At 44.2% G+C, this 57671-nt stretch carries 46 protein-coding genes and 1 riboswitch (2 of these 47 cut by a window edge); of the genes, 28 read left to right on the top strand and 18 right to left on the bottom strand.

Annotated features, from left to right (window positions below; translation table 11 throughout):
- Both pepT and GVN16_RS20395 read right to left on the bottom strand, forming a co-directional pair.
- A protein-coding gene (pepT, locus tag GVN16_RS20400; protein ID WP_166565796.1) for a peptidase T crosses the window boundary here: on the bottom strand, nt 1-768 show its 5' portion. Its footprint begins 501 nt before the window's first position; 768 of the gene's 1269 nt are visible here — the first part of the coding sequence; its start codon is at nt 766-768; its stop codon lies off the left edge, out of view.
- 7 nt (nt 769-775) lie between these two features.
- A complete protein-coding gene (locus GVN16_RS20395) occupies nt 776-1243 on the bottom strand; it encodes a nucleoside triphosphate pyrophosphohydrolase family protein (RefSeq protein ID WP_166565795.1) in 468 nt (155 codons plus the stop codon).
- 133 nt (nt 1244-1376) lie between these two features.
- Here GVN16_RS20395 and GVN16_RS20390 point away from each other — a divergent pair, with 133 nt between their 5' ends.
- The 3 genes from GVN16_RS20390 (at nt 1377) to GVN16_RS20380 (ending at nt 4606) form a co-directional block, all read left to right on the top strand.
- Complete coding sequence (locus GVN16_RS20390; RefSeq protein ID WP_166565700.1) at nt 1377-1973, top strand: hypothetical protein; 597 nt, start codon at nt 1377-1379, stop codon at nt 1971-1973.
- Between the two features lie 278 nt (nt 1974-2251).
- Nucleotides 2252-3259: a tol-pal system YbgF family protein gene (locus GVN16_RS20385; RefSeq protein WP_166565794.1), complete on the top strand. Its 1008-nt coding sequence runs from the start codon at nt 2252-2254 to the stop codon at nt 3257-3259.
- 9 nt (nt 3260-3268) lie between these two features.
- Nucleotides 3269-4606 (top strand): dihydroorotase, encoded by a 1338-nt coding sequence (locus GVN16_RS20380; RefSeq protein ID WP_166565793.1) that lies wholly within the window; start codon nt 3269-3271, stop codon nt 4604-4606.
- A gap of 34 nt (nt 4607-4640) precedes the next feature.
- Here GVN16_RS20380 and GVN16_RS20375 read toward each other — a convergent pair whose 3' ends face one another.
- Together GVN16_RS20375 and GVN16_RS20370 are read right to left on the bottom strand one after the other, a co-directional pair.
- Nucleotides 4641-4847 (bottom strand): hypothetical protein, encoded by a 207-nt coding sequence (locus GVN16_RS20375; RefSeq protein ID WP_310587450.1) that lies wholly within the window; start codon nt 4845-4847, stop codon nt 4641-4643.
- Nucleotides 4848-5094: 247 nt separating this feature from the next.
- Nucleotides 5095-6321 carry a 4-hydroxy-3-methylbut-2-enyl diphosphate reductase gene (locus GVN16_RS20370; RefSeq protein ID WP_166565792.1) on the bottom strand — a complete coding sequence of 409 codons (1227 nt, stop codon included), beginning with the start codon at nt 6319-6321 and terminating at the stop codon, nt 5095-5097.
- 158 nt (nt 6322-6479) lie between these two features.
- Between GVN16_RS20370 and GVN16_RS20365 the strand changes: the two genes are divergently transcribed.
- Entirely contained in the window at nt 6480-8183 is a 1704-nt protein-coding gene (locus tag GVN16_RS20365) for a capsule assembly Wzi family protein (protein ID WP_166565791.1), read from the top strand.
- A 4-nt stretch (nt 8184-8187) separates the two neighbouring features.
- On the opposite strand, the gene GVN16_RS20360 is transcribed toward GVN16_RS20365, so the two are convergent.
- Nucleotides 8188-10743 carry a M48 family metallopeptidase gene (locus GVN16_RS20360; RefSeq protein WP_166565790.1) on the bottom strand — a complete coding sequence of 852 codons (2556 nt, stop codon included), beginning with the start codon at nt 10741-10743 and terminating at the stop codon, nt 8188-8190.
- A 122-nt stretch (nt 10744-10865) separates the two neighbouring features.
- Between GVN16_RS20360 and GVN16_RS20355 the strand changes: the two genes are divergently transcribed.
- A complete protein-coding gene (locus tag GVN16_RS20355; protein WP_166565789.1) occupies nt 10866-11525 on the top strand; it encodes a phosphatidylserine decarboxylase family protein in 660 nt (219 codons plus the stop codon).
- A 1-nt stretch (nt 11526) separates the two neighbouring features.
- Here the strand turns inward: GVN16_RS20355 and GVN16_RS20350 are convergent, their stop codons facing one another.
- The 5 genes from GVN16_RS20350 to cobA form a co-directional block, all read right to left on the bottom strand.
- Nucleotides 11527-12888, bottom strand: coding sequence for an alginate export family protein (locus GVN16_RS20350; protein WP_166565788.1), 1362 nt, complete (start codon nt 12886-12888; stop codon nt 11527-11529).
- Nucleotides 12875-14338, bottom strand: a complete 1464-nt coding sequence (locus tag GVN16_RS20345; RefSeq protein WP_166565787.1) for a rubredoxin — start codon at nt 14336-14338, stop codon at nt 12875-12877. The genes GVN16_RS20350 and GVN16_RS20345 overlap by 14 nt, the downstream gene beginning before the upstream one ends.
- A gap of 21 nt (nt 14339-14359) precedes the next feature.
- Complete coding sequence (locus tag GVN16_RS20340; RefSeq protein WP_166565786.1) at nt 14360-17875, bottom strand: nitrate reductase; 3516 nt, start codon at nt 17873-17875, stop codon at nt 14360-14362.
- 36 nt (nt 17876-17911) lie between these two features.
- Entirely contained in the window at nt 17912-19216 is a 1305-nt protein-coding gene (locus tag GVN16_RS20335; RefSeq protein WP_166565785.1) for an MFS transporter, read from the bottom strand.
- Between the two features lie 227 nt (nt 19217-19443).
- Nucleotides 19444-20214 (bottom strand): uroporphyrinogen-III C-methyltransferase, encoded by a 771-nt coding sequence (gene cobA / locus GVN16_RS20330; RefSeq protein WP_166565784.1) that lies wholly within the window; start codon nt 20212-20214, stop codon nt 19444-19446.
- A gap of 251 nt (nt 20215-20465) precedes the next feature.
- Between cobA and nirB the strand changes: the two genes are divergently transcribed.
- The 8 genes from nirB (at nt 20466) to GVN16_RS20290 (ending at nt 28984) form a co-directional block, all read left to right on the top strand.
- Nucleotides 20466-22997 (top strand): nitrite reductase large subunit NirB, encoded by a 2532-nt coding sequence (gene nirB, locus GVN16_RS20325; protein WP_166565783.1) that lies wholly within the window; start codon nt 20466-20468, stop codon nt 22995-22997.
- A 22-nt stretch (nt 22998-23019) separates the two neighbouring features.
- Nucleotides 23020-23370, top strand: a complete 351-nt coding sequence (gene nirD / locus GVN16_RS20320) for a nitrite reductase small subunit NirD (protein ID WP_166565782.1) — start codon at nt 23020-23022, stop codon at nt 23368-23370.
- A 107-nt stretch (nt 23371-23477) separates the two neighbouring features.
- On the top strand, nt 23478-24980 hold the full coding sequence (locus GVN16_RS20315) for an ATP-binding protein (RefSeq protein WP_166565781.1): 1503 nt from the start codon (nt 23478-23480) through the stop codon (nt 24978-24980).
- Nucleotides 24981-24995: 15 nt separating this feature from the next.
- A complete protein-coding gene (locus GVN16_RS20310; protein ID WP_166565780.1) occupies nt 24996-25652 on the top strand; it encodes a response regulator transcription factor in 657 nt (218 codons plus the stop codon).
- Nucleotides 25649-26788: a cysteine desulfurase family protein gene (locus GVN16_RS20305; protein WP_166565779.1), complete on the top strand. Its 1140-nt coding sequence runs from the start codon at nt 25649-25651 to the stop codon at nt 26786-26788. The genes GVN16_RS20310 and GVN16_RS20305 overlap by 4 nt, the downstream gene beginning before the upstream one ends.
- A gap of 122 nt (nt 26789-26910) precedes the next feature.
- Nucleotides 26911-27897, top strand: coding sequence for a GTP 3',8-cyclase MoaA (gene moaA / locus GVN16_RS20300; RefSeq protein WP_166565778.1), 987 nt, complete (start codon nt 26911-26913; stop codon nt 27895-27897).
- A 15-nt stretch (nt 27898-27912) separates the two neighbouring features.
- Entirely contained in the window at nt 27913-28392 is a 480-nt protein-coding gene (gene moaC, locus GVN16_RS20295) for a cyclic pyranopterin monophosphate synthase MoaC (protein ID WP_166565777.1), read from the top strand.
- 7 nt (nt 28393-28399) lie between these two features.
- Nucleotides 28400-28984, top strand: a complete 585-nt coding sequence (locus GVN16_RS20290) for an NTP transferase domain-containing protein (RefSeq protein ID WP_166565776.1) — start codon at nt 28400-28402, stop codon at nt 28982-28984.
- Here the strand turns inward: GVN16_RS20290 and GVN16_RS20285 are convergent, their stop codons facing one another.
- Nucleotides 28985-29536 (bottom strand): YqgE/AlgH family protein, encoded by a 552-nt coding sequence (locus GVN16_RS20285; protein ID WP_166565775.1) that lies wholly within the window; start codon nt 29534-29536, stop codon nt 28985-28987.
- A gap of 72 nt (nt 29537-29608) precedes the next feature.
- On the opposite strand from GVN16_RS20285, the gene GVN16_RS20280 reads away from it, so the two are divergent.
- The 4 genes from GVN16_RS20280 (at nt 29609) to GVN16_RS20265 (ending at nt 33116) form a co-directional block, all read left to right on the top strand.
- Nucleotides 29609-30646: a TolB family protein gene (locus tag GVN16_RS20280; RefSeq protein ID WP_166565774.1), complete on the top strand. Its 1038-nt coding sequence runs from the start codon at nt 29609-29611 to the stop codon at nt 30644-30646.
- Nucleotides 30640-31230 carry a 5-formyltetrahydrofolate cyclo-ligase gene (locus GVN16_RS20275; RefSeq protein WP_166565773.1) on the top strand — a complete coding sequence of 197 codons (591 nt, stop codon included), beginning with the start codon at nt 30640-30642 and terminating at the stop codon, nt 31228-31230. Before GVN16_RS20280 ends, GVN16_RS20275 begins: the two co-directional genes overlap by 7 nt.
- Nucleotides 31231-31380: 150 nt before the next feature.
- Nucleotides 31381-32373 carry an aspartate-semialdehyde dehydrogenase gene (locus GVN16_RS20270; RefSeq protein WP_166565772.1) on the top strand — a complete coding sequence of 331 codons (993 nt, stop codon included), beginning with the start codon at nt 31381-31383 and terminating at the stop codon, nt 32371-32373.
- 344 nt (nt 32374-32717) lie between these two features.
- The gene (locus GVN16_RS20265) at nt 32718-33116 is read left to right on the top strand and encodes a hypothetical protein (protein ID WP_166565771.1); all 399 of its coding nucleotides are present in this window, start codon (nt 32718-32720) and stop codon (nt 33114-33116) included.
- Between the two features lie 64 nt (nt 33117-33180).
- Here the strand turns inward: GVN16_RS20265 and GVN16_RS20260 are convergent, their stop codons facing one another.
- The 3 genes from GVN16_RS20260 to GVN16_RS20250 all read right to left on the bottom strand — a co-directional run bounded on the left by GVN16_RS20260 (nt 33181) and on the right by GVN16_RS20250 (nt 35666).
- Nucleotides 33181-34062, bottom strand: a complete 882-nt coding sequence (locus GVN16_RS20260; protein WP_166565770.1) for a MerR family transcriptional regulator — start codon at nt 34060-34062, stop codon at nt 33181-33183.
- A gap of 115 nt (nt 34063-34177) precedes the next feature.
- Nucleotides 34178-34690 carry a hypothetical protein gene (locus GVN16_RS20255; protein ID WP_229244268.1) on the bottom strand — a complete coding sequence of 171 codons (513 nt, stop codon included), beginning with the start codon at nt 34688-34690 and terminating at the stop codon, nt 34178-34180.
- A 112-nt stretch (nt 34691-34802) separates the two neighbouring features.
- Entirely contained in the window at nt 34803-35666 is an 864-nt protein-coding gene (locus GVN16_RS20250) for an AraC family transcriptional regulator (protein ID WP_166565769.1), read from the bottom strand.
- 165 nt (nt 35667-35831) lie between these two features.
- Between GVN16_RS20250 and GVN16_RS20245 the strand changes: the two genes are divergently transcribed.
- The 6 genes from GVN16_RS20245 to GVN16_RS20220 all read left to right on the top strand — a co-directional run bounded on the left by GVN16_RS20245 (nt 35832) and on the right by GVN16_RS20220 (nt 45738).
- On the top strand, nt 35832-38891 hold the full coding sequence (locus GVN16_RS20245) for a TonB-dependent receptor (RefSeq protein WP_166565768.1): 3060 nt from the start codon (nt 35832-35834) through the stop codon (nt 38889-38891).
- Between the two features lie 40 nt (nt 38892-38931).
- Nucleotides 38932-40614, top strand: coding sequence for a RagB/SusD family nutrient uptake outer membrane protein (locus GVN16_RS20240; protein WP_205748932.1), 1683 nt, complete (start codon nt 38932-38934; stop codon nt 40612-40614).
- 86 nt (nt 40615-40700) lie between these two features.
- On the top strand, nt 40701-41597 hold the full coding sequence (locus tag GVN16_RS20235) for a sugar phosphate isomerase/epimerase (protein WP_166565767.1): 897 nt from the start codon (nt 40701-40703) through the stop codon (nt 41595-41597).
- A gap of 25 nt (nt 41598-41622) precedes the next feature.
- Nucleotides 41623-42972 (top strand): DUF1080 domain-containing protein, encoded by a 1350-nt coding sequence (locus GVN16_RS20230; RefSeq protein ID WP_166565766.1) that lies wholly within the window; start codon nt 41623-41625, stop codon nt 42970-42972.
- A 163-nt stretch (nt 42973-43135) separates the two neighbouring features.
- Nucleotides 43136-44473 (top strand): Gfo/Idh/MocA family protein, encoded by a 1338-nt coding sequence (locus tag GVN16_RS20225; RefSeq protein WP_166565765.1) that lies wholly within the window; start codon nt 43136-43138, stop codon nt 44471-44473.
- A gap of 245 nt (nt 44474-44718) precedes the next feature.
- The gene (locus GVN16_RS20220) at nt 44719-45738 is read left to right on the top strand and encodes an OmpA family protein (RefSeq protein ID WP_166565764.1); all 1020 of its coding nucleotides are present in this window, start codon (nt 44719-44721) and stop codon (nt 45736-45738) included.
- An 83-nt stretch (nt 45739-45821) separates the two neighbouring features.
- Here GVN16_RS20220 and GVN16_RS20215 read toward each other — a convergent pair whose 3' ends face one another.
- Together GVN16_RS20215 and GVN16_RS20210 are read right to left on the bottom strand one after the other, a co-directional pair.
- Complete coding sequence (locus GVN16_RS20215) at nt 45822-47132, bottom strand: hypothetical protein (RefSeq protein WP_166565763.1); 1311 nt, start codon at nt 47130-47132, stop codon at nt 45822-45824.
- 6 nt (nt 47133-47138) lie between these two features.
- Entirely contained in the window at nt 47139-49469 is a 2331-nt protein-coding gene (locus GVN16_RS20210) for a TonB-dependent receptor (RefSeq protein ID WP_166565762.1), read from the bottom strand.
- Nucleotides 49470-49704: 235 nt separating this feature from the next.
- Between GVN16_RS20210 and GVN16_RS20205 the strand changes: the two genes are divergently transcribed.
- From GVN16_RS20205 to GVN16_RS20195, 3 genes are read left to right on the top strand one after another with little or no spacing between them, the layout of a single operon-like run.
- Nucleotides 49705-50010 carry a hypothetical protein gene (locus GVN16_RS20205; RefSeq protein WP_166565761.1) on the top strand — a complete coding sequence of 102 codons (306 nt, stop codon included), beginning with the start codon at nt 49705-49707 and terminating at the stop codon, nt 50008-50010.
- Nucleotides 50010-50291 (top strand): hypothetical protein, encoded by a 282-nt coding sequence (locus GVN16_RS20200; RefSeq protein WP_166565760.1) that lies wholly within the window; start codon nt 50010-50012, stop codon nt 50289-50291. Before GVN16_RS20205 ends, GVN16_RS20200 begins: the two co-directional genes overlap by 1 nt.
- Nucleotides 50288-51901, top strand: coding sequence for a PepSY domain-containing protein (locus GVN16_RS20195; RefSeq protein ID WP_166565759.1), 1614 nt, complete (start codon nt 50288-50290; stop codon nt 51899-51901). Before GVN16_RS20200 ends, GVN16_RS20195 begins: the two co-directional genes overlap by 4 nt.
- Before the next feature lie 90 nt (nt 51902-51991).
- Here GVN16_RS20195 and GVN16_RS20190 read toward each other — a convergent pair whose 3' ends face one another.
- Both GVN16_RS20190 and metE read right to left on the bottom strand, forming a co-directional pair.
- A complete protein-coding gene (locus GVN16_RS20190; RefSeq protein ID WP_166565758.1) occupies nt 51992-52510 on the bottom strand; it encodes a PAS domain-containing protein in 519 nt (172 codons plus the stop codon).
- Between the two features lie 64 nt (nt 52511-52574).
- Nucleotides 52575-54875, bottom strand: a complete 2301-nt coding sequence (metE, locus tag GVN16_RS20185) for a 5-methyltetrahydropteroyltriglutamate--homocysteine S-methyltransferase (protein WP_166565757.1) — start codon at nt 54873-54875, stop codon at nt 52575-52577.
- 157 nt (nt 54876-55032) lie between these two features.
- Nucleotides 55033-55244: riboswitch (cobalamin riboswitch) on the bottom strand.
- A 284-nt stretch (nt 55245-55528) separates the two neighbouring features.
- On the opposite strand from metE, the gene GVN16_RS20180 reads away from it, so the two are divergent.
- Together GVN16_RS20180 and GVN16_RS20175 are read left to right on the top strand one after the other, a co-directional pair.
- Complete coding sequence (locus GVN16_RS20180) at nt 55529-56005, top strand: DinB family protein (RefSeq protein ID WP_166565756.1); 477 nt, start codon at nt 55529-55531, stop codon at nt 56003-56005.
- Nucleotides 56006-56081: 76 nt separating this feature from the next.
- Nucleotides 56082-57671, top strand: partial view of an NADP-dependent glyceraldehyde-3-phosphate dehydrogenase gene (locus GVN16_RS20175; protein WP_166565755.1) — the 5' portion only. It continues 51 nt past the right edge of the window; the window shows 1590 of its 1641 coding nt (coding positions 1-1590); it begins with the start codon at nt 56082-56084; its stop codon lies off the right edge, out of view.

Genomic DNA, 57671 nt, shown 5'->3' with positions numbered 1-57671 from the left:
TGCCAGTATTTCCCCGGCTATTTTCAGAGCGTTCTCCAGTTTACCTTTGGCAAAGCCCGGATGAGTACTTACGCCTTTGATCACGATCTCGACACCATCTGCAGAAAATGTTTCATTCTCCATTGAGCCAAGCGTCTCTCCGTCAATGGTATAAGCATAATCAGCCCCAAGTTTTTTCAAATCTACATTAGCGGTCCCTCTTCCTATTTCTTCATCCGGTGTAAACAGAATCTTAATGTCCCCATGCTTAATTTCAGGATGCTGAACCAGGTATTCTACAGCAGACATGATCTCTGCCACACCTGCCTTATTATCAGCCCCCAGGAGCGTTTTGCCACTGGCGGTTATGATGTCGTTGCCCAGCTGGGCGGCCAGATCGGGATGTTCTGCTGATCTGAGCACCTGTGCGACATCGTCCGGTAAAACAAGGTCCCCGCCCTGATAATCGTAATGAATAATGGGTTTAACCCCGGCTCCCGGACAATCAGGTGACGTGTCGACATGTGAACAAAAACAGATTACCGGTACCTGCTTCTCAGAATTGTTTTTTAAAGTGCCGTAAACGTAGCCGTATTCGTCAAGATGAGCATCTGAAATGCCCATCTCCAGAAGCTCCTCTACCAGCATCCGGCTCAGGTCCTTTTGCTTTTCAGTGGAAGGTGAAGAGGCTGAATGCGGGTCTGACTGCGTGTCTACCTGAACATACTTCAGGAAACGCTGCACCAATGAAGGGTCCGAGTAATTCAATAAACTGATCTGATTGCTCATATTATTTTTAAGCCTCAACGATACTTTTAAGATCTGCCGGAGAATAATTCACACTTTTCAGGGTCTTGTTATCTGCGGTCCTGTATACCAGGTATTTTTCCCCGTCTTTTTTAAAATAGCATTCTGTGCCTTTTGCCAGATAGTGATTTACGGTAGCTTCGGCTTCTTCTACGGAATTGCACGCCTTACTCATGTTGGACCTCTGAACTTCGTCGAAAAGCGTTTTGAATTTCTCACCAAGTCCGAATTCAAGAACAGCACCAGACAAAACATACTGGATGTCACAGAGGGCGTCAGCTACTTCAACTATGTCATTATTCTGAATAGCTTCCTGTAATTCTTTGAGCTCTTCAGAAATGAGTTCAACCCTTAATTTACAGCGATCTTCAGAAGGAATTGAAGGGTTTTCGACTATTGGATGATGGAAAGTTTTGTGAAAATCAGCTACTTGCAACAGACAATCTAACTTTTGCATTTTATTGAATTTGGGAATTGTTAAAAAAATTTACCGTAAAATAAATATTCAGCTCTATTGGTTTGCAAAGTTGTTCATTTTTGAATAATATTGCTAAAAATCTTGAAGTCAAATAAATCTTAAACTCAAAATTATGAACAAATTAGTTAGGCTACTATCAATTTTTACTTTGTCTGCATCAATGGCATTTTATTCTTGCAAAGGAGATGTTGGTCCGGCAGGCCCTCAGGGAGCTAAAGGAGATCAGGGTACTCCGGGAACAAACGGTACCAATGGTACTAACGGTACTAACGGAAACGCCAACATTACCAGTTTCGAAAAAACTGTAGCGGTTGCTGACTGGGCTTTGGTTGATGTTCCTGGTATCGGTACTGCCTCTACAACCAAGTGGGGATCTGCTGCCCTTGCTAGTGCAACTATTCTGGGTGATAGCTATGTACAGGTTTTCATTAAAAGTGGTGTAACTAAAAAAGCACTTCCTCTTACTTACACTACTGATACTTCAGTAGAACGTGTAGATTACTCTTACAAAACCGGACAAGCTGAAATCCTTTACCGTTTCCAGCCTAATGGTGGTTCTGCAACATTTGCTCCTGCAGCAGCTATTACATTTGAAGTTATTGTAATCCAAAAAACTTTGGCTACTGCAATGCTTAAAGATGGTGTAAACCTTAAGAGCTATTCTGAAGTAGTTAATTATGCTAACAAAACTGCTAAAGTTCAGCTATAATTATTACTCAAAGATATTGAGAGGGTTGTCTTGAGAAAGACAACCCTTTTTTTTAACTTTTTCTTCACAAAATGCGTTATTCTTAAAAGAATCACTTTCATCCTGCCAACCCTTAAAATGAAACCGGGAAAGCAGAAAATAAACAAACAAGTACTGATCTCAGAATGAAGAAAACGATTATCCGGCTTTGTATCTTCCTTTGTATAAGTTTAACTGCCCAAGCACAATTTCTCAATGATCCAAAAAGTAAAGCCCTTACGGTAAAGGGACTGGATCATATGTACAACTTTGAATTTGAAGAAGCCGACGAAAGCTTCAGCCCTGTAATCGCCCAGTACAAAAACCACCCTGTCAGCCATCTGATCAACGCCCTGAGGATTCAGTGGGAAAACCTTCCGATTGAAGAAAATCCCGCAGCCTTAAAAAGGTACATCAGCGAACTGAATAAATGCATAGACCTTTCAGAAGCCCTCTATAAAAAACCGGCCACCAAAGTGGAAGCCACTTTCTTTCTACTGGCCTCCCACGGCTTCATTGCCCTGATTTACAATTATCAGAAAGAATATATGAAAGCGGCAGGTGAGGCCAAAAGTGCCCACTCTTACTTCAAAGAAGGCATTAAGTACAAGAATTCCAACCCGGAGTTCCTGTTTGCCTCAGGTTTGTATAATTATTACCGGGAGCAATATCCTGAAACCCATCCGATCGTAAAACCGATCGTGATATTCTTTGAGGGCGGCAATAAAAAACTGGGACTCAACGAACTTGAACTGGCCGTAAGAAATTCAATTTTTTCAAGGATCGAGTCAGCCACTTATCTGACGACCATCAACATTAAATATGAATCCAACTTCAGAAAAGCCATGTCTACAGCAGCCTGGCTTCACAACAAGTACCCCAACAATGTCATTTTTACGATGAAGTATACAGAATGCCTCCTGCTGAACGAGAATTATGATGAAGCAGAAAAGTTAAAAGCCGCTCTAAAAAATCGCAGGGAAAGGACTTATCAGATTGCGAACTATGTATTTGAAGGCATTATCAATGAAAAAAAGGATAACGATCTTAAATCAGCCCTGGCTAACTACAGCAGGGCAGTCCAGTTAAAACCCGACGGCAGGTACACAGAAGAATACATCGGTATGGCATATCTCGGAATGGGCCGTATATTTGCAAAACAAAAAGAGACCGCCAAAGCAAAAGCCTATTTCAAAAAGACGATTGAGATCGCCAACAATGAATGGGTGGTTAAAGAAGCTAAAAGCGGCCTGAGCAATTTAAAATAAAACCGTAACATGAGTACCTGCTTAATCGTCAATGCCAAGATCATCAATGAAGGTGAAATAAGTGAACAGGATATTTTGATCAAAAATGGCCTGATTGAAAAAATAGGAAAGAATTTATCGTCTGATAATGTTGAGAAAGTCATTGACCTTCAGGGAAAATACCTGATGCCGGGGGTGATCGACGACCAGGTCCACTTCAGAGAACCCGGTCTGACGCACAAAGCCAATATCGAGACAGAATCAAAAGCAGCGGTGGCCGGCGGGGTAACCACCTTTATGGAAATGCCCAACACTGTTCCCAATGCCCTGACAAAAGAGCTTCTTGAAGACAAATACAGGATCGCCTCTGAAAACTCGTGGGCCAACTACTCGTTTTTTATGGGGGCCTCCAATGACAACTACGATGAGGCCATGCGTACGGACATCAAAAATGTCTGCGGCTTAAAAATATTCATGGGCAGCTCAACCGGCAATATGCTGGTAGACGACCAGAGTGTGCTGGAGAAAATATTCTCAAATTTCACCTCGCTCATTGCCACGCATTGTGAAGACGAGGCCACCGTAAAAGCCAATCTTGAATACTATAAAGAAAAGTATGCGGGTTCAGAACTGCCGTATGACATCCATTGTATGATACGGAATGAAGAGGCTTGTTACAAGTCTTCCGAGATGGCTACCAACCTGGCAAAAAAGCATGGCACCCGGCTGCATATACTGCACTTGTCGACCTCCCAGGAATTGGATCTTTTTGATAATACGATTCCTTTGAAAGACAAGAAAATTACGTCTGAATTGTGTGTTCATCATTTGTTTTTTGATGCTGAAGACTACAAAATACTGGGCAATGATATCAAATGTAACCCTGCCATCAAACACGGACACAGGGAGAACCTTCTGAAAGCCCTGCTGGATGACCGCCTGGATATCATCGCCACAGACCACGCCCCCCACACCCGGGAAGAAAAAGATAAGGATTACTGGAACGCTCCTTCAGGCTTACCGCTGGTGCAACACAGCCTGGTCACGATGCTGGAGTTTTACCAAAAGGGATTGATCAGCCTGGAGAAAATCGTGGAGAAAATGGCCCACGCCCCGGCAGTGTGTTTCGAGATCGAGAAAAGAGGGTTCATCAGAGAAGGTTACTGGGCTGATTTCGCTGTTTTTGACATAAACAGACCTTTTACCGTCAATAAAGACAACATTTACTACAAATGCGGCTGGTCTCCATTTCAAGGCCATGTATTTCCGGCCACTGTGACCCATACCTTTGTGTCAGGAAACCTGGTCTATGAAAACGGGAAATTTAATGAAAAGGGGAAAGGAAAAAGACTTGTATTTGAGAGATAAAAAAAGCCCTTCGATAAACGAAGGGCTTTTTTATTTATGCTAAACCTAAATGTGATTTTCTAAAAATCTTATTGAGAATGTTCTGGTACATGTTTCCGAATCTATCATAACACCAATTTTGTAGCTCTTTCACATCATCAGGAATCAGCTCTTTGATTCCCTTCATTAATTCTTTTTCAAACAACTTTTTATCGAAACTCACCTTCTCCAAGATCATTTTAACATATTCAAGCATAGTCATGGTTCTTAATGTTTAAATTATAAAATCGGGTAAAAAGAGAATATCCAAAAGAATGTAAATATAACAAGAAAAAATTGAATTTCAACTTGTTCTGAAAATATTTTAAATCTTAAGGTTGACCAGTTAAAATTCCCCGGAAAAAATTCGCAACAGACCATTTAAGGGCCCTTTCAGGCTGTTACAAAATACCCCGGAAAATCAAAAAACGATAACAAGGCCTCTCCTTCTAAACCCACTGCCGAATGGATCAGCCTATCTCTCTAAGAACGTCCTCAAGCGGGCGGGTATTATCATTCACCGAAATTAATTTTAACAAAACAGATTCGACTATGGAGTCTGGGCAAGAAGCTCCGCACGTAAGAATAATTTTGATTTTGTCTTTTTCAGGAATAAAATTTTCCGTTACTTTTTCGGCATGTGTATGAAGATCATAATGCCTGATGAGGTCTCCTGACAATATCTTGTCCTGCGACTGAATGAAGTAGGTAGGTATCTTTTCTTCAAGCAATTCTACCAGGTGTGAGGTGTTTGAGCTGTTGTATCCACCTACTACCACCGCAAGGTCTGCCTGCTCTTTGAGAAGGGCGTAGGTAGCTTCCTGGTTATCGTTTGTGGCATAGCAGAGGGTGTCGCGGGTATTGGCAAAATAACCTTCTGTCTCTTCCGGCTTCAGGTTCCTGTGGTCCACAATGGTCTGTTTCAGAAAATCTGCGATACCCTGCGTTTCCTGGGCCAGCATGGTAGTCTGGTTTACCACACCGATTCTGACCAGGTCTTTTTCCGGATCAAAACCAACGGAATACTGTCCTTCAAAATCTTTATAAAATTGCTCTTTAGTCCTTTTTGAAGTAATATATTCGGCCAGGAGCTCTGCTTGCTTATGATCTCTGACCACCACCGTCGGAGACTTCTCCTTACTGTGGGAAAACGTCGCCCGGGTTTCTTCATGATTGGGTTTTCCGTGTACAACGATAGAATAACCCCTATCCCCGATCTGCCCGGCACGGTTCCATACTTTCTCAACAAACGGGCAGGTGGTATCAAATTTATAAGGATCTATATTTCTTTTTTCCAGTTCCTGCTGAAGTTCCAGGGTGGTTCCGAAAGCCGGAACAATGACGGCATCATCAGGATTCAGTTCGTCAAAATCTATCAGCTGATTACCACTCGTATCCATCAGGAACTTAACTCCCCTCGAGAGCAGATCCTGGTTCACATCAGGGTTATGGATCATCTCGCTGAGTAAAAATACCCTTTTACCTTCATTTTCATTAATGGTTTTATAGGCTATCTCAACGGCATTCTCAACACCATAACAAAACCCGAAGTGCCTGGCTATCAATATCTCCACCGACCCGAAATCAAGCACGGTAGGACTGAAGTCTTTCTTGAGTTTATCATTCTTCCTCCTTACTTCCTTGATTTTTCCGATGATATTACTTTTGTATATTTCCGGTATTTCGAACGACTTCATTATGATCGGTAATTTGAGGATGATTTTTATCTTTCACCGTATTTAACATTCCGGTGTGATACTTTGTTGCAAATTTAAGGATAAGCATACTATTTTTATGAGTAATATCAAAAATATCCTTAATTTCGCAATTCTGAAACTACCTGAGTCAAATTTTAATGAGAAAAATACAAGGAATTAAAGTCATACTTTATATTGGCCTGTTTGTCAGTTTTACCGCTCAAGGTCAAAGTGTTTTGGCTCCGTTAAATCAGGACTACTATCATAAAGTTGAACGGCTTGAAATCAAATCCGGGAGATTATCCAACCAGGTTCATTCCAACATCAGGCCATTTGAAAGATCCGCCATTATTGATATGGTGGCTCAGTTTGACTCTTCAAAAAACCAGAAAATCTCAAAAGTCGACCAGTGGAACATCCAGTACCTGAAAAATGACAACTGGGAATACCTGGCTGACGGCACCGTGCCTTCTGTTTCTTACAAAAAACCGATCCTGAAATATATCTACAGAAAAAAAGCTGATTTTTTAAGTGCCCATACCAGGGATTATGACATACACGTTTCTCCTATCCTGAATCTTGGCGGCGGAACAGACATGGTCAGCGGAGCCAACAGTGAGAGCCAGTTCATCAATACCAGAGGAGTTGAAATCAGGGGAAGTTTGAATAATAAACTGGGTTTCTACACCATGTTTACGGAGAACCAGGCTACCACACCTGATTATATCAGAACATATGCCAGGGGGCAGCGTGGGTTTCCTTATCTGGGCTTTACCAAAGTAGTTGGCGATGACTCTCTGACGATGAAAACCGACTACATTATGGCTATGGGTTATATTGTTTTCAGACCCATCAAAAACCTCAGCCTGCAGTTCGGACACGATAAGACTTTTATCGGTTCAGGGATCAGGTCCATGATCATCAGTGATTTCAGTGCCCCGTATCTTAATCTGAAGGCCAATGCCAAGATAGGCCGCATGCAATACCTCTTTATGGTGGCCCAGATGAACGATCTGCAGGTCGAAAGGCCGGCAACCAGTAAAGTGACGGTTCCGCCGAAATTCATGGCCTTTCACCATCTTAATTTCAATATCACAAAGAACTTCAACCTGGGATTATTTGAAAACGTGTTTTTCGGCCCCCGGGAATCAGGTTTTGACATGAATTACCTCAATCCGATTATTTTCTATCGTTTTGTTGAAGGCTTCCTCGGTAGTTCGGATAATGCCCTGGTGGGGGTTGATATGAAATTAAATTTCTTCAAAACGGCTTCACTTTACGGTCAGTTCGTACTGGATGAATTTAACCTGACAGAAAACAAAAAGAAAGGCTGGTGGGCTAAAAAATATGCTGCTCAGCTGGGCTTAAGATATATTGATGTTTTAACCGTCAAAAACCTTGACCTGCAGATAGAAGGCAACCTGGCGAGGCCTTATACTTATTCTCACCTGGCTACGGTCAGTAATGCCATCAACTATAATGTGCCGGTGGCCCATCCTTTAGGATCCAATTTTGCGGAATTCATTTCGATACTGAGATACCAGCCATTTGGCAAACTTAACCTGAGGGTCACTTACATGAATGCCGTAAAAGGCATGGACGGAGCCGATGGCTTCAACTGGGGTGGTGACATTAAGAAAGTAAACGGCGAAAACAGGCCGAAGGATTATGACAACTTTATCGGTCAGGGCTACAGAAACAATATCCGGCTCCTGGATTTTAACGCGTCATTTATGTTGGTTCACAACCTTTTTATTGATGCCTCTTATATGAACAGAACCTCCACTCTGAGCAAAGGATCGGAAAGTCTTTTCAAAGCCGCCATCAGGTGGAATATCGCGGATAATTATCAGCTTTTCTGATGGTTTAAAAACCAGCGGATGATCTTTCCTTTTCTGCTTTCCGGAACTGATAAAGTGTGTTAAACTGATCAAATTCAGACTTCGGAAGAAGTGTTTTCAGCTTATCCAGCCCATTCTGAGCGTATTCCGTCAGGCTCATATCCATTGCTTTATTGGTGTACAGTTGCCATAGCAAAGCCGAATTCGGATTAAGCTCTGTGGCGTAAAACAGCATGTTATATGCCTTGTTATCTTCTTTTGCTTTTCCGAGAAAAGCAGCGACCTTATCCAGCAGATAAGGGTTTAAAGGGGCTTTATTGACCAGTTCATCTACATTTTTCAACGTAATTCCCTTCTCTGTAATGGCCCCGGCCTGTAATTCAAGACGGCCATCAAGATTGCCTTTGTAATTCTGGCTTGTCAGCAAGGCAACGGAGCTGCTGTCGCCCGCAGCACCCAGCTGGTAGACGGCCTGGTCATAAACCCCTTCTTTCAAAAACCACAGACCCAGGTTCTGATGATAAACCGCCTGGTTTTTCCGGGCCTGAGAAGCGAGGATACTGAGTTGCTTCAAGCCATTCATTTTGTTTTGATGGAAATAATTCTGACTGGCCCTGATAAAAGCCAGGTCTTCCTGAAAATCCCCGTTGCCTTCCTTCTGCTGCAACTTCAGAAACAGGTCGGCATCTCCTTTGGGTGTTGTCAGGATATTCGTTCCGGAATTATAAGCAAAAGCAAAACGGCTCACATCCAGCAAAGAATCCTTGCTTAAAGTCAGCAGTTCCGATTCGCCTGCTTTACCCAGTATTTTACTGATGGCCGCCCTGTTGGCTTTGTTCGAATAATAGTCCTGGGCAGGTATCCGGCTGCTCATTTCTTCCAGCTTTTCTTTTTTTCCGTTTTCAATCCAGAATGCCAGGAAATTAGCGTTCTCCACTTCACAATTCTTACAGTTTTTCTGAGCCAGGTCAAGGTAGTGCAATACGCTGTCTGTCAGCTGGGATTTCCCCTGAAAATAGGCCATATTGGTCAGCAAGCGGCTGTCTTCCGGAAATTTCGCCACCGCTTTCTGCGTGGTGAAATAAGCATCAAAGAACAAGTTTTCATTCTCAAGACTGCGGCTCAGTCCTGCATAGGCAAAAGGACTCGGATGTTTTTCGAGGGCCTGTTTAAAAAAGAACCCGGCATTGATCTTATCATCCTGGCTCAGGGCTATAGACGCCAATGTAAAATTGGCTTTGTGATTCAGCAGTTCGTAATGGGTAGACTGCTTGTAAAATGTCTCAGCTCCAGATAAATCCCCCTCCGCGAGGTAATAATCACCAATGGCATTGTTATAACCTGCCATGGTCTGGTAATAAGTATAGAAATTTTTAAAAGACAAAAACATAACAACAAGAAACAAAGCCCCCACCCTGGCCAGTAACAGGCGGCTGAAAGGTGGCCTGTAGAGGACTTTGTGAACATCCAGACCCTGTTTAAACAGCTGGATAAAGTTAATGAGCACGTGCACAAAGAAAGCCAGTCCGGCGGCCAGCTGGCAGATAGCGATGTAGTCTTCCAGCACTTCCTGCAGTGAATCATTGGCTGTCGCGTATATAAAACAGATCGTGGCGGTGGTAATGATCGCCATACCCGTATAAATCCATACTCCTGAGGCAGAAAAACTGAACACAGACTTCTGCTCGAGGAACTTGCGGATGCCCCAAAGACCAAGAACTGCTGAAATGATATAAATAGCCAGGGGATTCAATATCAGGAAACTGGTATCTATGCTCTTCGAGTTTTCAAGGTATATCAAAACGGCATTTAAAAGAAAAATAACAGAGATCAGCAGGTATTGCCCGAGCGAACTGTTTCCTTTCCTGGCGGTTTGTGACACCATCCAGATCAACCCTGCGAGTATTTCATGAGAAATAAGAAAAATGAAAACCGCTGAAATGACCAGGAAACTGATCAGACCGTAAGAAGCTGCGGAAAGCACGGGCTGGTTGATCTGGTTAAAATACATGAAAGCCAGGAACAAAAGTCCGAACAGCCCGGAAAACAAACCGGCGGCCCTGAGTGTGTCCATGTCAGGTGCCCAGGAATTAAGGACATAAAATAATCCGGCGACCAGGACAAACGCAATCAGAAAAGCCGTCTGGTTGGTTTGTCCGAAAGCATTTTCCAATCTGAAAGTCATTAAAACCGCTCCTGTAAGAATGATAAACAACAGGAACCACATGCCTTTCAGCCTGAAAGCCCCTGTGAGAATAAAAGCCAGTCCGGTGAGTCCTCCTCCCAAAAGCATCTGGAACGCCAGGTGATTGACCCGGATCTGCCCGGGCAGATAACGCTCCTTGATATAATAAACCGGCGAAGAGGCAGAAAAACCAAAAGTACCGTCGTTAAACACCGCAGTGCTGATGATCTTCTGATGCAGCTCACTCACCACATCCCACTGAATTACATTTTCAAGACCGGTATACCAGGCTATTGCCGAAAACACCATCAAAAAAACAACTATAAAACAGGCTAACCCCAGAAGGATTTTATGCCTCAGCGGCCATTCTCCGCAAAAAACCAAACTATTATTCATATTCATAGAACTTCCAATCTTCGCTCCAAATTTGACCAGGTACCAAAATAAATTTAAAACATCCTGAATCACCTAGGCATTGTTTAGTATATTTGCCTGTGTAATTTACTCTGAAAACTCAAATGACAATACATAAAGAAGGAACAGGAACCTTAATCATCAGCACCGTCGGACTACTGGCCATTAACTTTTTAATCAGATACCTTTTCCCTGAGAACGAACTGATTCATAACCTGCTGATCGCCGTAAGTGTTGTCCTATTCCTGATTGTCCTTCAATTTTTTCGCAAACCTACGAGAAAAACCCCAATAAATCCCAAACACATTATTGCTCCTGCAGACGGCAAGGTCGTAGTGATCGAAGAAGTCATTGAAACTGAATATTTTAAAGGCCCCAGAAGACAGATTTCGATCTTCATGTCGCCCATCAATGTACACATTAATTTTAATCCCCTGTCAGGCATTGTTTCTTATTTTAAATACCATCCCGGCAAATACCTGGTAGCCTGGCATCCGAAGTCCAGCACTGAAAACGAGCGTACAACCATCGTCGTAAAACATGAGAACGGCACAGAGGTGCTTTTCAGACAAATCGCCGGGGCCCTGGCCAGAAGACTTTGCTGGTATGTAAAAGAAAATCTCCCCGTAACACAGGGAGAAGAGTTTGGTTTTATCAAATTCGGTTCAAGAATAGACATTTTCCTGCCCCTGGATGCTAAAATTCTCGTTAATCTTGAAGACCGCCCTGTGGGAGGTGAAACGGTTATCGCAGAACTGGCCTAATTCATTTGGCCATAAAATCCGGTTTAATATTGAGGGTCAGATATCCCCAGGTCGCTACTTTCTGAGCGTTGGCTATGTTTTTAACCGACGGCGAAGAAAGCGTTTCTGAAGTATTGAAGACTGAATATCCTGCTTCAAAACTGATAATTTTCGTCAAAGTATAGCTGGCCACCAGGTCATACTCCTGCCCGAAGTTTTTGCTCAGAGGAGTAGTTGATTCCGCCATAAAAACGGGTGTAGTGGCGTTAAACTGGTGGATATCAAAGTTAATCAGCCATTTATCTGCAGGCTTGTAAACCGACTTGAAATAGAAGTCAGATAATCCTGTTTGTCCGAATCCTTTGGCCACATAAAAGTAATCCATGTTTCCCCAGAATTTGTGAGGCGTGCCGTAAAGCGGATCGAATTTGTGATCTGTCGTTATGGCTCCCTGCGTTTTATTGCCTGAGGTATAGTCATATCCAAGACCTAGCGAAAGCTTTTTCCCTGCTTTGTAGTTACCCTGAGCCGTATAAAAATACGCATTCAGATTTTGTCCCGACTTATTTTTACCATTCTGAAGATAGCCGCTCAGGGTAAAATTAATCTTGCCCGAAGTTCCGGTCAGATAAAGCCCGGTGGTAATCCGGCTGTTAACTCCCGTCACGTTCGTCACCACCCCGTTCTGATCTTTCGTAGTTTTATTAAAGTCATCTTTAAAACTCAGGAATGACGCATAGCCGAACGACAGTTTTTTCTTCACATACACAAACTGCATCGACTTGTACATCAGCCCTATCCCGTTGGTTCCGGGTGTATTTCCTCCGGTGGGAACGCCGTTATAAACCGTTGAAGTCTCAGATTCTCCATTCTGATTAAAAGCAGCCCCGGCATGAACCGTCCATGCTTTCCCGGCATATTTAAGCAATGCGGCGTCATGGCGACGTGCCTGCTGCAGCCAGTCAAGGTTGCCGAGGAACCGCACATCGTCGTAGACCAGTTCCTGGCGGCCGATTTTCAGACTCAGTTCCGTTCCTTTCCTGGTCTGTGCCGTATCCAGTAAACTGATTTCAGCCCAGGCCTCATGCAGCATCAGACCATTTTTGGTTTCGTTGGAATTCCTGTTGACCGTTGACTGGTCCTGTCCCCAGACCCTGACGTCCTGCAGGCTGCTGTACAACTTAAAGCGGTATCCTGCGTATCCGAAATTGAGGCGGGTTCTCTGAGAAGTAAATATGCCCGGTTTGGCACTTTCTGCCACCGGAGAACCCCATCCGTTGCGGTATTCTGTTCGTGTACGAAGCTGGCCCGTCAGGCTGAACTGTGCCCATCCTTTCATAACAGACAAGGCCATGATCAATAGAATGATGTTAAATTTTCTCATAATGCGTCAGGTTTTTTATTGGCTTAAATTTTTCTTTGGTCGTTTCGCAAACAGGGCAGCAGTAATCCGCCGGTAATTTTTTAAAAGGTACACCCGCCGGAATGTCATTCAGTTCGTCCCCAAAAGCAGAGTCGTAAATGGTATAACAGGTCGGGCATTGGTGTACCTTTTCGATAACATGCTCGGGTTTCTCTTTTAAAGTGGGTTTCAGGTTAGCTTTTTTGATATTGTTCTCAGCTACAGCGTGGTTATATTTCAGCACCATTCTCCTGACCTGTTCTTCCAGGTTGATGCTTAACACGCCTGTGGCAAAATATTTTTTGGTGCGTCCGTTAGGGTCAAAATCTTCGGTAAACGAGAGGTCATAAACCGGGATCAGCGGAATAAGCCCAAACAACTTCAGACTGCGTTTTTGCACCATTATCGAGGCAAAAACTTCTGTTCTCGGCATAATTTTTACGCCAAAGCACAGTCCGAAAGTCCGGAGGTCATTCTGGTTAAAATAATTGACGATCCGGTTTTTTAGAGACAATCCCTCTTCCGAATCATCTTCCACCTGCCAGTTGAGTTCGTTGGCCGCGTGGCGGACATTGATGTCGTATTTGGCCAGTACCGCACTCCATTTTGAGCGGTCATTTTCTTCAATGTTTTTGATAATGAGCGACTTCCATGGCGTCAGGCAAATTTCACCGACACGGGTATTGAGACACAATTCACAGACTTCAAGCAGAAAATCGACGGCATAGCTTTCATTGCGGCGGTAAATCCCCAGCCATGTTTTCTTTCCGTAGCGGTTAAATCCTTCATAATAAGGCAATGAAAAATGAGGCAGCCTGAGGCCTTCCTCCACATCGTTGGAAATAGAAACATCCAGATGTGAAAAAATCTGACTGAAATCCTGATTTTCTTCTTCATAACTTCCGATGTTCTCTTCAATCTGCTGACAAACCCTGGCGACCTCATGGGTGTATATCAGCTTATCATAATCCAGCACGGTATTGGACTTGGGTTTACGAACAGCCAGGTGCCAGAAATTCGGGATCCTGGAAGCAATGAAATTGATATGTCCTGAAAAGAAAGGACTGAAACTCTGTTCATTATCAGAGATATTGATCTTAAGCTTCGGCTCATAATCAAACTGGTCGAAAATGTCCTTATAAATACCTTCAGAAAGCCAGTTCCCTTTCTGAAAAACCTCCTCCGCCACATAAGAACTTACGAGGTTCGGATAAAAATTACTGTCGATCTGGTAAGCAACATAATGCTTTTTGAATCTTTTCTCGATCCCGGAGAGCAGGGCGTAAGGCAGGTGAATAAACAGCTGCTGCCTTAAGCCGAATTTGATATGCCTGACATGAAATCCTTTGACGATCTCAAGAATCTGCTGCAATTCGCCCGGAGAAATGATGCCTCCTTTGAAATTGACACGGAGTGTACAAAAATCATTCATGATTACTAAAATTTAAATGAATTACGCGGCTACCACCGCTTCGCTCAATGCTTTGTCAAGAATAGCCCTGACCTCTACCCTGCACGAGCCGCAGCCCGTTCCCGCCCCTGTGGTCTGGTATAAACTGCTGGCTTCTTTGCAGCCCCCCGCGATCGCATTCAGCAGGTTGCCTTCGCCCACATTGCTGCACGAGCAGATCAGTTTACCGATAACCGGCTCAGCTTTTTTACCAGACCTGAGCAGCTGCAGTCTTTTTTCAGATAATTCGATACCTTTAAATATCAGGTCTCTGAACTCCAGGAATTCCGACTTGTCTCCGATCAGGATGGCTCCTACCAGCTTGTCGTCTTTGATGACGCACTTTTTATAATAATGTCTCGATTTATCGATAAATACCACTTCCTCATAATCCTGACCATCGGCCGGAATCTCCACCATGCCCAGAGAGCACAGGTTAAGTCCGTGCATTTTAAGGAGGTTCATAGACAAACTGCCCTTATAAACCGCTGCCAGGTCTCCAGCAAGATATTTGGCCACCACCTCAGCCTGCTGTTCTGCAGCGGCTGTGATGCCCCACATCTCACCTCTCCACTGGGCTATTTCGCCACAGGCAAAAATATCCGGATCGGAGGTTTGCAGATAATCATTGACCACAATGCCGCGGTTACATTCCAGCCCAGATTGCTGGGCCAGTTCAATGACAGGCTGCGTTCCGGCCGCCACAATCAGCAGGTTACAGGAAATACTCTGACCGGATTTCAGCCTGATACCTTCTATTTTTTCGACTCCGAAGAATTGCTCCACTTCATCATTGTAAAACACTTCAATGCCACGGGCTACGATTTCTTCGTGAAGGATCGCACTGCCAAGCGTATCCAGCTGCCTGTCCATAAACCGGCCGATCCTCTGAACCACCGTCACCGGAATATCCAGCTCACGCAAAGAAGCGGCCATTTCCAGGCCCAGAAGTCCTCCACCCACGATAACCGCCCGTTTTTTCTCCGCAATGAAAGGCCCCAGAGCGTCGGCATCCAGGCGGCTTCTCATGTTGAAGATGCCCGGAATTTTAGGGAAATTCCTCGGCATGAAAGCCCTGCTGCCCATTCCTAAGAACAGCTTATCGTAACAATGCTCCTGACCCTCAGAATCAACCACGACCTTATTTTTCCGGTCAATATGTTCAATACTGATGCCTTTATTGACTTTGATGTTCTGTTGTTCAAACTGGTCTTCCCTAAGCTTCACCAGCTGGTCCCAGTTTTGGGTGCCTGAAACATAATCAGGCAGCATTACCCGGTTATAAAAAGGATAAATTTCCTTTGAAAACACTTCAATCTCATCGGTTTCATTCAACTGGCGATAGGTCGAAATAAAGCCCAGAGCCGCAGAACCTGCCCCGATCACGACGATTTTCTCTTTCGGTTTGACATATTTCACGATCTCTACAGCCGAAAACTTAAAATCAGGCTCTTTTGACTTGGGGTCAACCAGGTTGTTCGTCAGGTTGTTGGCCCGTCCGAAATCACTGCCCTGGATCCGCCCCCAGTGCATTGGCAAAAAGCAGGTGCCCGCTTTGACATCTCCCGTAATAGTCGCTTTTACCTTCACCTCCCCGCGTCTGCCGCTGATCACCACCACATCACCCTCCAGAATCCCTCTTTTTTCGGCGTCTTTCGGGCTGATTTCAATAAAAGGCTGCTCGCGGTGCTGGTTAAGTTTATTGACCCTTCCGGTTTTGGTCATGGTGTGCCACTGGTCTCTGACCCTGCCCGTCAGCAATATCAAAGGGAAATCGCTGCTCACCGGCTCCGACTGGTTGATATCATCGACGGTCTGAATCCTGGCTCTCTTGTCCGGGGTATAAAACTGCCGGTCTTCAAAGAGCCTCTTGCCCTTCCCGTTTTCATCCGAGGTTTTATAAGGCCATTGAACGGTCTGTTTTTTCAGAATATCATAATTCAGACCTGAAATATCAATGGTAGTGTTGGCAGTTGTGCGGACATATTCATCATAAATATCTGCAGTAGAATTGTAATTGAAATGAGTTCCCCAACCCATTTTTGCAGCAAAAGACGTTATAATCTGTACATCAGGTTTAGTATCTCCCGGAGCATCCACTACCTTATTAAGATAGGATATCCTCCTTTCGGCGTTGGTCATAGTCCCCTCCTTCTCTGCCCATGCAGCGGCAGGAAGCACAATATCGGCATATTTTATGGTATCGGCACGGTTAGAAATGTCCTGCACCACCACCAGTCTCGCATTTTTCAGGGCCTTTTCAGCCATTTTTACATCAGGCAGACTCACTAACGGGTTAGTACAAACTATCCAGATCGCTTTCATTCTCCCGTCAGCGAGGGCTTCAAACATTTCTGTGGCCGTCAGTCCCGGCTTTTCAGCAATAGGCGAGCCGCCCCAGAATTGCTGCATTTCTTCGCGGTGTACAGCGTTAGACAACTCCCGGTGTGAGGCCAGCATATTCGCCAGTCCACCCACCTCACGGCCACCCATGGCATTAGGCTGACCGGTAAGCGAAAACGGTCCGTTGCCCGGTTTGCCGATCTTCCCGGTGATGAGCGACAAGTTAATCAGCGACAGATTTTTATTCACGCCAATCACCGACTGGTTAAGACCCATGGTCCACATCGACAGAAAACCCTTCGCTTCAGCAATCCATTGAGCAGCCAGCCGGATATCTTCGGATGCGATACCGCAGATTTCTGCGGCTTCTTCCACAGACCTCAGGAATACCGAGTTTTTATAGGCCTCAAAACCATTGGTATGGTTCTGAATAAAATCATGGTCAATGGCATTCAGCTCTATCAAAGCCCTTCCTATGGCATGGTTCAGTGTCACGTCTGTGCCGGGATTGATCTGCAAGTGCAGGTCCGCCTGTGCAGCTGACTGCGTTTTACGCGGATCCACCACAATGATCTTTACGCCCGGATTGGCTTGCTTATGGGCCTCCACCCGTCTCCAGATGATCGGGTGACACCAGGCCGGGTTGGCACCTGTTACCAACAGACAGTCAGAAAGTTCGATGTCATCATAACACACTGGTACAGAGTCCTCGCCCAGCGACATTTTATAACCTACCACGGCCGAGCTCATGCAAAGCCTTGAATTCGTGTCAATATTATTGGCCCCGATAAAGCCTTTCATCAGTTTGTTCCAGAGATAATACTCTTCTGTAAGACACTGGCCCGACACATAAATTCCGACAGATTCAGGTCCGTATTTGGCAATAAAAGTCCTGAAAATGGCCGCTGTCCTTTCCAGGGCATCGTCCCAGGTCGTTGGCTGCAGCGGCATACTCCGGTTCATCCGCATCTGTGGAACCAGCAGCCTGTCAGACTGGTCGTTGACAGTGTAATGTAAATTCATTCCTTTTGAACAAAGCATGCCTTTATTGACCGGGTGCGACTTGTCACCTTCCACATGGATTTTGCCGTTTCCCTGGTGGGTGATTTCGATACCACACCCTACCCCACAATAGCAACAAGTGGTCTTATATTTTTTATTGACTTCGGCGTTCATAACAGGAATGATTTACAGATCAGAAAGCAATGGATTTCAGGCAGCGTACTCAGGAATTTCCTCAGCAGGAGTTGTCACAGCCTTTTCTTTTTTGTCGAATTTGGTTAGCAATATGATCACCGCCGCCACGATGGCCGCATAACCGATATATTCAAATGCCTGGGCATAAGTAATGTCTTTAGATTTAAACAGGAAGCCCATCATCATACCTCCGATGTTTCCGCCTGCACCGACCACCCCGGCCACAAAACCAACATTACGCGGATTCAGGAAGGGAGTCAGGGAGTAAGTGGCTCCGTTGGCCATTTTAAGGAAGAGAGCAAAAAGAGCCATGCTGACAATAGCCATCTCAATAGATACTGTGCTGGCGAAGAAGATAAGCCCCAGGCCTTCGATCACGATAAAACCTCCCAGGATCCATCCTTTACCGGACAAACCCCATTTGCGACCGATTTTATCAGCCAGGATGCCTCCGAGTGCCCTGGCAAAAATGTTCATGAAACCGAAGATACCGGCAATCAGCCCTGCCATTTTCTGGCTGATCCCAAAATTGTCAACAAAGTGAAGTGCCGCCACATTATCAAAAGTAATCTCCATCCCGAAACAGATCGAATACGCAATGGTCAGGGCCCAGACCCTCCAGTCTTTGATCACTTCCCAGTTGCTGCCCTTTTCTTTGGCAGCACCTGTGCGGTCCATGTCTTCATAATTGCCTTCCGGCGAGTCCTGCGTATGAAAATAATACAGATAGGCACAGAACAACAAAAGAACACCCGGAATCACCATGGCGTATCTCCAGGCTTGCCCTTCGGTATATCCCAGGCCAATGATGCCCGCAAAAATAAAGGGCATAGCCATATTGGTGATGCCTCCACCCAGGTTTCCCCATCCACCGGCTACAGCGTTGGCTGTTCCTTTAATAGCAGGAGCAAACATCACTGAAGTATGGTATTGGGTGATGACAAAAGAAGCACCGATCACCCCGATGGCAAGCCTGAAAAGTAAAAAAGTCTCATAAGTTTTGGATAAACCCACCAGCATCACCGGGATAGAACAAAATACCAGCAGGGCAGTGTAGGTTTTTCTTGGCCCCCAGGTGTCGCACAGACGTCCGATCAGCAAACGGGCAAAGATGGTGGCAGAAACAGCAGCAATAAGGGTGTTACCTACCTGCTCTTTGGTCAGTCCCAGATCCTGCCTGATGGTAGGCATCAGCGGAGCCAGGCCAAACCAGCCGAAGAAACACATAAAGAAAGTGAACCAGGTGATGTGAAAGGTCTTCATCTGGGGAGTACTCAGGCTGAAAATGTCCAGTTTTTCAAGGGGTCTTTTAGTATTCATTGTTTTCTTTGGTTTAATTCTGATCAAAGATATTAATTGATAAAAATACTCAAAAGAAATTAAGTATTAATTTAAGTATAAATAACCAAATTCTTTTATCCGTTTTAAAGTTTCTTTAAAATATTATATTTCATTTTGCGGATTTGTAAAAATATTATCAAAAACCAGTCATTTTTAAAACCTATTTTTGCCAGTTTTTAAATTTTATAGTCATTTTTGCCAATTTTTTAAACCAATATTTCTTCATTTAACAATTTTTCAGAATACAAGGCTATATATTCCGGATGAATTCCGACCACTTCACCAAAAACAATGACCGACGGCCTTTTAATCTGAACCTCCCCTACTTTCTCCGCAATATCCTTCACCTGACCTACCACAAACCTCGCATCCTCTTTCGTACCATTCTGAATTACCGCCACCGGAAGCTCATCCTTGCCTGCACCGGCAAACACCTCTGCTATTTCCTTTAACCTGGCCAGACCCATCAGCACCACCACCGTGGCAGACGACTGTGCCGCCAGGTATATATCCGCCGGAACACCACCCGACTGTGTATGACCCGTGATCACCCAGAAACTATCGCTGATTCCACGTCTCGTCACGGGTATACCTATAGAAGACGGCACGGCAATACAACTTGACACTCCGGGAACCAACTCGCAGGCGATACCAAAAGCCTCTGCATATTCCATTTCCTCAAACGCCCTGCCGAACACCACCGGATCACCGCCCTTCAATCTGACCACATGCCCGTAAGTAAAAGCAGAAGAGACAATCAACTCGTTGATCTCTTCCTGTTTCATACTGTGCTCTCCCGAACGCTTCCCCACAAACAGACAAGGCACCCCTTCAGGCACAAAATCAAGCAGCGACTTATTGGCCAGTGCATCATACAAGACCACATCGGCAGATTGAAGAGCCCTTACCCCTTTCAAAGTGATCAGCTCCTCATCTCCGGGTCCGGCCCCTACCAGGGTTAATTTAGTTATTTTCATTATAATATAAGTATTAGTACTCAAAAATATAAAAATCAAAAATTGTACTTTTCAAATACACATATTGAACAATTATTTTACAAAAATTGAATTTCAGCAAATATTATATCAATTTTTCTTCAATTTTAGATAAATATTTTGGAATATACAATAATAGTACTACTTTTGACTAAGTATTTATACTCATTATTTAAAATTATTCTTTAAATAATACAATTATTATATTTTTCAATTACTTAATTTCCTGAAAAATGAAAAAGTATCGGATCGTAGTCGTTGGCAATGGGATGGTAGGATATAAATTCTGCGAAAAATTACTCGCCAAAACAAAAGATTTTGAACTGGTGGTTTTCGGTGAAGAGCCCAGGGTAGCATATGACAGGGTCCACCTGAGTGCCTACTTTGCAGAGAAATCCATTGAGGAACTGACCCTGGCCCCCATCAGCTGGTACCAGGAAAACGGCATTACCTTATACCTGAGTGATCCGGTTACGAACATCGACAGGGAACAAAAGAAAGTATATTCTCATCATGGTCTTGAACTCACCTATGATTTCCTGGTCATGGCTACAGGCTCCGCTCCTTTTGTGCCGGAAATTCCGGGTGTAGAGAAAGACGGGGTATTTGTGTACCGTACCATCGAAGACCTGGACATGATGAAAGACTACGCCGGAAAAGCGACCAAAGGAGCGGTCATCGGCGGTGGGCTGCTAGGCCTCGAGGCGGCCAAAGCCCTGCTTGACCTTGGACTGAAAGAAACCCATGTGATAGAATTTGCCCCGAGACTGATGCCCCGCCAGATAGACCAGGCAGGATCCGACATCCTGGCGGCCAAGCTCCTTGAACTGAACATCAAGACCCATTGTAATAAAAACACCAAAGAAATCCTGGGTGAAAACACGATACAGGGAATGGCATTTGCCGATGATGAAAAACTCGAGGTGGACATGCTCGTTATCTCGGCCGGCATAAAACCAAGGGATGAACTGGCCAGACTGGCGGAACTTGAAGTAGGCATCCGCGGTGGAATTGTAGTAAACGACCACCTTCAGACTTCCGATCCTGAAATTTTTGCGATCGGCGAATGTGCCTTGCACCAGAAAGCCATCTATGGCCTGTTAGCTCCCGGTTATGAAATGGCGGAAGTGGTGGCTTCTTACCTTGTTAACCTGAAAGAAGAACTTGCCCCTGCCAAAAAATTCACCGGATTTGACATGTCGACCAAGCTGAAGTTACTGGGAGTGGATGTAGCCAGTTTCGGCAATGCCTTCGCACAGGAGCCGGATTGCCAGACCATCACTTTTGAAAACAGGGCCAAGGGCATTTATAAGAGAATCAACATCAGCCTTGACAAAAAGCGACTGCTGGGAGGCATTCTTGTAGGAGACGCCTCTCAATACAACATGCTGCTGCAAACGGCTAATAACAATATCGTTTTGCCGCCTGACCCTGAGGACCTGATCCTGGGTTCAAGAGGCGGAGAATCCGACGCAGGCTCGGGTCTCATGTCCCTGCCGGATGAAGCCCTGATCTGCTCTTGTGAGGCTGTCACCAAAGGAGACATCATTCATCAGATCACAGAAAACAAGACTTTCAGCCTGGATGATATCAAAAAAAGCACCAAAGCCTGTACCGGATGCGGCGGCTGCACACCGATGGTGAAAGACCTGATCCAGTGCACCATGAAAGCACAGGGCATACTGGTCAGGAATGTGCTATGCGAGCATTTCAGCTACACCCGCCAGGAATTATTCGACCTTGTTAAAATCAAAGGCATCAAATCATATGACGGCGTACTGGATGAACTGGGCCATGGAGACGGCTGCGAAACCTGTAAACCGGCTGTAGCATCTATACTCGCGAGTTTATGGAACGAGAATGTACTTGAAAAAGGAAGGGCCACTGCCCAGGACTCCAACGACCGCTACCTGGCCAACATCCAGCGTGGAGGAACTTACTCGGTAGTTCCGAGAATCCCTGGTGGAGAAATAACGCCGGAAAAGCTGATCGTGATCGGACAGGTGGCCCAGAAATACGGCCTTTATACCAAAATTACCGGCGGACAGAGAATAGACCTCTTTGGAGCCCACATGAGTGACCTGCCTAAGATCTGGGAAGAACTCATTGACGCCGGTTTTGAAAGCGGCCACGCCTACGGGAAATCATTGCGTACCGTAAAAAGCTGCGTGGGCACTACCTGGTGCAGGTTCGGGGTACAGGATGCTGTCAGCTTTGCTATTGAAGTCGAAAACCGGTACAAAGGATTGCGTTCTCCTCATAAGTTAAAATCTGCCGTTTCGGGCTGCATCCGTGAATGTGCAGAGGCACAAAGCAAGGACTTCGGGATCATCGCCACAGAAAAAGGCTGGAACCTTTATGTATGTGGCAACGGAGGCTCGAAACCACGCCACGCAGAACTACTGGCCACCGATGTGGACAGCGAGACCTGCCTGAAGCTCATCGACAGGTTCCTGATGTTCTACATCAAAACCGCCGAACCGCTTCAGAGAACAGCCCCATGGCTTGATAAGATGGAAGGCGGACTGGCGTATCTGAAATCTGTCATTCTTGATGATGCCCTGGGAATATGCAACGAGTTGGAACAGGAAATACAAGTCCTGATCAACAACTACAAATGTGAGTGGAAAGAAGCGGTGGAAACCCCTGAAATCAGGAAGAGATTCAGCCACTTTGTCAACGCTCCGGAAGAAAAAGACCCGACCGTAGAACTGGTGCCGTTTCGTGACCAGATCAAAGCAAAAGACTGGAATGTATTAGCCTAAAACATTAAATTTTAAAATCAGCATGGAAATTTTAGAAGACATCAAATGGATAAAAGCATGTTCGGCAGATGATATTCCTGAAAATGAAGGCGTTTGTGCCTATATCAACGGTGAACAGATAGCGATTTATAATTTCAAAAGACGCGGAGAGTGGTTTGCCACCCAGAACCTTTGCCCTCATAAGCAACAGATGGCTTTATCGAGAGGCATGATCGGCTCACAGGGATCAGAACCTAAAGTAGCCTGCCCCTTTCATAAAAAGACCTTCTCCCTCGAAACCGGCCAATGTCTGAGCGGGGAGGACTACAAAATACAGACTTACCCGGTAAAAGTGAGCAACGGAGAGGTTTTTGTAGGGATCAGTGAGTTTTGATTTAGTGATTTGTGAATCAGTAATTTGCAATTTGATCTGATATTGCAGAGGCTCCGCATACGGTGTATCTGCAATATCAAAATGAATTGATTCAATATTTTCATAAATTGCAGCCAGAATCCGGTTCCTGCGGAAAGAAATCTCAGAAAACCCTTTTTCATTTTCCTTTTTCCAGCAAAATGGCCAACATTGACAAAACTGTAGCAAAGGAGCAGAAGTTCTTTTACCTCATTGCCCTTACCATGGTGGCTATTCTGACCATTTTTGGGCATGTGACGGTGCAATACACCCTCAAGGACTCTCTTGACGACTCCCATGTAATCAATGTAGCGGGAAGACAAAGAATGCTGAGTCAGAAGCTGACCAAAATGGCCCTGATAGCCTCCACCCAAAAGGATTCTATCGATTATGCAGATTTCAGAGCATCGTTCAGGCTTTGGAAGCAATCTTATGAAGGCTTAAAAAACGGGCACCTGACACTGGAAAAATCGTATCATGTCACCAACAGCAAACTTATCAGGGAGAAATTTGCAGAACTTGACAAAGTCTATCTCCCGATGGAAAAGAGCCTAAGACACTTTGATCAGCACCAGGTCCGGTATTACGATCAGGCCATTGATGTCATCCTGAAAAATGAGAAGCAGTTCCTGACCCAGATGAACAACATCGTCTTCCAGTATGACCTCGAAGCCAGCGAAAGGGTAAACCGTGTAAGGTCTTTTGAATACCTGATCCTGTTTCTGACCCTGCTGACCCTGATTGTAGAGGCTTTTATGATTTTTATGCCTCTGATCAACTACGTCTCCGACGTCATTCTCAAAATAACCGATTCGGAAAAAGAGCTCCAGGACATCAACCAGAAACTCACGGAAACAAATATCGAACTGAAAGCAACCCAGGAGCAGCTTTTAAAAGCCGGGAATGAAAAGTATGAGATCCTCAGAAAAGAAGATCTCGTGCGGTCTTCTGCATTGCTCGAAGGCCAGGAAGAAGAAAGAAAAAGACTTTCAAGAGAGCTCCACGACGGCGTCGGGCAGATGCTTACGGGCATAAAACTGAATGCAGCCCGGCTCAAAGGACAGGAAGGCGACCTCAAATTCAGGAAAGCCTACGAGGAACTTCATCTCCTGATCAACGAAACGATAGAGTCAACCCGCATGGCTTCATTTAACCTGATGCCGCCGGTGTTGAATGATTTCGGCCTGACTCCGGCCCTCAAAATCCTTTGTGAACATGCAGAAAAAGCGTCGGGCATTCATATTGAAATCAATGCCCCGCAAAAAGCCGCAAGAATGCCCCAGAATATCGAGATCAACCTCTACAGGATTGTGCAGGAAGCCCTCAACAACACGATAAAACACGCTCAGGCCACTTCTATGTTTATTGATATTGAAACCGGCAAAGAAAGCGTTAGCCTGGGAATACGGGACAATGGCATTGGCTTTAAAAAAGAAAAGCAAAAGAAAACCAGGAAATCACTGATCCATAACGGCCTTGAAAACATGAAAACGAGAACCCAATTGCTGGACGGATCGTTTAAACTTTATACCGGAATAGGAGAAGGAACCACAATTTTAATTAAATTGCCTCTTTCGGCTTATGCGGAATAATCAAAATAGCATCACATGATTAAATTGGTTTTGGTGGATGATCACGAGGTCGTCAGAAAAGGCTTAAAAGCCCTGTTTGAAGAGGAAGAAGACATTGAAGTCATAGGCGAGGCCGTAGACGGCAAGGCGGCCCTGGAAGTGGCAGAACTGCTGCGTCCGGACATGATGCTGCTGGACCTCAACATGCCCAACCTGAACGGCATAGAAACAGCAAAAATCCTATCGAAAACACACCCGAAGATTAAGATACTCGTCTTTTCGATGCACAATAATGAAGACTATGTCGTAAAAAGCATTCAGAACGGCGTAGATGGTTATTTACTGAAAGACAGCGACAAAGACGAGATCATGAAGGCCATTCATACCATTTATAACGGACAGAAATACTTCCCGCACCAGATATCCGGTATCCTGGTGGGAGCCTTGCAATCCAAGGGAGGATTAGGACAGGAAACAGGAGGCAAAATCAAGTCGCTGATCTCTAAAAAAGAGATACAGATACTGAAACTCATCGCTGAAGGACAAAGCAGCAAAGAAATTGCGGAATCGCTTGAACTCAGCATCAGAACGGTGAGTAACCACCGGGCGAACATGCTGAAAAAAACCGGGCTCAGCAACACCGCCGAACTGATCCAGAAAGCAAGTAAAGAAGGTTTATTGTCCCAGTCATGAATTACCCGATATACCTGGACTATGCTGCCACCACTCCTGTTGACGAAAGGGTGCTGAACGAAATGCTGCCTTATTTTACAGAGCATTTCGGGAATTCCTCCAGCAGGTTTCATGCTTTCGGATGGAAAGCCGAAGAGGCCGTAACCAAAGCCAGGGCACAGGTGGCTGATCTGCTGGGTGCATCTCCGAAAGAGATCACTTTTACGGGCGGGGCCACAGAATCGATCAATCTGGCCATTAAGGGAGTAGCCGAAGCTGCTTCAGGGGCTAAAAACCATATTATTTCCTTAAAAACAGAGCACAAGGCCGTGCTGGATACGCTTAAAAACCTGGAGAAAAAGGGCTTTGAAGTCACTTACCTGGAGGTGGAACCGGACGGACTGCTAAATATTGAAAAACTAAAATCGGCCATCAGACCGGAAACCCTGATGATTTCGGTGATGTGGGTCAATAATGAAACCGGAGTTATCCAGGACATCCGGAAAATCGGAGAGCTTGCCCGTCAAAACGACGTCCTGTTTCACACCGATGCGACCCAGGGCATAGGAAAGCTGAAAACTGATATTAACGAACTCGGTGCGGATTTACTGAGTTTCTCGGGACATAAAATTTACGGTCCGAAAGGCGTTGGCGTTTTATATGTCAGAAACAACATTAAGCTGATTGCCCAGCAGGACGGAGGCGGGCATGAAAGATCAAGGAGATCGGGCACTTTAAACATCACAGGCATCGTTGGTTTAGGCATGGCCTGTGAGCTGGCTGGTGCAGCGACGGAGCAGGAATCTGAAAAAATGGGCCGGTTTAAATCTGATTTTGAAGACTTTCTCTTACAAAGGTTTGACTTTTGTAAGATCAATGGAGCTGAACAGTCAAGAATTCCGGGCATTTCAAATGTATGTTTTAAAGGATTTGACGGCGAGGAGCTTTTGATGAAAATGAACCAAATAGCAATATCCAATGGTTCTGCCTGTAACTCGGCTTCAGTCGACCCCTCTCATGTATTGAAAGCCATGGGATTGAGCGATGATGACGCGTACAGTTCACTGAGATTCAGTTTTGGGCGTTTCACCACAGAACAGGACCTCTCAGATCTCAAAAAGCACGTTGAAGAAACCCTTCTTGAAATCAAAGGCTGAGCACTAAACTTTAGAAAGTGACGAAGAAAGTGTAAATTTATATTTTGCATAAAACAGGAAAAACGGAGAAAGTAAAGGGACAGAAGGATAAAGAATGTATTGAAATATTTTAAAAAGAAATCATGTTAACAGATAATCACGGCAGGCCAATCAACTATTTGCGTTTGGCGGTTACAGACCGGTGTAACCTGCGGTGTTTTTACTGTATGCCACATGAAGGAATAGATTTTCTTCCTAAAAACCACCTGCTGTCTTACGAAGAAATGATCCGCCTCATCACCGTTTTATCTGAAATGGGGGTCAACAAGGTAAGAATCACCGGTGGTGAGCCTTTTGTCAGAAAAGACCTCATGGATTTTTTATGGAAGATTTCTGAGAATAAAAACATTCAGAAGATCAACCTCACGACCAACGGAGTGCTGACGGCTCCGTTTGTTCCGGAATTAAAAGCCCTGGGCATTGCTTCGGTGAACCTCAGCCTCGATTCCCTTGACCGCGAAAGGTTTATGCAGATGACCAGGCGGGACGAACTACCGAATGTCCTGAAAACACTTGATGCCTTGCTGGAACATGAGATTCCCACTAAAATCAACACGGTGGTGATGGCTCAGAAAAACGATGAAGATATTTTATCGATGGTGGACCTGGGCAAAGACAAACCTGTTTCCATCCGTTTTATAGAAGAAATGCCGTTCAACGGCGTAGGTTTCGGCAATGAAAAATCAAAACCGCTTACCTATCAGAATATCATCGAGAAAATCAGGACAAAATATCCCGATCTTTACAAAACAACTGACGAGGCCAATTCAACCTCCTATAATTACCAGATTCCGGGACACAAAGGCTCCGTCGGAGTCATCGCGGCATTCAGCCGGACCTTCTGCGGCACCTGTAACCGCATCAGGATCACCCCAACGGGGTCATTCAAGACCTGTCTGTATGAAGATGGCGGTGCCAATGTCCGCGACCTGATGAGAAAAGGTATCAGTGATGATGATCTGAAAGATTTCTTCCGCGAAACCCTTCAGCACAGGGCAAAAGACGGTTTTGAAGCTGAAAAAATGAGAAAAACAGTCGTCAGAGAATCAATGACTACCATCGGCGGCTAAATCACGAAGTATTTTATGGAAAATTTTACGCATATAGATTCACAGGGTAATCCCTCGATGGTAGACGTCGGAGGCAAAGCCATTACCCGACGGACAGCCACGGCCAGGAGCATAGTGGTGCTTCATGAAGACATCATGAGCCGTCTTCAGAACGAGGAAATACATACCAAAAAAGGCCCGGTTTTTCAGACTGCTATTATTGCCGGGGTCATGGCCGCTAAAAAAACCGGCGACCTGATTCCGCTCTGTCATCCGCTCGGACTGGAAAACTGTCAGATCATCATTGAAGTGAATGCCAAACATGAAGTCGTGATAGAATGCACAGCCTCACTGACAGGCAAAACCGGCATCGAAATGGAAGCCCTCACCGGGGCCAGCATAGCGGCATTGACCATCTATGACATGTGCAAGGCCTTCTCTCATGAGATTGTGATCAGGGAAACCCGTCTGATCTCTAAAACCGGCGGCAAAAAAGATTACTTTTTCGAACAGTAATAAAACGATGATGAATACCGCTCCCCTGAAGGCCCTGATACTCGCAGGAGGTAAAAGCCTGAGGATGGGGCAAGACAAAAGTACCCTCATTTATCACCAGGCCCCCCAGGTGGAATTTCTTCACAGGGAATTATCCCAGGCCGGAATTGACGCCTGTGTATCCTGCAGACCTGATCAGACAGAAGCCTTCGGAAACTTTAAAGTTATAGAGGATCAGTTTGACAACCTCGGGCCGGTCGGGGCCATCCTGTCTGCTTTTGCTTCAGATCATTCATCCGCCTGGCTGGTTATTGCCTGCGACATGCCGCTGATCAACCAAAACAGCATTAATTACCTCGTATCCCGGAGAAATCCCTCCAAAACGGCCACTGCATTTTATAACAAAGAAACCTCAAGACCCGACCCTCTTTTTACGATATGGGAACCGGCCTCCTATCCCATTCTGGAGTCAAACAGAAAACTGGACAGGATATCGCCTGTTAAAATATTAATGGAAAATGATATCGAACTCATTAAAGATTACGAAGAAGACTGGCTTAAGAACATCAATACGCCGGAAGAAAGGGATTCTTTCCTGAAAGGCGGCTTCTGATTAATTTAACCTCGGGTCCGTCGGATAATTAGACAATACTTTAAAATCTCCGCCTTTTTTCTTAAGCACAATCCTCCAGAATTGCTGTGGAGAAGAATCGAATATGGTAGCAGCATCAATATCCGACAAAATCCATGAGTTATTTCCTAATTCAGCATCCAGCTGGCCTGTCCCCCACCCTGAGTACCCCAGGAAAAGCCGGATGTCGTTTTCAGAAATTTTCCCGATGTTGATCAGTGTCCTCAGGCTCTCGAAGTCACCCGACCAGTAAATCCCGTTTCCGATTTCCACGGTGTTATCAATCATGTCTCCGAGCCTGTGTATAAAATGCAGTGTGTTTTGTTCTACAGGCCCGCCTATATATAAAGGAAAGTCAACATAAACCCCCTCGATGACGTCCCCCAGCCTGAGATTGGAAGACTGGTTCAAAACAAAACCGAAAGACCCTTCAGGATTATGCTCACAAAGCAACACCACACTCCTCTCGAAATTCGGATCACCCAAAAAAGGCTCCGCAATCAAAATTTTCCCCCTCGCTGCTTTCTGATTCATACTTTTCCTTGTTAATCCAACCCCCTGATGTATTTTTGAATCATCAATGATATGTAAATCAAATAAAAAAACATGAAAACCTATACCAATACGGCGTTTTTTATTTCTTTAATTTTGAGCATATCAGGATGCAACATTTTCGAGTCGGAAAGAAACCGCGACGGGAAGTTCATGAAAGACGTCGTTAACCTGGAAGAATTCAATTCTCCCTATAACGACTACAATTCGAATATTGCACAAAACAAATATGGCAACTTTTCCATTGTGTTTTCGTCAGACAGGGAAAAGCGGTCTCATTTCAACCTGGTGAGCTTTCCGGCCTTTGTTACTTATGACAGTAAAAAAGACAAACTGAATCTTTCAAGGAACAGCAACGGGAGTTGGGTGCCCGATTTTAATGAAAATGCGGAGGCCTCTTCTTTTATCAGTAAAGTCAATGGTGATTTTAATGTACTGGGGCCTAATTTTGTCTCTACCTACACCAACACCATTGTAACATACGGTGATTCTGAGAAATTCTCAGCTTTGTTTTATGCAGATGACGCCTCCGGGAAACTGAAGATTAAATACGTGAGCAGACAGGGCAGAACCGGAGAAATCTCCGAACCCGCAAATTTTGAGTTGCTGAACGACAGCCACAATTCAGCTTATCCGTCCATCAGCCCCTATGGCGACAGGATATACTTTTGTTCCGACCGCGGAGGCAATTTTGACATTTACGAACTTACCATTCCCCGAGGCTCAAGTGAAAGGGTGACCATGGAAAACCTCACCAAGCCCAAGTCATTTACACTCAGAAAAGTGGAAGAGTTGAGTTCACCCTTTGAAGACAAATGCCCCTATCTGAATGGTAACACCATGGTTTTTACGTCGAACAGGTCCGGTGGCGAAGGGGGTTTTGACATTTACTATTCTACCTACACCAACGGCAGATGGTCGCAGCCGGTAAATGCAGGTCAGCGGATCAATACTAAATATGATGAATACCGGCCGATACTCCCTAACCTGAACAACTTTTCGTACTATCCGATGATATTCTCTTCTGACAGACCGGGAGGCCAGGGCGGGTTTGATTTATACATGACAGGTTTGAAAGAAATACAATGGTAAAACAGGAACTCAGGAAAATATACAGTCAAAAAAGAAAGGGGCTTACTTCTGATGAAGTCAGACGTTTAAGTGAACGCATTCATGACCAGTTGTTCAGCCGCCTGATGATGCACCGGTATAGCGTGGTGCACACTTTCCTGCCGATCGAAAAAAACAATGAGGTAGATACCCGACTGATCATCGAAACACTACGCCGGGATTTCCCTTCTGATGTCTATGTGCCGTTTGCCAACCGCAACGGCAGCATGAATCACCATCTCTTTACTGAAAACATCACACTGAAAGAAAATCAATGGGGCATACCCGAACCTGTATCGGAAAGCAACGACGACGCTCATTTCTTTGAAAAAATAAAAGAAGAAGACACCCTGATACTGATCCCGCTGCTCATTTTCGATAAGTCAGGCCAGCGGGTAGGTTATGGCAAAGGCTTCTACGACCGTTTTTTGGCTGCATGCCCACCGGAAGTAACAAAGGTGGGCCTGTCCTTTTTTGAACCTGTTGACCACATTGACGATACAGACGAATTTGATATTCCACTCAACTATTGTATCACCCCCGGTAAAGTCTGGAGTTTTTTTTGAAATAAGGGATATAATTAATCAAAAAACAATTAATTTTGCATCCCAATTACACCCATCAATCCAATAAACAAAAAATAAAGAGAATAGACCTCTCTCTTTATCATCATTAATTTAAAACCCTGCCATGGGTCGGGGGGTATATTAAATATCATGAAAATAGCAGTTGTTGGTGCTACCGGGCTTGTCGGTGGCGAAATCCTGAAAGTATTGGCGGAAAGAAATTTCCCTGTAACAGAAATCATTCCGGTGGCATCCGAAAGGTCAATCGGAAATAAGATCACCTTTAAGGATAAACAATTTACCGTAGTTGGTTACGAAGAGGCCATCAAGATGAAGCCGGATGTGGCCATTTTTTCTGCAGGTGGCAGCACCTCACTTGAAATCGCTCCCAAGTTTGCAGCGGAAGGCATCACCGTTATCGATAACTCTTCTGCCTGGAGAATGGACCCAAGCAAGAAACTGATCGTGCCGGAAGTGAATGCTGATGTACTTACTGCCGAAGATAAGATCATCGCCAATCCGAATTGCTCGACGATCCAGATGGTTGTGGTATTGAAACCATTGCACGAAAAATATAAAATCAAAAGAGTGGTAGTGTCTACTTACCAGTCTGTAACCGGCACAGGTAAAGCGGCCGTAGACCAGCTTTTTGCTGAACGTGCGGGAGACAACACCGTTAAGAAAGTGTACCCTCACAAAATCGACCTGAATGTATTGCCTCATATAGATGTGTTCCAGGAAAACGGTTACACCAAAGAAGAGATGAAGATGATCAAGGAAACCAACAAGATCATGGGCGACGATTCTATCAAAGTAACTGCCACTACTGTCCGTATCCCGACCATTGGCGGGCACTCTGAGGCTGTTAATATTGAATTTGAAAATGATTTTGATCTGAATGAAGTCAGAACACTTCTCAGCGAAATGGAAGGTGTGGTCGTTCAGGACGATCCTGCCAACTTCCTTTATCCTATGCCTATCACGGCACATGGTAAAGACGAAGTGTTTGTAGGCCGTATCCGCAGGGATGAATCCCAGCCGAATACACTCAATCTCTGGGTAGTGGCCGATAACCTGCGTAAGGGTGCGGCAACCAACGCCGTGCAGATTGCGGAATACCTGGTTAAGAAAGGCCTGATTTAATGGCAGTTATAAACCTCAGAAAAAGTCCTGAAAAAAATCAGGACTTTTTTTATGTTTTATATAATATTAGCACACCAACCTCGTTAGAAACTGTACAAAGCTGTACTTATAAACTTCATCATTTTATGCATCTCATTTTTTTTCCATTCATACAGGAAATAGACCATACATACTATTATGTATTGCACAGTACCGATTTGTCCATTACTTTTGAATCATAAATCAGTAAGACATTTATTAACAAATAAAAAAATTACTAATTTTTAAAAACAATGATGCAACCTTTCGAATTGAAAGGCCATCCTTTAGAAAAAGCAAATATTACTTAAAAACAATTTACAATTATGAAAAAGCTATTTAGAACAATCGCTGGCCTTGCTATGGCCTTAACTATCTCTTTTGCCTCATTTGCAACTACTCCTAAAGTAAAAGAAACAAAAAATCCTGTTACTTTTGAAGTCGGAATGTACAATGTGACCAACACTCATAATCTTAAGCTTTTCATTGAGAAGGCCAAAGGTCAGTATCTCAAAATCGAATTGAAGAGCATTGATGGAAAATCACTTTTAACTGAGTTCGTAGATAAGAAAAACACCAAATACGGCGTTAATCTTAATATGGATAATTTAGCTGAAGGAAATTACGTCATTGAAATCTCAAATGACCAGGAACTTCTTAAGAAAGAAATACAAGTCGTGACTAACCAGCCGAAAGACGCTGCTGTCAGACAAATCAAAATATAAAGATTTTTAATTATAGTTTAGGTTAACAAATAAACATAAGGCGGCTTTTGGCCGCCATTTGTTTTTATTTTTCCTCCGCTAATTCTATCAATTGCCTTATATTGGTAATAATCGTTACATTCTGAGGGATCTCCATTTGCTGCCGTATGACCTGATAACCCGTCATCAGAATTTTCACGTCCGGAAATCTTTTACTCAACCTCAGAATATAATCCTGAATTTCGTCATTGCCCGGAAAACTGGTAACCGAAGTGAACATATACTGAGGCTTGTGTAAATTACAAACGAAACCCAGCTCTTCCAACGGAAGGCTCTGCCCCAGGTAAATAACCTTATTGCTCCTTGCTCTCAGTATGTAGCTCGCAAAAAGTAAGCCCAATTCATGAAATTCGCCTTCAGGATTAAACAGCACAAACTTTTTGGCGTCCGGATTATCCCTGACCAGCTGACCGTCAATGGCCACGATCATCTTCTGGCGGATCAGGTTGGAAATGAAATGCTCCTGTGCAGGGCCGATAGACCCGGTCATCCACAATACCCCGATCCGGCTGAGAAAGGGATAAATAATATTGATTACGGTGTTTTCAAAACCAAACTGGAGGATATTGGTCGCCATGACCTTTTCAAACTTACTTTCATCCAGGTCAATCATGGCGATAGTCAGGGCATGGATCTGATCCGGATAATTAAGCTGTTTTTCAGAAACAGCCACAACTTCCTTCGACAATTCTTCAAAAGAAAATTTAGCTATTTCAGAAATCTTGAAACCATGCTCTTTCAGCAGGGAAATGTTCAGGACGTGCTTAAGATCCCGGTCATCATAACACCGGATGTTGGTAGTGGTTCTCTTAGGACTGATTATACTGAACCTCTGCTCCCAGATTCGAAGCGTATGAGCTTTGATGCCCGACAAGTGTTCAAGATCCTTAATAGAATAGCTACTCATTTATTTTGCGTTGTCCACTTTAGTATTAACATAAAATCACATTGAAGTCAACGCGATTGAGACCATGTATCAGCCTGTAAGACATATAACCAATTATCCCTGAAAAAGTTTAACATTAGTCTTTCAGTGATTTGGAAATCCTCAGGAAGTCACTCTTCAGCAGGTCCTTATTTTCGCTGATTGTCCAGGTCATTATTTTATAAAAATGGGTCGGTGTTTCCACACCCGTAATAATCATGTAAAAATTAAGCCCGTCATTTTCCCAGGTCATTTCCACCTGGCTGTGTTTGTTGTTGTTGGCAGTAAACTGGCTGACAGACCCCAGAGTACGGTTTTTGTCATCTTTATGAAAAGTAGACGTAAAATTGTCCAGGAAATCTTTGGAATCAACAAACTTGGTCCCCAGGCTTTCCAGTAATTCTTTAGAATCTTCGATCACAATCACATATGCCTCCTTGTTGGAGTTCATGTATTGCAAGGTCGCCACCTCGTTCAGCGAATAGGTTTTCGTCAGATAATCAGGAATTTCCATGGTATAGACATGCCCGCCTTTTTTTACAGAGAATGTCTGGGCAAAGCCGGTAAAGGCAAAGAAAATAAAAGCAGAGAGAGCGGCGATTTTTTTCATTTCATAAAGGGTTTATAAGTTTCAAAATGGGTTTGAATACTTTTTGATCAGACTAAATTCGAATTATTTCTGATATCTTTTACAAATGACGCCGTAAATTTTCAAAAACCCCTTACTCGAGATATTTCATCCTGTAGGTAAGTGGTGGTATTTTTTTGATGGTTTTAAACTGGCGGTTAAAGTTGGACAGGTTATTGAAACCACTGTCGAAAGATATCTCCGAAACGCTCATTTTATCATTCTGTAAAAGCTTACAGGCGTGTTCGATCCTTATTTCCGTTAAAAAAGTGGAAAATGTTTTTCTTGTTCTTTTCTTAAAATACCTGCTGAAAGCCGATTCGCTCATGTTCGCGAGCTGTGCCACGTCTTCAAGCATAATGTCGTTCTGGAAATTCTCACTCACAAATTCCAATACTTTTTTGATCCTGTTTGAGTCCACTTCATTTCTGAGCTGAATAGCGTCTGTGGTCAGATAATCGGCATCTTTCGTTCTTCCCAGCTCCTCCAGTATCTGTATCAGCCCGATAAGACGGGCCATGCCTTCCATTTGGGTGAGATCAATCATTTTGTCTTTTAACCTTCCCGAAATGTTGGTTCCGAACTGAATTCCTCTTTTGGACCTTTCAAGCAGATTCTTGATCATGGCACTTTCAGGGATGTCGAGAAATTTCTCTCCCAGAAAATCATAATTAAAATGGATGACTATCGACTTGGCATTGAGCCCGGAGTCTTTCTCAGTATACCTTATGTCGTTTTTATAATAATGAGGGAGATATGAGCCGATCATGCATAAATCCCCGGGCTGAAAGTCGGTAATACTGCTGCCAATGTATTTCTTACCCGTGCTTTCCAGCATCAAAACAATCTCAAATTCAGGATGATAGTGCCATGGGGTTGGAAAAAAGGGACACTCCTGCAGATAAAGATTATATGAAGTATTGGAAGGGTTAGAAATTTTCAGTAACTGAGGCTTCATATTAAGACAATTTTTGCCAAAGATAAATCTAAGTCGTCAAAAAATCATTAGAATTTGCGTAAATAATGGTGGAAGAAAACTAATCAAAGACCTAATTTTGTTAAAATTCTTTAATAAAATATAATTTTTTGGAGAATTTAAACCAATCAATCAAAACCTACGTCTATGAAAAAAAATTTATTCCAATTGGTTTGCATACTTCTTGTATTGCAAACGCACTTCACTTTCGCCCAGTCGAAGCAGGTGAGTGGCTCTATTAAAGATGCCGGAGGCAGCGGTCTGCCCGGCGTAAGCGTTACAGTTAAAGGGACCAACCAGGGTTCCGTGGCCGATGCAAACGGATCTTACAAGATCAATGTTCCGAATGAAAAATCCATCCTGGTTTTCAGTTACATCGGGTTTATCAGCCAGGAAATTACGGTAGGAAACAAAACCCGTATTGATGTCAGTTTAGCAGAAGATGCCACCAATTTATCTGAAGTGGTGGTAGTGGGTTATGGTACCCAGAAGAAAAGTCAGCTCACAGGAGCGATCTCCCAGGTGAGTGCCAAACAAATCAGTGAAATGCCCATTACAAGCATCGGACAAGCCATGCAAGGACGTGTGGCCGGTGTTGACGTTTCCCAGTCAGGTTCCAAGCCGGGTTCGGTGCCTAAGATCCTGATCCGTGGCCGTCGTTCATTCAATGCGGGCAATGACCCTCTTTATGTGGTCGATGGTATTCCTTTGTCGGCAGGGTATGAAGATATGAACCCAAGTGATATTCAATCCATGGAAGTACTGAAGGACGCCACTGCAACAGCCATTTATGGTGCCAGGGGTGCAAACGGTGTGGTACTTGTAACCACTAAAAGGGGTGCGATAAAAGGAAAAACCGTAGTCACTTTTGATACTTATGGCGGTGTTTCAAAACCACTGGATAAAATCGAATTGTTTGATGGTCCTGAGTTCGCAGAATATGTCCGTGAAGCCTATCGTGCAACCAATCTTTACAAGGATGCCGCCGGAAATCCGGTTCCGACTGGTGTAGTGGATGCAGCCGCTGATGCAAAAATTGCGGTTTTAGGTGGAGACCCGGCAGTAGCCAAAGGTCTTGCGGCAGGAACAAATACCAATTACCAGGATTTGATTTTGCACAATGGTACTATGCAGAACCACTCTCTGGGTATTCAGGGAGGAACAGAGAAAACCCAGTTCTACATTTCAGGGGGCTATTTCCAGGATAAAGGAATCTCGGATGGTCTGGATTATACGCGTTTATCGTTAAGAGCAAACATAGACCACCGTATTAACAAGCATCTGAAAATGGGTCTTTCGTCCTATATTATGTACAGCATCAGGAACGGAGAAAACCTGAACCCATATAGTTTTACGATTAATCAGAACCCTTTGGGTAGTCCTTACGACGACAAAGGAAATTTGATTTTCTCTCAAACGAATGATGCCTTGCTTACTAACCCCTTATTCGAGATTATCCCTGGAAACCAGGTAGATAACACGAAGAGATACAGGATTTTCAACAGTCTTTTTGCCGAAGTTAAAATCATTGACGGCCTGAATTACAGGGTCAACTTCGGACCGGACTTTACACTTTCGAGATGGGGTCGTTTTATCGGTTCTGCTACCAACGATCGTAAATACGGAGAGCCGAGAGCTTCTTCACGTAACGATTTCGGCTTTAACTATACTCTGGAGAACATCGTCACTTATAACAAAACATTTGCCAAAAAGCATAACCTCGCTATAACAGCCCTTCAATCTATCCAAAAGGACAGATTTGAAAGATACACTGCCGACGTGCAGGGTGTACCAGCTGAAACACAGCAGTTTTATAACCTGGGAAATGCCAGTTCAGTGTTGGGCGTCGGTAGCTTGCTAAGCGAGTGGACGATCAATTCCTACATGGCACGTGTCAACTACGATTTCAACGACAAATACCTGTTAACAGCAACCATGCGTCGTGACGGATCCAGCCGTTTCGGTGAAAACACCAAGTATGGTAACTTCCCGGGTGTGGCTTTGGGTTGGAACATCAGCAATGAAAACTTTTTGAAACAAATCAGTTGGATTGACCTGTTGAAACTGAGAGCTGGTTGGGGTAAAGTGGGTAACCAGGGGGTTGCTCCTTACCAGACGCAAGGTTTACTGGGCAGAACTGTATATGCCTTCGGTACAACGGCTGCATTCGGCTATCGTCCGAACACGATCGGTAACCCGGATCTGAAATGGGAAACTTCGGCAACAGCCAACATCGGTTTAGACTTCAGTTTCTTCAGAGGCCGTGTGCAGGGTTCATTAGAATTATACGAAACAAATACAACCGATCTGTTATTGTCTGACCAATTGCCAGGCTCTACAGGTTTCAACGCTGTAACCCGTAACGTAGGTCAAACCCGTAACAAAGGGATCGAACTGGGCTTTACAACTGTGAACATGAATACCCAATCTGGTTTCAAATGGACAACAGACTTTACATTTACCAAAAACAAAGAAGCCATCATTTCATTGTATAACGGAAAAGTAGATGACCTGGGTAACCGTTGGTTTATCGGACAGCCCCTTAACTCATACTTCGACTTCAAAAAAGTGGGCATCTGGCAGACAAACGAAGCTGATCTGGCAAAATCCTTCGGTAGTGAAGTGGGACAAATCAGAGTTCAGGACACCAACGGTGATGGCAAAATCACTGCGGATGACAGGGTGTTGCTTGGCTCCGATATTCCTAAATTCAGTGCCGGATTTACCACCAGGTTCAGCTACAAAGGATTCGATTTATCAGCCTTCTTGTTTGGCCGTTTCGGAAATATGATTATGAGCGGTTTCCACAGAGACAACAATGCTCTTGCAGGAAGATATCAGCAAATCAAGGTTGATTACTGGACTCCGAACAACCCTACGAATGAATTCCCTCGTCCTAAGAGCACCCAGGAATTCCCGGTTTACAATTCAACGCTGATCTATTTTGACGGAACATTCATTAAATTAAGAAACGTAAACTTTGGTTATACTTTCCCTCAAAAGATCGCCAGCAAACTGGGAATGGAATCTCTGCGTCTGTTTTCGAGTATTCAGCAACCAAAAATATGGTCTGAATTCCGTAGTAAATACAATGGTATTGACCCTGAAGCGACCATTACTTCATCGGGTAACGGAACTACCTCGATCGGTAATGGTGTGACTCCTGCTACTTCAGTAACCACTTTTGGTCTGAACGTAAGATTCTAAATGGGTGATATTCAATCAAAATAATTTAAATTTTAGTAAGATGAACTTGAAAAATATATTAAAACCAATTAAAATCACGGCAGTTGTGGGTTTGTTGCTCACAACCCAGTCATGTCAGGATTTATTGGATGAAACGGTAGTGTCAGGTATAGGAAACGACTATATCAATACGCCAAAAGGCTTTGAAGATGCTGTAAAATCAGCGTATTCGTCGCTCAGATATTATTATGGTACACAGCAAGGATTGACTTTAACGGAGTATGGTACCGACATCTACGCCACCGGTGCTGATGGTGGTTACAAAGGGTTTCACTTTTATGATACCCAGTTACAGCCAACTATTGATTATCTGGGAAACACCTGGGATGAGCTCTATCGTGGTATAAATACCTGTAATGCTGTCATTGAAAGAGCACCGGCCTCGACTGTTACAGAAGCCGTAAAAGTTAAAAGTGTTGCAGAAGTTAAATTTCTGAGAGCCCATTATTACTATATATTACACCAGCAATTTGGTGGTATAGATTTGAGACTAACAGAAACCCTGGCTCCGACAAAAGCAACCAAAAGGGCATCAGATGCTGAAATATATGCGGCAATCATCAAGGATCTGAACGAAGCTATTCCAGGTCTTGAAGGAACAGCCAAAGCAACTCAGTACGGTCGTGCTACAAAAGCTGCGGCACAAACGTTGTTGGCAAAAGTGTATCTGGCCAAGGCTTATTCAACTTCAAAAGCTTCAGATGATTTTACAAAGGCAGCAGAATTATGTAAATCTGTTATTGCAACCCCGGGTTTTAGTCTGCAAGCTGATTTTGCAAGTGTATTTGATGAAAACAACCAGGAGAACAGTGAGATCGTTTTTGCAGTACAATATACATCAGACCCACTTACCAATCTTACTAATGGTATTGCAGCAGCCAACGGAGGAAATAACCTTCACCTTTTCTTTGGCATGCAGTATGATGTACAGCCGGGAATGAAACGTGATGTGTTCTATGGTCGACCGTTTAAGCGTTTGCGTCCTACCAAGTACCTTTTGGAAACCTGTTTCCAGGACCGTGTGAATGACTCACGTTACAAGAAAACATTCAGAGATACCTGGTTAAGTAACAACCCGGGTTCTAACTTAAACGCGTCTTTTGACAACTCTAAGTCTAAGCTTACTTTCGCAGCGGGTGATACGGCCATTTTCATCCCCGGCTATGAAATGTCTGTGGAAGAACGTGCCAAGAAAAAATACCAGGTTTTGGTTCCAAGCAGGTATGATGAGGCCTTATTTCCGACGCTTATTAAATTCTTTGATACCAAACGTCCGGATTTGACCTACGAACCAGGTAGCCGTGACTACTTCGTTTTCCGTCTGGCTGATGTTTACCTGATGCTGGCAGAAGCACAAATGAAAGCCGGAAATATGGCGGAAGCCACCGCTGCTATCAATGTCGTTCGTCAGAGAGCAGGATGGCCGGGTAAAAAAGATGCTATGCTGATCACTCCTGAACAAATGAACATGGAATTCCTGATGCAGGAAAGGGCAAGAGAATTAGCAGGTGAACAAACACGCTGGATGGATTTGAAGCGTTGGGGCAACCTGGTTGAAAGAGTCAAACTTTACAACCCTCAGGCTGCAGGTAACGTTAAAGACATACATAATCTGCGTCCTATCCCTCAAACTCAGATTGACAGATCGGACAAAGGTGTATTCGCTCAGAATCCGGGATATTAATTTTTTTATCATAGGTTAAAATGGGAGAAACCCCTATTTTTATAGGGGTTTTCTTTTTTTAACAGTTTTTAATTTATTCAATCATTATGAACCGAAGAAAGTTTTTAAATCAAGTCTCACTTCTATCCGCTGCTTCATTTCTGAGTGCGGAGACTTTTGCGTCTCTGGCGATGAAAAACAAACAAAAAATGGCTTATTCTGCCATTACCTGGAACGGAAATGACCTGGTAGCCATCAAAGAAATTGCAGCTCTCGGATTTAAAGGAATCCAGCTGAGAGCCAACACTTACCCGGTTTTTAAGGATTCCCCTCAGGATCTGAAAACCACCATCCAATCCAACGGTTTGAAATTACCGATGTTTTCAAGCGGCAACATCAGCATCAGCGACTATAAAAAAGACGTTGAAGTGCATGTTAACCATGCTAAGTTTGTAAAAGCCCTCGGTGGTGAATGCCTTCAATTTACCAACAACATCCGGCCGAAAGACCGCATGCCTACTACACAGGAACTTAAAGATTATGCCAGAAACATGTCGGCGGTGGCCAAGGCCGTCAAAGACGAAACCGGCCTGCAGGTGGCTTATCATAACCACATGCACCAGCTTGGTGAAACACCCGAAGAGGTTGATATCATCGTGAATGAAATGGACAAGAAGTACATCAAGCTTCTTCTTGACGTGGCCCATTATCACCAGGGCGGCGGAAAACCTGCAGACGCAGTTCTTAAATACAAGTCGATCCTGTACGCCACCCACATCAAAGACACCAGACCGGATGCTGAAAACAAATCAGGATACCGCTTTGTCGAGATCGGTCAGGGTGCCGTGGATTTTCCGGCTATCTTTGAAAATCTGAGAAAAATCAATTTCAAAGGCTGGAACATCGTAGAATTGGACGCAGTACCGGTAAAAGGCCGTACAGCTCTTGACTCAGGGAAAATATCTCATGAATACCTGGCCAATAAAATCGGAATTCAATTTTAAGCATCTATCATATTATATCATCTTCATGAAAAAAACAGTTTTTTACACATTGATGGCCTTATCGGTTTCCGGATTTTCTTTCGGACAAACCTGGACAAACCTATTTGATGGCAAAACCCTCAAAGGGTGGAAACAACTCAACGGGAAAGCGAAATACCGTGTGGAAAACGGGCAGATTGTAGGTACTACAGTTTCTGATACCCCCAACTCATTCCTTGCTACAGAAAAAGATTACGGCGATTTCATTCTCGAACTTGAATTGAAAGTTGACAATTCGATGAACTCAGGCATCCAGTTCAGAAGTCTGTCGACTCCTGATTTCAAAGATGGACGTGTGCATGGTTACCAGATGGAGATTGACCCTTCAGACAGGGCCTGGTCGGGAGGTATTTATGATGAAGCGAGACGAGACTGGCTTTACATTCCGAACATCAATCCGAAATCTAAAACTGCTTTCAAAAAAGACGCCTGGAACAAATACAGGATCGAAGCCATCGGCAACGTGATCCGTACCTGGGTAAATGGCGTAGCGGTTGCCAATCTTGTAGATGATGTAACTGCCAAAGGCTTTATTGCCCTTCAGGTACACTCTATCGGAAAAGACCAGAAGCCGGGAACAGAGATCCGCTGGAGAAATATCAGGATTCAGACGACCAATCTTAAGCCAAGTCCGGCTGACGACACCCCGGTGGTTAACCTTCTGCTGAACAACCTGTCTGACATCGAAAAGGCACAGGGTTTCAAATTGCTTTTTAACGGCAAAGACTTTACAGGATGGAGAGGTGTGCATTCAGACAAAATGCCAAACAAACACTGGAGCGTAGTTGACGGCACGATCAATGTAAGCCCTTCAGACGGATCTGAAACCGGTAATGACATTGTAACCGATGAAAAATTTGGTGCTTTTGAATTGGTTTTCGAGTTTAAACTTACCGAAGGAGCCAACTCAGGTCTGAAATATTTTGTGGACGAGCAATACGATTCAGGAGGGAAATCGGGTATCGGTCTGGAGTTTCAGGTACTTGATGACGAAAAACACCCTGATGCGAAACTCGGAGCTGCAGGCAACCGTACACTGGCCAGTTTGTATGACCTTATACCGTCCAATAAACCGGATAAGCGTTTCCAGAAAAAAATCGGAGAATGGAACCAGGCCCGCCTGATTGTTTACCCGAACAACACGGTACAGCACTGGCTGAACGGCTTCAAAGCAGTAGAATATGAGCGTAAAAGCAATATCTACAACGCCTTGGTTGCCAGAAGTAAATATGAAAAATACAAAGGTTTCGGTGCGGCTGACAAAGGCAACATCCTTTTACAAGACCACGGAAACAATGTATCTTTCAAAAACCTGAAAATCAGGGAGATCAAGTAAGTTAAGGTGATTCTGTCTATTAAGAAAACGTAAACACAGGGCATTATACCGTCTTTTTTGATTGAAAAACCAGGAAAAGTCGTAAATTCAGATGCTCAAATACCGGAACACGGAAACCTAGTCAAAGAGATTCAACTATTATTATAACAAACGATTATCTATCATGGATTCAACCCGTAGAGATTTTATCAAAAAAAGCATCATGGCAGGCGTAGCTACCGGATTTTCGGTCAAAAGCTATGGCAAGATCATGGGTGCCAATGACAGGGTCAGAGTTGCCTGCGTAGGCTATTCTGACAGGTTCAGAGCCTCTCATATTCCACCGTTCAAAGCTCTTATGAAGGAGAAAAACTTCGAAATGGTGGCACTTTCAGACATTTGGAACCGTCGTCGTGAAGAAGGTAAAGCTTTCATCGACAAGCAATTAGGAACTGATGTAAAAGTTTATCGTAATAATGACGAGCTATATGCATCAAAATCTGTAGATGCCGTATTTATCTCAACTGCAGATTTTCAGCATGCCATTCATACCATTGAAGCTGTTAAGGCCGGATGTGACACTTACACCGAAAAGCCGCTGGCAGAAACCATGGAAGACAACCGTGCTGTTCTGAAAGCCGTGAAAGCTTCAGGGAAAATCGTACAGATCGGTTCTCAGCGTAGAAGTGGTGAAAACTACTTTGCCGCTGAAGACTTCATCAAATCAGGCAAATTCGGCCCGATCGTGATGGTGGAGCTGATGTGGAACGTGAACCAGCCGGGCAGATGGAGAAGACCTGACCTGGTAGCTAATCTGAAAGAGTCTGATGTGGACTGGAAACGCTATCTGCTTAACCGCCCGATGGTGCCGTTTGATCCGCGTAAATATCTTGAGTACCGTTTGTTCTGGCCTTATTCTTCGGGAATTCCCGGACAATGGATGAGTCACCAGATTGATACGGTACACTGGTTCAGTGGTCTCAATCACCCAAGAAGCGTGGTAGCCAACGGCGGTATCTACCAGTGGAAAGACGGACGTACCAATGCAGATACCTTAACGGTAGTATTTGATTACGGCCCGGCCAACGATAAAACTTCAGGATTCCAGGTTCAGTTTACTTCGAGATTCTCGAATGCTGCCGGTGACACCAAAGAACTTTATTACTCCAATGGCGGTATGATCAACCTGGATACCAACGAAATCTCTGATACAGGCGGACTCCGCGAGAGAGAAGCCAAAGCAATGGGATTAAAAGCCAATCTTCTTCCTAAAATCAAACTGGAAGGTGAGAAAGTAGAGGCCGGGGCCAATACCGGTGGTGACTCGCTTACATTCAACCACATCAAAAACTGGATGGAATGTGTGAGAGACAGAAAAACACCTCATGCTCCGATTGAAGCAGGTTACTCGCACTCTATCGCTACGATCATGTCGAATGCGGCTTACCGCACCGGCCTGAAAGTAACTTTCGACGAAAAAACACAGGAAGTACTTGCGGGTGGAAAGCCGTTTAAGTACTGATCCGTATTATTATACCGATTGTTTTCAAGAGTCTGTAAACCAGCCAACATGGCTTGGTTTACAGACTCTTTCCTTTTCATTCGCGACCACCTCCCCTACCCGTTCAGCACCACTGATTTCCAATTATAATCAGATTCATACCTGTCATTTACTCCTTCTGTTTGTTCATTAAAAAAACCAGTCTGCGACTAAAAAAAACACTAGTTTTATTTCATCTTCAAAACCCGGTTTAAAACCTTACTACCATGAAAAAACTCTTGTTAATGGCTGTTGCACTACTGAACATTGAAGCAAATGCACAGGAATTAAAAGCCTATCAGAACTACGATTTTGTACCCGGCTCCAAACTTATATTTTCTGATGATTTCTCAGACTCGGAATCAGGAGAATTCGGTGTTCACTGGAAACTGGCCGGGGGACAGGCTGTTGTCAATAAAGTGGAAGACGAACCCGCTTTCTTTATTACAAAATATTATACGGTGCTCACTCCCAGGATCAAGACCCCGAATTATCTTCCGAAAGAATTTACCATTGAATTCGACACCTGGCTGGATGCCAAATATGACAGCAATAACGGCCTCATGATCCACCTGAAGAATGGGGAAGACAATGTGGTCAGTTTTTCCACGAACAACTCTTACCTGGAGTTTAACGGGCCTGGCCAGAAACTGAACGGGGAATATCCCGCCAGCCTGGGCGGTGACAATTACTTTAACAAATGGCACCATTTTGCCATAGCCGTAAAAGGTTCTCAGATCAAAGTGTATTGCGATCAGTACCGCATACTCAGTGTCCCTGAATGCGATTTCATTGCAAAATCACTGGTGGTGGCCGGCGATGCTTCTGACGGTATGAACATGATGTTTAAAAACTTCAAACTGGCTGAAGGCGGCGGAATGAACATGATCGGCAAAGCATTTACAGACGGGAAATACATTTCTCATGGCATTAACTTCGCCGTCAACAGTGCTGCCATCCGCCCTGAATCGGCAGGAGAAATCAATGCCATTGCCAAAATCCTCAAGGAAAATGCTGCTCTTAAAGTAGAAATCGGGGGCTATACCGATAGTGACGGAAATGACGAGGCCAATCTCAAGCTCTCTGCCCAGAGAGCCGAGGCAGTAAAAAACCAACTGACCGGACTTGGTATTGAAGGAACGAGATTAATGACCAAAGGATACGGTGAAACCAAGCCTGTAGCTGACAACGCCACATTTGAAGGCAAAGCTCAAAACAGACGGGTGGAGTTTGTTAAGATTCCCTGATAACAATTAAAAGCCTGATCAAACCCCTGTCTTTGAGAAGCTTCTCGAAGACAGGGGTTTTAAATGATCTTAAAACCACCGTCTTATTTAGACAACTTTATGAGGTTAATGGCCAGTCCTCCGGCAGTAACTGTAAACAGCTTCGTGCTGTTTCCGTTGGCAGGGTTGTATTCGTAAAATCCATTCAGTTTCAGATCGGAATTATATACCTGCAGATGAACCTTACCATCCCTGATATACGAGTTTGGATAAGCAAATCCAGCAGTCAAAGGAAGACTTTCAATGATGGTCGCCGTCTGGGCATTCAGATCCAGTTTTGCCCATCTCTGGTTCGCACCATAAAATGCCAGGTTTTGCAATGTGGCATATTCTGCTTCTGTGATGGTACCGGCAGCCAACTTAGCGATAAGGGCCAACAAGGCAGGAGGATCCTGCTGACCTGAAATACAGGCATAAGCCACACCATTTGCATGATAAACACCGCCCAGAATCAATTGGAACAACAGGTTTTGCTGCCCTACCTTATCCACCGGGTTAAAGGCGTAAGAAGCATCAAATTCCGTAGTTCCTGCAGGGATTTTCAAAATCTTAGGCCTTGAGCGTTTCGCAGAATTCGGCCCCAACTGACCGTCAAGACCATATTGACCCTGTGTAATGACAAAAATATTGCCTTGTTCGTCAATCAAAGGATTTTCAAGCCCCCTTGAAATAGGGTATGTCGCCTGGCTGAAAGTCAGTGTTTTTTCCCATTTCTTCGTAGTCAGGTTAACCACCTCCGCGTACACATCCACTGCGTCATAAAACTGCCCTGTTTTATTGTTGTCAGCCAGTAAAAACAGGAAAAGCTTATTGTCCTGCTTTCTGTATACCGCGTGTGAATAGTTCTCCCTGGTAACCCCCGCTACTGATTTTGAGCCTGTCATATCGATGGTCTCAAGATTTTGCATCGTCGAAGGGTTAAACAAGGCCACTCCTTTCTTATCCCAGGTGGTATACACACCCAACTCATCAGAAACGATGGTAATGGTATTCAGATACTCAATCAAAGGAATAGAAGCTACCTCCACCAGGTTACCCGTCTGCTTTGAAACAGCCATTTTTGTCAGTGCGTTTTCACCTTTGAGACTGCTCCCGAACATAAAGCTCTTCCAGGTAGCTCTCGGATAAAAATAGCCATAGCTTGACTTGGTGGTCAGATCAATGTCTCCCGACGGGATTTCAGGGTAAAAGCCTGCATAATAGTTATTGCTTCCTGAAGATTGCACAATCGTCGAAACCACATAACCGCTTTCCTGGTAAGGTGAAACTTCTTCCGGGTCGGCTTCTCCGTCTGTACTACAGGCCAGAAGCGATGCTGATAATAGAACTGTTAATAATAAAACTCTGGTTTTCATTTAGCATTAAAATTTAGTTAATTCATAAATAATCTTAGCATTGAAATTTATACCGGCACGGGGCACTAAAAAATTATCATACAACTCCTGGTTCAGCAGGTTGATGACATTGACGGAAGCCGTGAGGTTTTGTTTCGGAAACTTGTAGGAACACCCGGCATCTACCCTGTGCTGTACCGGGACATAAGCATCGGGTGTCGTCTTGATGCTGTTGTTTTTACCCACCAGGATATGGTTAAACGGAGCTACGTAATTATAGAAAGTATAGACCCTGAATTGCCCGTTTTTAATCCATAAATTACTTTTTTGCCAGGCAAACTCCAGGTTTCCGAAGAAATTAGGATTGTTGGGAAACGCCGCTCCTACCAGGTACTGGTTATTCGGATCTTTCAGTTTTGTAAATTTCTTTCTCAGGAATGTGATGTTGGTACTCAGGCTGAATCCTTTGGTATGTCCGGCCGTAGCCTCACCTTCAAATCCGACCGTCTGCACCTGGTCGGCATTTTCATATACTTTTAACAAACTCGTCCCTAAAAAAATAATATCATTCTGAAGTCTGTAAAAACCGTTCAGCGTAGTAGAAAACCGGACAGGGCCCGTTGAATTATCGGTGTAAGCTATCCCGGCATTCAGGTTATTGCTGCTTTCCGGTATCAGCCCGGTGTTTCTCAGCACATCCGCCCCATTCCCGACAAACTGGTAAAACTGCGGAATCAGGTATCCTTTTTCATATGATGCCCTCACAAAAAATTCTTCATTAATATCGTACTTCAGCCCGCTGTTCCATCCCCAGATGCCGTCTTTTTTCTTCACCAGCTCAAAGGTGTAGTTCTCGGCTCCGTTCAATACATAATCGAACCTTTTGAGGGCGGAAGACAAAGTAAGTTTATCATAAAACTCTCCTTCATATTGCAGCCCGAAAACATTCTTCATCAAGGTTTGCGGTATCCTTAAATAATCCTCGCTGATCTCTTTTTCAAGGAAGTCAACCCCCGTAAGCCTTTGCCGGGCATAAAGATTCGATGCCATTATCCTGTGGCCCTTTTTGAGATTAAAGGACAATCCGCTGCGGTTGATCCAGCTGAGGCTGTAATTGTCAGTTAATCTTTCCGCCGTGTATTCGCCCGGAGCATTCCGGCCTACTATTTTGCCACTCCAGCTGTACACATTAGAAGTCGTGTCCACATAATTCATCATCTGGTAACTGTAGTTGCCTATCGTCGTGAACAGCAGCTTTTCATTCAGAAACGACTTGTCATATTTCAGGGTAAGGCCTGTATTTTCAGCATGATACACCACCCCGCCAAAAGCAACATGATTTACCCTGGCACCGTTTTGCAACTCTTTGTACCCTTTTGAGTAATTGAAGGTCAGCCTGAGCTCATCTGCCCAGGGCTTACTGTGAACACCCGCGGTTATTCCACCATAGAAAAACCGGAACCGGTCATGAAAACGACGTACCCTTTCTACTTTGTTGGTTTCATAAACCAGGGCATTCATACCATAGCTGTTATCAGAGTAATTATAGGCAGCTGAAAGGTTCAGAAAGTAGTTTTTCTTGTTGGCCAGACCCACGTTGATATCCGCCAGGTGGGTGTTGTACGATCCGGCAAAATAAGTGGCTTTGAGGGAGTTGTATGATTTCTGTTCTGTGATGATGTTGATTCCGCCACCCATCGCGTCCGTTCCGACATCTACAGGCAGCACGCCTTTATACACATCCAGTCGTTTTATATTCGCAAGCGGAAGCATGGAAATATCGAAATTAGGGTATAGAAGCTCCATCGGGATACCATCGATATAAACCCTGACTGCGTCACCCCTGATACCGTTAATGGAGATATCCGAACGATCTCCCAGTGAGCTGGAACGCCTTATCCTTACACCGGAAATCCGGTCTACGATATCTGTCAGCAACACATTCTGGGTGATGACATTCCTGATTTCGATACTTTTGACCGAAAGGGGTTTTGTTTCCAGAATTTTGGTTTGCTTTTCCTGCCTGACTACCACCTCATCGAGGTCAAGTCCGGCACTTTCAAGGAAAATATCCTCTACGGAGATCGTCCCGTTTACCACAATTTTTCTCTCGAAATTCTTGTACCCCACCGAGCTCGCTGTGAGCTGGTATTCTCCCTTTTTTACGTCATTGATAATGAAAACCCCGAGGCTGTCACTTATACCCGCTTTACTTGTACTTTTTAAAGAAACTGTAGTAAAAGGCAGAAGCTCTCCTGTTGAGCTTTTAACGACACCCCTGACACTATATCCCTGAGCAATACTTTTATAGGACGCTGAAACAAAGACGAGGAGTAGAGTTAATCTTATAATTTTCATTGGTTTATTATTTAAGAAGTTGCAAATCTATATATTTATTTTTAATTAGTCTAAATAAATATAATATTTACAAAAAAATGAACCAAAGAAAAAGCGGCGGATCTGACTTTTAATGCCTGCCACAAAACTTGTACTATTCAAAGTCAGCACGTTTATTTGAAATTCAGGGGCAAAAATTGTACAATAATTTGTAATTAGTCTAAATAAATATAATATTTGTAAAAAAATATCTATTGTGACAGGTTTCTTTATCTCTATGCTGGGAGCTTTGCTCTTTTATTCGAAGTCAAAATACTTCCCGAATAACCTTAAAACACCGTTTTTATCAAAAATACCTTCGTGGCCGGGCTTTCTGCTTCTGGCAGTTGCCGGGTATATTTATTATGCCACATGGGGACCTGCTTTGGGTTTACTGATATTTCTGACGGCTGTTCCTCCGGCTTATTGCGTAGTGTGCTTTCTGTTCAATATCAGGAGGTCTTTCGCCGTGTCGCTTCTTTTTATATTAGTAGTTTTTTTAAGTATTGACCTTTTAAGCTGATGCCTGCCAATCAAAAATATTTAAGTTCAAAAGGCCAGAGAGCCTTAAAAATTACGGCAGCCCTGATCGGCGGCTACCTCGTATCCGGCAGTTTTCACCTGATGCTTTCTTCCTTTAAAAGTGCCCATGAAGTCATTATCCTTACTTCAAGTTTTACTTTCTTCATCGTCTGGGGTGGTTTAATGATCCTGACTTTCCTGGCCAGAAACGGCTGGAAAATCTGGGGGCTTTATCTGGTTCTGACTCTTATTTTTTCACTTATTATTTATATTTTAAAATGAAACTAAAGGGACCCGGAAACAGGGCATATAATATTTTCTTTCATACCCATACCGTCAGCGGTATCGTCATCAGCGTTGCCCTGTACATCATTTTTTTTGCAGGAGCGTTTACGCTTTTCAAGTCGGAATTTTATACGTGGGAGAATCCGTCCTTCCGTAACCACGTTCCAGCCGGTGAAATCAGGACTTCAGAGGTATTCAAGGCACTTTATAAAGAAAAACCTACGCTCGATATCAATGAAGACATTTACATCACGCTGCCCTCTGAGCACAGTCCCCTGATAAATATTTACGGCCACCTTACCCCCGGAAAAGACGGGAAAGAGATACATTTTACAACCAAAATGCATCCGGAAACCTACGCCATTCATGAAGCGGGTTCTTCCACCATCGGGGAAACGCTTTATCGTCTGCACTTCCTGGACCAGATCCCTTATCTGGGCAGATGGCTGGCTGGGTTTGTCGCTCTCTTTTTTGTATTTGCAACCATCACAGGCTTGCTGATCCACTGGAAAAACATGCTGACGAAGTTCTGGTCGTTTTCTTTCAGAGGGTCCTGGAAACAGATCTGGACGAACAGCCACACCGTTTTCGGCTTACTGGGCCTTCCCTACCAGCTGATGTATGCCATCACCGGGGCTTTCTATCTCTTATTACTTCTCGTACTGCTCCCCGCTGTCATGGTGTTTTATAAGGGGAACCCCGAGAAAGTTTACGCCATGGCTTATCCCAACATGGCCGTAACTTATGATAAAAATGCAAAAACAGCCGATAACTCTGAAAAAGTAGAAGAAATCTATAAAAAAGTCGAAACAGATTTTAAGGGTAAGTTTGAGATCATCAGCGTCAACACCCGGAATATCATGAAAGAAGACGGGGCCATTAATTTCCGACTCCGGAGCCTCGACAAAAAGACTTTTTCCTCTTACGGCTATTTGGGCTACCGGCTGAATAACGGCTCTGAAGTTTACAGTTCTATTCCCGGGGTGAATAAAACCTACACACATTCTGTTGTAGAGGCCATCGGGCATTTACACTTTGCCACTTTCGGCGGTATACTGGTCAAAACGCTGTATTTTTTGATGGCACTGTTCACCTGTTTTGTCATTGTAAGCGGTATACTGATCTGGAAAGAAGCCCGGAAAAATAAGAACTATACAGATCAACAAAAACGCTTTCATCACAGGGTCACCGTGGTTTTCCTGGCCATATGTTTCGGGCTTTTCCCGGCTACAGCCATCATATTTCATGCGGAACTCTGGCTCAAAGGCGGAGAACAACATAAACTGTGGGTGGATACCACCTTCTTCCTTTCATGGCTGGCCCTGACCATCACAGGCATAGTGCTTTACGATGAAAAAAAACTCACCCGTTTTTATCTTTTTGCCGGAGGGTTATTCTCTGTATTGGTACCCGTCACCAACGGACTGACTACAGGGGACTGGCTCTGGAAGTCTCTTTCAAACGGCCAGGATTATATTGCGGGAACTGACCTTTTCTGGTTGGTTACCGGGATTACCTGCCTGATACTAAACCGGGTAATTGCTACTGCAAAAGTACTGAGACAACAACAAAAAGAAAAAGAAGAGGTAATTCTGAGTAAAGCTTAAGGATAAATTTCACTAAACCTGGTTGAAGTTTATTTGATCAGGTTTACTACTTATTAATCCTAATTAACGAAGGGAATATTCCAGAGAAAATCAGTCTTTTTCCCTTATATTCTTCTCTATCGCAAAGAAATGAGAATAATTGCCGGCCTGGTTGCGGATAGCCTGGATTTTTACATAACAAAGATAGGGCTTGCCGTCTTTCCGGTAATTGACTAAACGGGCTTCCGCAGGTTCAAAATTCCTGATCTTATCTGCCATGATTTGTTTTGTTTTTGAATTCGTATTTTCACCCTGGAGAAAAGAAGGTCTCTTTCCCAGAACCTCCTCCATCTTATAACCTGTCATCGTGTAAAACCCCGCACTGGTCCAGATAATTTCCTGAGAAAGATTGGTAATAACCAATGTATATTTATTCCTGATCAGGGACTCAAAATCAATGTCAGACTGCCAGTTGAAGCGAATTCTCAGGCCTTCCAGAAACAGGAGTTCTTTCATCACTTCCTCCTGTTCGTCCATTAGCAGGATATCCCAGCAAATTAAGGGTCCGCTTTTAGCTGACGCATAATTGCTACGGAGCATTTCAGCGTAATTTTCAGAATAATGTATCATAATGGCTCGTGTTTAATCCATTAACTAAACCAACAGGCTTTTGTTCAGCCTGTTGGCTGTTATTTTATTTCACGCTCTGGCTGGTCAGCTCCCTGACTGCCTGAGCCGCAGCTACCATATTTTTAAGAGCGGCCTCCGTTTCAGGCCATTTACGGGTCTTTAATCCGCAATCCGGGTTAACCCAAAGGTTTTTAACAGGCAAAAGGGCACTGGCTTTATCGAGAAGTTCGACCATCTCAGTTACCGAAGGCACACGGGGAGAGTGTATATCATAAACTCCGGGCCCGATTTCATTCGGATACTTAAAATCGGCAAAGGCCTCCAGGAGCTCCATTTGTGACCTCGACGTCTCAATCGTAATGACATCGGCATCCATAGCGGCAATGTGCTGTATGATGTCATTAAACTCGCTGTAGCACATGTGGGTGTGTATCTGAGTCTGATCCTCCACACCACTGGCTGAGATCCTGAACGCCCTTACAGCCCAGTCCAGGTAAGCAGCCCGGTCCGCTTTTCTGAGGGGAAGACCTTCTCGGATAGCAGGTTCGTCGATCTGAATGACTTTGATACCGGCTTTTTCCAGGGCCACCACTTCGTCACGGATAGCCAGGGCGATCTGGTTGGTGGTAACAGACCTTGGCTGATCATCTCTCACAAAAGACCATTGCAGGATCGTTACAGGACCTGTCAGCATACCTTTCATCAGTTTATCGGTATTGGCCTGGGCAAAACTGCTCCATCTCACCGTCATGTCTTCAGGTCTGCTGATATCTCCGTAAATTACAGGGGGTTTGACACAGCGGCTGCCGTAGCTCTGCACCCAGCCGTTTTTGGTAAACAGGAAACCGTCCAGCCGCTCACCGAAGTATTCCACCATATCATTCCTCTCAAACTCACCATGTACCAGCACATCTATGCCGATCTCTTCCTGCCAGCGGATGGCATCGACCGTAGCCTTTTCTATTTTTTCATCATATTGCTGAGGCGTAAGGTCTCCTTTTTTCAATCTGGCCCTCAGCTGACGGATGTCCTCTGTCTGCGGGAATGACCCGATGGTGGTCGTCGGAAAAAGTGGCAGTTTAAACCTCTCCTGCTGAATAGCCTGACGGGTTTTAAAATCACTTTTACGCTGATCATCCTGCTCACCGATACCCTCTACCCTTTGTTTTACCTCAGGTTTATGAATCAATGAGGATGTATTTCTTGAAAGAATAGCATTTTTATTAATTTCAAGGGCAGAAAGGTCTCCTTTTGCGATATCATGCAAGTCGCTTATTTCTCCCAGTTTCTGTTTGGCAAAAGCCAGCCAGTTTTTAATTTCTGCATTGATCTCCGTTTCAAAATCAAGGTCAACAGGCGTATGCAACAGCGAACTGGCCGGAGCGATCATGAGCCGGTTATCACCAATTACTGCCCTGGCTTCACTGATCACAGCCAGCGATTTTTCATAATCGTTCTTCCAGATATTCCTGCCGTCAATCACCCCTAATGAAAGACTCATGTCTGCCGGAATTTTCGTCAGGATTTCGTCGAGTTGCTGAGGGTTTCTGACCAGGTCCAGATGAAGGGCACACACCGGCAGGTTTACAGCCAGAAGCGAATTGCCGTTCAGGCCTTCAAAATAGGTAGTCAAAAGTGTTTTAAGCTTCGGGAATTTGTTTTTGATCGCATGATAAGCCAGCCTGAAAGCCTCTTTTTCTGCATAAGTAAGATCCATAGCCAGAAACGGTTCGTCAAACTGAATCCATTCTGCCCCTTCAGCCTCCAGTTGTTCAAGCAGGTGAAAATATACCGGCAATAACTTTTCCAGCAGGCTGATTCTTGAAAATCCCGCCTCTTTTTCTTTGCCCAGCAGCAAATAAGAAACAGGCCCGATCAATACAGGTTTTGTTTTAATACCCAGCTCTCTGGCCTCCACAAATTCGTCGACCACTTTACCTGAGAACGGCTTAAAATCCTGATTTTTGACAAACTCCGGCACCAGGTAATGATAATTGGTATCAAACCACTTGGTCATTTCCATGGCAGTAATGTCCAGGCCGTCCTTCTGATATCCGCGGGCCATGGCAAAATAAAGATCCAGATAAGTATTCTGAGTGTTTTCTATGAGCACTTCAGCATACCTTTCCGGAATAGTTCCGACCATCAGGCTCATGTCAAGCACCTGGTCGTAAAAAGAGAAATCGTTGGAAGGAATCAGGTCTATACCTGCCTGCTTTTGCAGTTCCCAGTTGTTCTGGCGAATCCGCCTGCCGGTTTTCAGCAGGTCCTGGTGGGTGATTTTGCCGGACCAATAAGCTTCATTGGCCTTTTTGAGTTCACGCTGGCTACCGATTCTGGGATAGCCTAAATTGTTTTTGAGCATACGAGTAAAAGGATTAAATGGAAACAATAAATTTGGATAAACTTATTGTTCTTCCTTACCGTACACTTTCACTTAAGAAGAAAGGATAAACAGCCTCAACCAAACACATGGTTGCGGTAAAATCTGTTGCCTGACTACTGCTTTATTTCGTGAAAGCATTGGTCAATTCGTCAAGGGCAAGTCTCCCGGCTCGTAACGGCCTTTATCCTCCTTCTCGTCAAACCCTGACAATGGATTGAGGTTTCCCTCACAGATAAAAACTTTGTCTTTTTAAGACGGTTACACACGGTTGCACGTCAGTTCGTGATTCGCACACGATTCCTTTTTAATTCCGGATCCTCTCCGGAAACCACAAAACGGCAATTGTTTTGAAAGAACGCAGCAAATATATTTTGAGAATTACATAAATGCAATAATTATCTAAAATATTCAATTATTGTAGATAATATAAAAACTATTATTTTAATTTGTAGACAAATTATCTATTTTACATTAAAAATGTCAAAAAGACACTTAAAAACTACCAGGCATTGAATTTTAAAAATATATTTGTCATTGCAAGTGCGGATTATTTTAAAGATTTACAAAATCTAATTGAACTATTCTCTTACTATATAAGTATTATAGAGAATAAATAACCGTCAAACCCATTTATGGAGGAACAACAAATTTTTGTCCGGATGGCTATTAAAGCCTGGGACACTCAAATCGGAAGAGCTGACAAATTTTTCAGCAGCGTGAGCGATGAATCGATGTTTAAGGAAGTGGCTCCCGGCAAAAACCGGATCATCTATCTTCTGGGACATCTCATCGTGGCAAATGATTCCATGATCTCGATTTTCGGACTGGGCGAACGAAAATATGCCCACCTGGAAGAGGCATTCATGACCCATCCGGATAAATCAGACCTTGACATGCCGGAAATTTCAGTTCTGAGAAATGACTGGGCTGAATCCAACAGAATCTTATCAGATTATTTCAGCAAGCTTACCACCGGCGAGTGGATGAGCAGGCATACCGTCATGACTGATGAGGACTTTGCCAGAGATCCGGGCAGAAACAAGCTGAGTGTATTACTCAACAGGACCAATCACGTGGCCTATCACCTGGGACAACTGGTGCTTGCGTAATTTCTTTTTGCATACTTAATCATTTATATAACCATCCTGATTTTGATCAGATCTTTTAACCAAACATACCCCCGACATGGAAAACAAATGGCATGAGGCTTTAAACACCCTTTTTCCTGCAGCCGAAGACGTACCTGAGAACATCCGTCTGGCTGCCCCCATCAATCAGAAACATATTCTCGTAAACGGTGAGATCAGAGAGTGGAGCGGCCCGTTTCATACGGTTTACTCTCCGATGTATCTTAAGGATGAAAACGGTGAAAACAAACCGCTGCTGATCGGAAGCTACCCGCTGGCTACCGAAAAAGAAGCCAATGAAGCCCTGGACGCTGCAGTATCAGCGTATGATTCAGGCAGAGGCGAATGGCCGGCGATGTCTGTACACGCCAGGATCAAATGCCTGGAAGATTTCACCAAAAAAATGATCAGCAAGCGGGAAGAAATCGTTAAGCTGATTGTCTGGGAAATCAGCAAGAGCATTCCTGATGCTGAAAAAGAATTTGACCGTACAGTAGAATACATCTACGGAACCATCAATGCCGTTAAAAAGCTGAACAACAGCAGCATGTTGTTTACCATTGAGCAGGGTTTTATCGGCCAGACCAAAAAAGTACCTCATGGTGTGGTGCTTTGTATGGGACCCTTCAATTATCCCCTTAATGAGACGTTCACAACGCTTATTCCAGCCCTGATCATGGGTAACACCATTTTGTTCAAGCCACCGAAACACGGAACTTTATTGTTTGAACCCCTTCTTGAGGCATTCAAAGAGGCTTTCCCTAAAGGTGTGGTAAATACCATCTATGGCCGTGGCCGTGATACTGTCCCTGTACTGATGAAGTCCGGCAAAGTGGACGTGATCGCCCTGATCGGCTCAAGCAAGGTAGCGGACAGCCTGAAAAAGATGCACCCGAAATCTAACAGACTGAAAGCTGTTCTGGGTCTGGATGCTAAAAATGCAGCCATTATACTGGAAGATGCAGACATCGAACTGGCAGTTAAAGAGTCTATTGCGGGTACCTTGTCATTCAACGGACAGAGGTGTACTGCTCTGAAAATATTGTTTGTACATGCCTCTATCGTCAACAAATTCAACCAGCGTCTGGCTGAAGAAGTCGAAAAACTGACTGTCGGAATGCCGTGGACCAAAGGCGTGGCCATTACCCCTCTGGCAGAACCTGACAAGCCTGCTTATCACGACCAGTGCCTTGACGACGCCGTAGCTCACGGAGCCAAAGTCATCAATCATGAATCGGGTGGAGGAAATTCTTACCTGTCACTGATGAAACCGGCGATCGTATTCCCTGTAAATGACCAGATGAAACTTTACCGTGAGGAGCAATTCGGGCCGGTTATCCCGATTGTACCGTTTATTTCACTGGAAACTCCTGTGGAATATGTGATCAACTCGCCTTATGGCCAGCAAGTGAGTATCTTTAGCAACGATGCCAATGCCATCAGCTTGCTGATCGACAAACTAGCCAGCCAGGTAGGAAGGATCAACCTGAACGCACAATGTCAGCGTAGCCCGGATACCTTCCCTTTCAACGGAAGAAAAGACTCGGCAGAAGGCACTCTATCTATTGACGAGGCCTTAAATGCTTTCTCTGTGGATTCAGTGGTAGTGACCAAACAAAATGCTCAGAACCAGCAGATCCTGGAAAAT

The organism is Emticicia sp. CRIBPO, assembly GCF_009905725.1.
GTDB lineage: Bacteria > Bacteroidota > Bacteroidia > Cytophagales > Spirosomataceae > Leadbetterella.
Note: the sequence above shows the minus strand (reverse complement) of the source record. Positions and strands in the feature narration are given on the sequence as shown.

Excerpts from the sequence above, each read along its gene's own strand:
- GVN16_RS20395 (WP_166565795.1), bottom strand. The coding sequence starts at position 1,243 with ATGCAAAAGTTAGATTGTCTGTTGCAAGTAGCTGATTTTCACAAAACT.
- GVN16_RS20390 (WP_166565700.1), top strand. The coding sequence starts at position 1,377 with ATGAACAAATTAGTTAGGCTACTATCAATTTTTACTTTGTCTGCATCA.
- GVN16_RS20385 (WP_166565794.1), top strand. The coding sequence starts at position 2,252 with ATGTACAACTTTGAATTTGAAGAAGCCGACGAAAGCTTCAGCCCTGTA.
- GVN16_RS20380 (WP_166565793.1), top strand. The coding sequence starts at position 3,269 with ATGAGTACCTGCTTAATCGTCAATGCCAAGATCATCAATGAAGGTGAA.
- GVN16_RS20375 (WP_310587450.1), bottom strand. The coding sequence starts at position 4,847 with ATGACTATGCTTGAATATGTTAAAATGATCTTGGAGAAGGTGAGTTTC.
- GVN16_RS20370 (WP_166565792.1), bottom strand. The coding sequence starts at position 6,321 with ATGAAGTCGTTCGAAATACCGGAAATATACAAAAGTAATATCATCGGA.
- GVN16_RS20365 (WP_166565791.1), top strand. The coding sequence starts at position 6,480 with ATGAGAAAAATACAAGGAATTAAAGTCATACTTTATATTGGCCTGTTT.
- GVN16_RS20360 (WP_166565790.1), bottom strand. The coding sequence starts at position 10,743 with ATGAATAATAGTTTGGTTTTTTGCGGAGAATGGCCGCTGAGGCATAAA.
- GVN16_RS20355 (WP_166565789.1), top strand. The coding sequence starts at position 10,866 with ATGACAATACATAAAGAAGGAACAGGAACCTTAATCATCAGCACCGTC.
- GVN16_RS20350 (WP_166565788.1), bottom strand. The coding sequence starts at position 12,888 with ATGAGAAAATTTAACATCATTCTATTGATCATGGCCTTGTCTGTTATG.
- GVN16_RS20345 (WP_166565787.1), bottom strand. The coding sequence starts at position 14,338 with ATGAATGATTTTTGTACACTCCGTGTCAATTTCAAAGGAGGCATCATT.
- GVN16_RS20340 (WP_166565786.1), bottom strand. The coding sequence starts at position 17,875 with ATGAACGCCGAAGTCAATAAAAAATATAAGACCACTTGTTGCTATTGT.
- GVN16_RS20335 (WP_166565785.1), bottom strand. The coding sequence starts at position 19,216 with ATGAATACTAAAAGACCCCTTGAAAAACTGGACATTTTCAGCCTGAGT.
- cobA (WP_166565784.1), bottom strand. The coding sequence starts at position 20,214 with ATGAAAATAACTAAATTAACCCTGGTAGGGGCCGGACCCGGAGATGAG.
- nirB (WP_166565783.1), top strand. The coding sequence starts at position 20,466 with ATGAAAAAGTATCGGATCGTAGTCGTTGGCAATGGGATGGTAGGATAT.
- nirD (WP_166565782.1), top strand. The coding sequence starts at position 23,020 with ATGGAAATTTTAGAAGACATCAAATGGATAAAAGCATGTTCGGCAGAT.
- GVN16_RS20310 (WP_166565780.1), top strand. The coding sequence starts at position 24,996 with ATGATTAAATTGGTTTTGGTGGATGATCACGAGGTCGTCAGAAAAGGC.
- GVN16_RS20305 (WP_166565779.1), top strand. The coding sequence starts at position 25,649 with ATGAATTACCCGATATACCTGGACTATGCTGCCACCACTCCTGTTGAC.
- moaA (WP_166565778.1), top strand. The coding sequence starts at position 26,911 with ATGTTAACAGATAATCACGGCAGGCCAATCAACTATTTGCGTTTGGCG.
- moaC (WP_166565777.1), top strand. The coding sequence starts at position 27,913 with ATGGAAAATTTTACGCATATAGATTCACAGGGTAATCCCTCGATGGTA.
- GVN16_RS20290 (WP_166565776.1), top strand. The coding sequence starts at position 28,400 with ATGATGAATACCGCTCCCCTGAAGGCCCTGATACTCGCAGGAGGTAAA.
- GVN16_RS20285 (WP_166565775.1), bottom strand. The coding sequence starts at position 29,536 with ATGAATCAGAAAGCAGCGAGGGGGAAAATTTTGATTGCGGAGCCTTTT.
- GVN16_RS20280 (WP_166565774.1), top strand. The coding sequence starts at position 29,609 with ATGAAAACCTATACCAATACGGCGTTTTTTATTTCTTTAATTTTGAGC.
- GVN16_RS20275 (WP_166565773.1), top strand. The coding sequence starts at position 30,640 with ATGGTAAAACAGGAACTCAGGAAAATATACAGTCAAAAAAGAAAGGGG.
- GVN16_RS20270 (WP_166565772.1), top strand. The coding sequence starts at position 31,381 with ATGAAAATAGCAGTTGTTGGTGCTACCGGGCTTGTCGGTGGCGAAATC.
- GVN16_RS20265 (WP_166565771.1), top strand. The coding sequence starts at position 32,718 with ATGAAAAAGCTATTTAGAACAATCGCTGGCCTTGCTATGGCCTTAACT.
- GVN16_RS20260 (WP_166565770.1), bottom strand. The coding sequence starts at position 34,062 with ATGAGTAGCTATTCTATTAAGGATCTTGAACACTTGTCGGGCATCAAA.
- GVN16_RS20255 (WP_229244268.1), bottom strand. The coding sequence starts at position 34,690 with ATGAAAAAAATCGCCGCTCTCTCTGCTTTTATTTTCTTTGCCTTTACC.
- GVN16_RS20250 (WP_166565769.1), bottom strand. The coding sequence starts at position 35,666 with ATGAAGCCTCAGTTACTGAAAATTTCTAACCCTTCCAATACTTCATAT.
- GVN16_RS20245 (WP_166565768.1), top strand. The coding sequence starts at position 35,832 with ATGAAAAAAAATTTATTCCAATTGGTTTGCATACTTCTTGTATTGCAA.
- GVN16_RS20240 (WP_205748932.1), top strand. The coding sequence starts at position 38,932 with ATGAACTTGAAAAATATATTAAAACCAATTAAAATCACGGCAGTTGTG.
- GVN16_RS20235 (WP_166565767.1), top strand. The coding sequence starts at position 40,701 with ATGAACCGAAGAAAGTTTTTAAATCAAGTCTCACTTCTATCCGCTGCT.
- GVN16_RS20230 (WP_166565766.1), top strand. The coding sequence starts at position 41,623 with ATGAAAAAAACAGTTTTTTACACATTGATGGCCTTATCGGTTTCCGGA.
- GVN16_RS20225 (WP_166565765.1), top strand. The coding sequence starts at position 43,136 with ATGGATTCAACCCGTAGAGATTTTATCAAAAAAAGCATCATGGCAGGC.
- GVN16_RS20220 (WP_166565764.1), top strand. The coding sequence starts at position 44,719 with ATGAAAAAACTCTTGTTAATGGCTGTTGCACTACTGAACATTGAAGCA.
- GVN16_RS20215 (WP_166565763.1), bottom strand. The coding sequence starts at position 47,132 with ATGAAAACCAGAGTTTTATTATTAACAGTTCTATTATCAGCATCGCTT.
- GVN16_RS20210 (WP_166565762.1), bottom strand. The coding sequence starts at position 49,469 with ATGAAAATTATAAGATTAACTCTACTCCTCGTCTTTGTTTCAGCGTCC.
- GVN16_RS20200 (WP_166565760.1), top strand. The coding sequence starts at position 50,010 with ATGCCTGCCAATCAAAAATATTTAAGTTCAAAAGGCCAGAGAGCCTTA.
- GVN16_RS20195 (WP_166565759.1), top strand. The coding sequence starts at position 50,288 with ATGAAACTAAAGGGACCCGGAAACAGGGCATATAATATTTTCTTTCAT.
- GVN16_RS20190 (WP_166565758.1), bottom strand. The coding sequence starts at position 52,510 with ATGATACATTATTCTGAAAATTACGCTGAAATGCTCCGTAGCAATTAT.
- metE (WP_166565757.1), bottom strand. The coding sequence starts at position 54,875 with ATGCTCAAAAACAATTTAGGCTATCCCAGAATCGGTAGCCAGCGTGAA.
- GVN16_RS20180 (WP_166565756.1), top strand. The coding sequence starts at position 55,529 with ATGGAGGAACAACAAATTTTTGTCCGGATGGCTATTAAAGCCTGGGAC.